Source organism: Vibrio sp. 779(2023) (assembly GCF_033344285.1).
Taxonomy (GTDB): domain Bacteria; phylum Pseudomonadota; class Gammaproteobacteria; order Enterobacterales; family Vibrionaceae; genus Vibrio; species Vibrio alginolyticus.
The window spans coordinates 50831-108501 of the sequence record NZ_JAWPOM010000004.1 but is presented as its reverse complement, the minus strand read 5'-3'; the positions used below and the strand labels follow the sequence as shown (position 1 = coordinate 108501).

Sequence of the window (57671 nt, the reverse complement as noted above, 5' to 3'; positions counted from 1 at the left end):
AACTTAGAAGTTGATGTACTTGCGCGTTATATGGAGCGTTTACTGCAAGGACAACAAGAAGATAAGGCCGAGTCTCGTATCACGATGGACTTTTTACAGCAAAACGGTTTTGCATAAGTCTTGGGAGTGGCTGCGTGAGGCATGCGATAAAGAGCAGACTCACAGAACACCGCGAGATTCATTGACTTGCTTGATGCAAAGCTCAAACTATTGACCTAACTAGCATTCACTGCAACGTAATTTTTCATTGCTGTCGCAATAACAAATTTAGAATAACGGGATAACAGACTATGCCAATCAGTACGCCACAAGAAATTATTGATGATATTCGCGCAGGCAAAATGGTCATCCTAATGGATGATGAAGACCGCGAGAATGAAGGTGACTTGATCATGGCTGCCGAGCATATTACGCCGGAAGCCATCAACTTTATGGCAACCTATGGCCGTGGCCTGATTTGTTTAACCATGACCAAAGATCGTTGCGAAAGTCTAGGTCTGCCACCAATGGTGCAAGACAATAATGCGCAATACACCACCAACTTTACTGTTTCGATTGAGGCAGCAGAAGGGGTAACGACTGGTATTTCAGCCGCAGATCGCGCACGTACCGTTCAAGCAGCAGTCGCGCCAAACGCTAAAGCTGCGGATTTGGTGCAGCCTGGTCACATCTTCCCTCTCGCAGCTCAAGACGGCGGTGTACTGACTCGCGCAGGTCACACTGAAGCTGGCTGTGATTTGGCTCGTCTTGCTGGTTTAGAGCCAGCATCGGTGATTGTTGAGATCTTAAATGACGACGGCACGATGGCTCGTCGCCCAGATCTAGAGATCTTTGCAGAGAAGCACGGTATTAAATTGGGCACTATTGCCGACCTAATTGAGTATCGCAATAACACTGAGACAACGATTGAACGTGTGGCAGAGTGCAAGTTACCGACAGAGTTTGGCGAGTTCACGTTAGTCACGTACAAAGACACCATTGATAACCAAGTGCACTACGCAATGTGCAAGGGCGATTTGAAAGAAAAAGCGCCACTGGTTCGCGTTCATCTTCAAGACGTTTTTACCGACTTACTACGTAGCGATCGTAATGCAGAGCGCAGCTGGACACTAGATAAGGCAATGAAACGCATTGGTGAAGAGGGCGGTGTACTGGTTGTTCTTGGCCATGAAGAATCGACCGATCTACTTATTCATCGCGTGAAGATGTTCGAAGCGCAAGACAAAGGTGAAGCACCAACGCTTGCTAAAAAACAAGGCACGTCTCGCCGTGTTGGCGTTGGTTCACAGATTCTTGCGGATCTCGGTGTACATGATATGCGTCTTCTGTCATCGACCAACAAAAAGTACCACGCGTTAGGTGGTTTTGGTCTGAACGTTGTTGAGTACGTCTGCGAGTAACAACCGAACAATAAGTTCCTAGTCTTTGACGTGCTTAACTCGTCAATGGCTAGGAGCCAGTGATTTGCCTCCAATTTCCATTAGATATTGCTCACAAATTTGTGCTAGAATCCGGCGATTCTCACTTGATGAACATATTTCACTTATAAATAGAGTTAAAGGAAAGCTTATGAAAGTGATCGAGGGTGGCTTCCCAGCGCCAAATGCAAAAATTGCTATCGTTATTTCTCGTTTCAACAGTTTTATTAACGAAAGCCTACTTTCTGGTGCGATCGATACACTAAAGCGTCACGGACAAGTAAGCGAAGACAACATCACGGTTGTGCGTTGTCCAGGTGCCGTAGAACTACCTCTAGTAGCTCAGCGTGTTGCTAAAACTGGCAAATTCGACGCTATTGTTTCTCTAGGGTCTGTTATTCGCGGTGGAACGCCTCACTTTGACTATGTTTGTAGTGAAATGAACAAAGGTCTAGCACAAGTGTCTATGGAATTCAGCATTCCAGTAGCATTTGGTGTTTTGACTGTTGATACGATCGATCAAGCGATTGAACGCGCAGGAACCAAGGCTGGTAATAAAGGTGCAGAGGCTGCACTAAGCGCACTTGAAATGATTAATGTACTATCTGAAATTGATTCCTAATGGGGGCCAGTGTGAAACCAGCCGCACGTCGTAACGCACGTCAATTCGCTCTACAGGCGATCTACTCATGGCAAATTACTAAAGAGAATGTTGCCAAGATTGAAGAACAGTTTTTGTCTGGCGACAAATACGATGAAGAAGAACTTCATGCATCTGAGCCAGCGCTTGCTGCTCCAGAGACAGACGTAGCTTACTTCCGTGAACTATTAAGCGGTGTTGTACTTAGCCACGCTGAGCTAGATAGCAAAATTCGTCCATACATCTCTCGTCCTATGCAGGATTTAGATATGATGGAACTTGCTCTTCTTCGCCTTGCTATGTACGAGATGACTCGTCGCGAAGATGTTCCTTACAAAGTTGTTATCAATGAAGCGATTGAACTTGCAAAAGTTTTCGCAGCAGAAGATAGCCACAAGTTTGTGAATGGTGTACTTGATAAAGCAGCACCTCACATTCGTAAGAAATAACGATTTCTTCAATGAAAAGGTCAGCACATGCTGACCTTTTTTGTATCAAAAGCTTTTACATCAAAAAGTAAGTGAATTATGTCTGGTGAATTTAATCTGATAGACAAATACTTCGTCGGTCGTCAGAGCCAACGTAAAGATGTCCATCTAGCCGCTGGTGATGATTGCGCTTTGGTCAAAGCGCCAGCTAATGTTCAGATTGCGATTAGCACGGATACATTGGTAGCTGGAACGCATTTCTTAGCCGACGCGAACCCAGCATGGGTCGCACACAAAGCATTGGCTTCTAACATCAGTGATTTGGCGGCGATGGGCGCAACGCCTGCGTGGGTGAGCTTTGCATTAACGATGCCTGAGCCAGATGAAGAATGGCTTGCACCTTTCTGTGATGCATTTTTCGAACTGGCTGATTACTATGGTATTCAGTTAATAGGCGGTGATACCACCAAAGGCCCATTGTGTCTGACACTGACGGTGCAAGGTTTTGTACCTGAAGACAAAGCGCTCACGCGATCCGGCGCCAAGCCTGGGGATTGGGTATACGTAACGGGAAACCTTGGCGATGCAAAAGCTGGCTTGGATGTGATTCTAGATGACTCTCTGCGCAGTAGAGCCGGCGCGGAAGCACTAGAGCGAGCTCATTACCTTAGTTCTCCGCGTGTGCTTGCTGGACAAGCTCTTGTTGGCTTAGCCTCTTCGGCGATAGATATTTCAGATGGTTTAATCTCTGATATTAAGCACATTTTACAGCGATCTCAGGTTGGGGTGAGTATTGATGTCTCTCAGCTACCGATCTCTTCAGAATTAGTCCAGTTTTTAGATGATAAGATCAGCGCGCAGCAGTATGCTTTAGCAAGTGGCGAAGAATACGAGTTGTGTTTTACCGTGCCGGAGCAAAATCGAGGCTCGTTACAAAGCGCTTTATCTCATACTGGCTGTAAGGTCACATGTATTGGTCAAATCCGACCAAATGGAACCTTCGAGCTGCATGATAACAATCAACCACTTGATTGGGACTTAAGTGGCTTCGACCACTTTAAATGATCTGAGCTAAGCTCTAGCCAAGAGCCTGTTACTATTGAGTAACTCGCAGGCATGACGATTGAAACCAAACTAGCAGTATAGGTTTAAGGATATGACCAACCCTCTTTCTCTGATTTCATTAAAGAACCCGTGGCATCTATTGGCGACGGGTTTTGGCAGTGGATTATCCCCGTTTATCCCTGGAACAATGGGCACACTGGCGGCCGTGCCTCTCTTTTTGTTGTTGGCACAATTACCATTTGCGGCGTATGTCATTGTTGTTCTGATTTCGTGTGTGATCGGCATTCAAATATGCCAAGTGACCTCTGCAGACATGAAAGTACATGATCATGGTTCAATCGTATGGGATGAGTTTGCAGGCTTTTGGATTACGATGAGCATTGTACCTGCACTGAATATTCCACTCACTGAATGGAAGTGGTTGATCACTGGCTTCATCTTATTTCGTTTTTTCGATATGGTAAAACCTTGGCCAATTGGGTGGCTAGATAAGCGAGTTCACGGTGGGCTGGGTATTATGGTTGATGATATCGTAGCGGGAATTATGGCTGGTGTTGCCCTGTTTCTAGTCGCAAAATATGCGGGCTGGATGAATTAAACGATGAACTAAACACTGGACGTAAAAAAGGGATGCCATGAGCATCCCTTTTTACATGCTATTTTGCTAAATAATCCAAGATGGATTTTTCAATTCCTTTTGCATCGAGACCAAGCTCTTCATGCAGTTCATCTTGTGTTCCCTGATGAATAAACTCATCTGGTAAACCTAGGTTCAACACAGGTTTAATGATTTTATCTTTCATCATGAACTCAACGACACCAGCACCAGCACCACCCGCGATAACATTTTCTTCTAACGTCACGAGCACGTCATGATCTGCGGCTAATTGACGAATTAATGCTTCATCGAGCGGCTTCACAAAGCGCATATCAGCAACAGTGGCGTTAAGGTATTCTGCCGCTTCTAGCGCGTTACCCAAGAAAGTACCAAAGTTCAGAATAGCAACTTTTTCACCTTGGCGAACCATGCGCCCTTTACCGATTTCTAACGCTGTAAACTCAGTTTCGATTTCTACGCCCATGCCGCTACCACGAGGGTATCGAACCGCACTCGGGCCAGCATGTTTATGGCCAGTGTAAAGCATTTGTCGGCACTCGTTTTCGTCGCTTGGCGCCATGATCACCATGTTCGGAATACAGCGCATAAAGCTCAAATCGAACGCACCTTGGTGAGTTTGACCATCTGCGCCAACGAGACCTGCGCGGTCGATCGCAAACATCACTGGTAAGTCCATGATCGCGATGTCGTGGATCAATTGGTCATAACCACGTTGCAAGAAAGTCGAATAGATAGCAACGATTGGATGATCGCCCGCAATTGCCATGCCTGTTGCCAGTGTCACAGCGTGCTGCTCAGCAATCGCCACATCAAAGTATTGGTCTGGGTACTCTTTTGAGAAACGCACCATACCTGATCCTTCGCGCATTGCTGGCGTAATTGCCATTAGCTTAGGATCTTGGGCCGCCATGTCACATAAAAAGTCACCGAAGATCTTTGAGTAAGTTGGCTTACCGCCACTGCTCTTCGGCAGACAATTATGCGTTGGATCGAATTTAGGAACACCATGGTAGCCGATAGGATCTTTCTCGGCAGGCTCATAACCTTTGCCTTTCTTGGTCATGATGTGTAGGAATTGAGGGCCTTTGAGCTCACGCATGTTTTTTAGCGTTTTGACGAGTTCATTGACGTCGTGTCCATCAATCGGGCCAATGTAATTAAAGCCGAACTCTTCGAACAGAGTACCAGGCACTACCATGCCTTTGAGGTGTTCTTCCGTACGGCGAACCAACTCTTTAATAGGTGGAACACCAGACAACACTTTTTTACCGCCTTCACGGATAGAAGTGTACAAGCTGCCAGAAAGTACTTTCGCAAGGTGGTTATTCAGGGCGCCGACGTTTTCTGAAATCGACATTTCGTTGTCGTTCAAAATCACCAACATATCAGGATGAACGTCGCCAGCGTGGTTCATGGCTTCGAATGCCATGCCTGCTGTAATTGCGCCATCGCCAATCACACTGACAATTTTACGGCCTTTGCCTTCTTTTTGTGCGCTGATGGCCATGCCAAGGCCTGCACTGATAGATGTCGAAGAGTGACCGACAGACAAAGTGTCATATTCACTTTCTTCACGCCAAGGGAAAGGGTGTAGACCATCCTTTTGGCGAATTGTTGGCATTTTATCGCGACGTCCGGTGAGGATTTTGTGCGGGTAAGCCTGATGACCAACATCCCAGATCAATTTGTCGATAGGGGTGTTGTAAACATAATGCAGAGCGACAGTTAGCTCTACGGTGCCTAAGCCAGACGCTAAGTGTCCGCTAGATTGGCTCACTGAATTTAGCAGATACGTTCGCAGTTCATCACACAGATTTGGTAATGTTTCTTTCGGAAGAAGACGTAATTCTTCCGGTGTATTTGCTAACGCCAGTGTTGGGTACTTTGAAATATCAAGAGTCATATAAATGCGCGCTTATAGTGTTAATTTTTGCGCTCGATGACATATCGGGCGAACTCTTCGAGTAACTGAGTATTGTATGGGATAGCTTCCAATGCTTGAAGTGCTTCCTGTAACAGAGTGTGAGCTTTCTCTATGGCTCCCTCTAAACCCAGCAGGGAAGGATAAGTGCTCTTATTCAGACCTTGGTCGGAACCTTGAGGCTTACCCAGTGTTTCTGTGTCACTGATGATATCAAGAATATCGTCTTGAACCTGAAACGCCAAACCAATTGCTTTTGAGTAGCGCTCCAAGTGAGGTAGAACCTCGATACCTTTCTCACCAGCAGCTAATGCACCTAATTTTACCGCACAATCAATCAGAGCTCCGGTTTTTTTACGGTGTATCTCTTCCATTTCTTCAAGAGAAACTAGGCGATTTTCCGCGCCTAAATCTAAGGCTTGCCCTACACACATGCCGCTGGCACCAGAGGAATGCGCTAAGGCTTTGATCATGTTGATGCGTTGAGCTTCAGCCGCCGGGCTTAATTGACCATCAGCAATAATAGTGAAGGCAAGAGTTTGTAGTGCGTCACCTGTCAGTATTGCGGTTGCTTCATCAAACTTAATATGACAAGTTGGTTGACCTCGACGCAGTTCATCATCGTCCATGGCTGGCAGATCATCATGAATGAGTGAGTAGGCATGTATACATTCGATAGCAGCGGCGGGGGTGTCTAAGTCTTCAGGTTTACAGCCGAGCATTTGACCTGTGATGTAAACAAGAAAAGGGCGAACGCGTTTTCCACCTAGCAAAAGGCCGTATTTCATTGCTTGAATCAATGGCTGCTCTTGATATGGAAGCTGATCGAGCCACAAATTCAATTGCTGATTGTTTCTTTGTTGAAAAGACGTCAATGTCTGTTGCATCACATTGCTCACTACTGATTGTTATTCTGAATCTGGTTTGAAGTCACTCAGTGGTGCTTCATCATCTTCACTAAGAAGAATGCTCACGCGCTGTTCGGCGTCGCTTAATTTAGTTTGGCCTGCACGAGCTAAGGCAATGCCTCGTTCAAACTTACGCAGGGCATCATCTAGAGCAAGATCGCCATTTTCTAATTGATCAACCAAGCTATCAAGCTCTTCAATGGTTGCTTCAAAGGTCATGTTTTCTGGTTTCTTGACCGCCATCTTTTTTCTGCCTTAATCAAGCCTCGGGTAAGATGCACGAAAGTTACCTTAGCCTAGTAACTTGGTCAAATTTAACCTTATATAATTGTCACAAAATTAGCGTTCAACGAGTCTAAGCGGTGAAACCCCATATTTTGGTTGAGGTTGTTAAGTGTAATTTGTGATCCATTAGCTAAGATTTTTCTAAAAATTCTGCGCGAGTTGTCGATACAGGTAATAATCCGCCCAATGGCAGTATTTGAGTATAGCGTGAGGAGTGCTTTGTGGATTTAGCAACCCTATTAGGTTTGATTGGTGGTTTTGCATTCGTCATTATGGCGATGGTGCTTGGTGGCAGCATCGGCATGTTTGTCGATGTCACGTCGATCCTTATTGTCGTTGGTGGCTCAATATTCGTAGTGTTGATGAAGTTCACAATGGGACAGTTTTTTGGTGCGACAAAGATTGCTGGCAAAGCCTTCATGTTTAAAGCGGATGAACCCGAAGACCTGATCGCAAAAATTGTGGAAATGGCCGACGCGGCGCGTAAAGGTGGTTTTCTTGCTCTTGAAGAGATGGAAATAAACAACACATTCATGCAGAAAGGCATTGATCTACTGGTTGATGGCCATGATGCCGACGTTGTGAGAGCGGCACTCAAAAAAGACATCGCGCTTACAGATGAACGACATACGCAAGGTACTGGTGTATTTCGCGCCTTTGGCGACGTTGCTCCTGCGATGGGAATGATTGGTACCTTGGTTGGTCTTGTTGCGATGCTTTCAAACATGGATGACCCTAAAGCGATTGGACCAGCAATGGCCGTTGCACTCTTGACCACATTGTATGGCGCGATCCTGTCCAATATGGTGTTTTTCCCTATTGCGGATAAGCTTTCTCTTCGCCGTGACCAAGAAACGCTAAATCGCCGTTTGATCATGGATGGCGTATTAGCGATTCAAGATGGCCAAAACCCGCGAGTGATCGATAGTTACTTGAAGAACTACCTCAATGAAGGTAAACGTGCCCTTGAGATTGACGAGTAACTTGGAGAGTCGTGATGGATGATGAAGATAACAAATGCGATTGTCCGCCACCTGGCCTCCCGTTATGGATGGGGACATTTGCAGATTTGATGTCGCTACTGATGTGTTTCTTTGTTCTTCTGCTCTCGTTTTCTGAGATGGATGTACTGAAGTTCAAACAAATTGCAGGATCAATGAAATTTGCCTTCGGTGTGCAAAATCAGCTTGAAGTGAAAGACATTCCCAAAGGCACTAGCATTATTGCCCAAGAGTTTCGACCGGGTCGGCCGGAACCAACTCCGATTGATGTCATCATGCAGCAAACCATGGACATCACTCAGCAGACGCTCGAATTTCATGAAGGGGAGTCTGATCGAGCTGGTGGCACAAAACGTGATGAAGGCAAGTTAACGGGTGGGCAATCGCCAGAAACGTCAACTCAAAACAATGAATCTGCCGAAGCGGACATGCAGCAACAGCAATCTAAAGAGATGTCGCAAGAGATGGAAACCTTGATGGAAAGCATCAAGAAAGCCTTAGAGCGAGAGATTGAACAAGGCGCCATTGAAGTTGAAAACCTCGGTCAGCAGATTGTTATACGTATGCGTGAAAAAGGTGCATTCCCAGAAGGTTCGGCCTTCTTGCAGCCTAAGTTTCGTCCTTTAGTTCGTCAGATTGCAGAGCTAGTAAAAGACGTGCCAGGCATTGTGCGAGTATCTGGCCATACAGACAATCGACCGCTAGACTCGGAACTTTATCGTTCTAACTGGGATCTCTCTTCTCAGCGTGCAGTATCAGTCGCGCAAGAGATGGAGAAAGTGAGAGGCTTCTCTCATCAACGTTTAAGAGTACGAGGCATGGCGGATACGGAACCCTTGTTACCGAATGATTCTGATGAAAATCGCGCGCTTAACCGACGGGTTGAAATCAGCATTATGCAAGGCGAGCCTCTCTACAGTGAAGAAGTGCCGGTAATTCAATAACTAGGCTTTAGTTTTAAGTCAGTAAAGAGATAAGAAAGCGAGCAGATTGCTCGCTTTTTTTGTTTTTCCAATCCGCTTGGGTGTATAATCTTGCGCCTTAAAAGTGAGCTCAGACTACTTTTTGTGACTGAAACGCGGTTTTACTGCGTATGAAGTATTGAAGTTGAGTGTCACTCTTTGTTGATTGCGAAACTAACCTGCGAATTAGACTATGAAATTTATTGTAAAGCCCCATCCAGAAATTTTTGTAAAAAGTGAATCTGTGCGTAAGCGCTTCACAAAGATTTTAGAGTGCAACATTCGTAACATCATTAAGAGCCGCACGGAGTCTGTCGCGGTATTTAACCGTCGTGATCACATTGAAGTGACCTCTGAGAGTAACGAATTCCACGCTGAAGTTCTTGAGGTTTTGACTCATACACCAGGCATTCACCACGTACTGGAAGTGAAGCAAACTGAATTTAAAGACTTGCACGATATCTTCGAGCAAGTGCTAGAACTCAACCGTGCTGCACTCGAAAATAAAACCTTTGTTGTACGTGCGAAGCGTCGCGGCAAGCATGACTTTACCTCTATTGAACTAGAGCGTTATGTAGGCGGTGGTTTAAATCAAGCGATTGAAAGCGCTAGTGTTAAGCTACGAAACCCAGACGTGACGATCAAGGTAGAAGTCTCGAACGACAAGCTAAACCAAGTATTGTCTCGTCATAAAGGCCTAGGTGGTTTCCCACTGGGTACGCAAGAAGACGTGTTAAGCCTGATCTCGGGTGGTTTCGACTCTGGTGTTTCAAGCTATCTTCATATCAAGCGTGGTTCAAAAGTACATTACTGCTTCTTTAACTTAGGTGGTCCAGCACACGAAATCGGCGTTAAACAGGTTTCTCACTACCTATGGAACAAATACGGTTCTTCAGCAAAAGTACGTTTTATCTCAGTTGATTTCGAGCCTGTGGTTGCGGAAATTCTAGAGAAAGTCGATGACGGCCAAATGGGCGTGATCTTGAAGCGTATGTTTATGCGTGCAGCAGGCATGATCGCCCAGAAGATGAAGATCGAAGCATTGGTAACAGGTGAAGCGCTAGGTCAAGTATCGAGCCAAACGTTAACCAATCTACGCCACATCGATAACATAACTGACACGCTGATTCTGCGTCCACTTATCAACTGGGATAAAGAAGACATCATCAATCTAGCACGTGAAATCGGCACAGAAGATTTCGCAAAGACAATGCCAGAATACTGTGGTGTTATCTCTAAGAAGCCAACCGTGAAAGCGGTGAAAGGCAAGCTAGAAGCTGAAGAAGAGAAATTCGACTTTAGTATCCTTGAGCAAGTGGTTCAAGAAGCTCGCATGATGGACATTCGTGATATCGCGAAAGAGTCTGAGCAAGCCGCACCAGAAGTAGAGCAAGTTCAAGCGGTAGAAGAGCACGCGGTTGTGCTAGATATTCGTAGTCCTGAAGAGGAAGACGATAACCCACTTGAAATCGAAGGTGTGGATGTGAAACATATCCCTTTCTACAAGCTGGGTACACAGTTTGGTGACTTAGACCAGTCTAAGACATACCTACTTTACTGTGACCGTGGTGTGATGAGCCGTCTGCAAGCGCTTTACTTGCAAGAGCAAGGCTTCAGCAACGTAAAAGTTTACCGTCCATAGCTGACTGATAAAATACGTTAAAAGGCGCAAATTGAGACATCAATTTGCGCCTTTTTTGTTTTTGATCGCGTTACAGACAACCATTACTTAGCATAATGTTGAGGCTTATCGCAAAGCCATACACTTTGTGTTGATATAACGATAATTAATCCGAAAGAAGAGTAATAAAGTGATATTGCTGCCAGATATGCGGATGAGATTTTTGATAGATAAAAAAACACCGCCTAATTTAGGCGGTGTAACAAATTTGACAGACAGGTCAAAAATAAATACAGGAAGTATATGTTTTGTCACAGGGAGTGTGGACAAAACATTATGGTAGAAATCTACCTAACTCGAAATACGAGTTTGCAAACACAACATCGCAACAACGAAGCCAATTGATTTCCAAAGAAATCAAGCCGTTCAGGCCCGTGTTGCGGGGTGAAATATAGAATTTATCTGGCTGTTCGACAACGGACATTTTATAATGTTTCAGATTAAAAAAACTAATCCTATTAGAGGTCCCATATGTCTCGCAGATTGCCTCCATTAAATTCGCTTCGAGTCTTCGAAGCGGCTGCTCGTCATCTCAGTTTTACACGAGCAGCAGAAGAGTTATTTGTTACTCAAGCCGCGGTCAGTCACCAGATTAAAGCGCTTGAAGAGTTTCTATCATTGAAGCTCTTCCGTCGACGTAATCGTTCTTTGTTGTTAACAGAAGAAGGCCAAAGTTACTTTCTCGATATCAAAGATATTTTCACCTCGATTGCGGAAGCGACAGATAAGGTGTTGGAACGTAGCGAAAAAGGGGCATTGACGATTAGCCTACCGCCGAGTTTTGCTATCCAATGGCTTGTACCTCGTTTGGCCGATTTTAATGCTCAAGAGCCCGATATCGATGTTCGTATTAAAGCCGTAGATATGGATGAAGGCTCACTGACCGATGATGTTGATGTGGCGATCTACTATGGCCGTGGGAACTGGCCAGGTTTGCGAGCAGATAAATTGTATCAAGAGTTTTTGATCCCACTTTGTTCACCTTCATTACTTTTGGGTAACAAACCATTAGAATCTTTAAGTGACCTCAAATTACATACTTTGTTACACGATACTTCGCGTAAAGACTGGAAGCAGTTTGCTCGTCATTACAACATTGAAGGCATCAACGTAAACCACGGCCCTATTTTTAGTCACTCAACGATGGTGCTACAGGCTGCTGCGCACGGTCAGGGGGTCGCGCTCGGTAACAACGTACTCGCCAAACCTGAAATGGAAGCCGGACGACTCATTGCACCATTCGACGAGGTGTTGATATCTAAGAATGCATTCTATGTGGTGTGTCATGAACAGCAGGCAGATATGGGCCGAATCGCAACGTTTAGAGACTGGATGTTAGCAACCGCGAGAAAAGAACAAGAGGAAGTATTGGATGAATCACTGGATAGCTGAGGGGCCTGAAAACGGACCGCTGTTTATTTTTGCTCACGGCGCAGGTGCGGGGATGGAGCATGACTTCATGACAGCTGTCGCCAAAGGATTAGTGGAGCAAGGTATTCGTGTAGTGCGTTTTAATTTCCCTTACATGGTGAAACGTTCGGAAGATGGCAAAAAGCGTCCGCCCGATCGCGCGCCAAAGTTGCTCGAAGCATACAGCGAAGTGATCGCTCACTTTACTTCTTCTCCCGTGGTTATTGGTGGTAAGTCAATGGGCGGTCGTATGTCGAGCTTGTTGGCTGAAAATGAGCTGGTGGCGGGCATTGCCTGTTTAGGGTTTCCATTTCACCCGCCAGGAAAGCCAGAGAAATACAAAGGCGAGCACTTAGCAACCATTGAGAAACCTACGCTGATTCTGCAAGGGGAACGAGACACCTTTGGTAAGCGTGAGGAATTCGATGATTTCGTCCTTTCGTCACAAGTAACGGTGAGCTTTTTACCTGATGGTGACCACAGCTTCAAACCGCGCAAGATCTCAGGTCATACTGAAGTGGGTAACATTGCACTCGCGATAGAGCAGTTAGCGGCGTTTATAAAAGAGGTGTACAGTGAAAAGTAAGTGGTTACTCTCATTCTCTGGATTGTCTGGGCTGATTTCGGTCGCTCTTGGAGCATTTGCTGCTCATGGGCTAAAAGCGACACTGGCCCCTTATTTGCTCGGTGTATTTGAGACCGGAGTTCTGTATCAATTTATTCACACGTTGGCGATTGTGTTTTGTGCCATTCTGCTTCTGCTCAATTTGGGACAAAAAGCGCAAAAATATTTTTTCATTGCGGCGATTTGCTTTATTATCGGCATCTTTTGTTTTAGCGGCAGTCTTTACGCGCTGGCGCTGACGGGCATTAAGTGGTTTGGGCCAATTACTCCTGTGGGAGGATTACTGTTCATGATTGGTTGGTGTCTGTTCTTTTTTGCTGCGTTCAATATCAAAGAGGTCTCCAAGTGAAACAACTAATGCTCTATTGCCGTTCTGGCTTTGAGAAAGAGTGTGCTGGTGAAATTCAGGACAAAGCGACACAGTTGGAAGTGTATGGCTTCCCTCGTGTGAAGAGAAACTCAGGTTATGTTGTCTTCGAGTGTTACCAAGATGGAGATGCCGACAAACTTGCGAGAGGTTTAGACTTTAAGTCTTTAATTTTTGCTCGACAAATGTTTGCGGTAGCAGCTGAGTTTCAATCGTTGCCAAGTGATGACCGCATTAGTCCAATTTTGAATGAACTAGCAGACATTGAAGCATTCCCTCGTTGTGGTGATTTGAGAATTGAAACGCCAGATACAAATGAAGCGAAAGAGCTACTGAAATTCTGCCGTAAGTTTACCGTCCCAATGCGTCAAGCGTTGCGCGGCAAAGGCTTAATGCTGAACAAAGATAACGCGAAAAAACCAGTACTGCACATTTGCTTTGTTGAGCCTGGCCACTGTTACGTTGGTTACTCTTACACTGACAACAACTCACAGTTCTTCATGGGTATCCCTCGCCTTAAATTCCCAGCAGACGCTCCAAGTCGTTCAACACTTAAACTGGAAGAAGCATTTCATGTCTTTATTCCACGTGAAGAGTGGGATGAGCGTTTGGCACCAGGTATGTGGGGTGTGGATTTAGGTGCATGTCCAGGCGGTTGGACGTACCAATTAGTGAAGCGCTCAATGTTCGTTCACTGCGTTGATAACGGCATGATGGCAGACAGTTTGATGGAAACTGGCCAGATCAAGCACCATATGGTGGATGGTTTTAAGTTCGAACCAGACCGCAAGAACGTAACATGGATTGTTTGTGACATGGTGGAAAAGCCAGCTCGTGTTGCTCACCTGATGGGACAGTGGCTGTTAAAAGGTTGGGCAAAAGAGGCCATCTTTAACCTTAAGCTGCCAATGAAAGGGCGTTATGACGAAGTGCTGCAAGACCTTGAAAATCTGAAGCAGTTCCTCATTGATAATAAGGTAAAGTTCAAGCTACAAGCTAAACATTTGTATCATGATCGTGAAGAGATCACGATTCATATCCAATGTCTGTCGAATATTTCACCTTACTAACTTTATTCCCCGAGTCTTTTGGGAATAGTGATTAGAATAGAAAAAGCGCCTTCAAATGGCGCTTTTTTAATATCTGCCGGATTTCATGGTGTGAAACTACCATCGGGCACTACTTCGCTTTGTTTGGCCCTACAAAGCGAATATCTTGCAAGTTAAAGCCTAGTTCGATATCGCACTTTAAAGCGGCGACGCGTTTACATAAACGAGCAGATTCAATGTGCTCATCCAATTTTTTACGGTATTTCGGTACGAGATCTTCACTAGCGTAGGCTGCTTCAATACTCTCAAACTGAGTGAGAATCTCTTTCGCTGCTTTCGGGCCAATTCCAGGTACGCCCGGAACCTGGCTAGAGCTTATCCCTGTTAATCCCCAGTAATCCGCTAGTTGACTTGGTTTTACGCCGAACTCTTTTTCGAGAAATGGTTCATCTAACCAACGGTGTTGGAAATAATCACGGATTTGTAGGGTAGGGGAAAGTAGCTGGCAGTAACCTTTGTCAGTCGAAACGATGGTGACTTTTTCACCATGGCTGGCCACTTTCGTTGCGAGTGTAGCAACCAAATCATCTGCTTCATCGCCTTCAGACAGCAATGAATCAATACCTTGCTCCCACCACGCTTGTTGAATCGCATCTAACCCTTGCAGTAGTGGCTGAGGCATTGGTTTTCGGTTTTGCTTATAGTCAGGGAGAATTTCAGCGCGCCAACCTCTGTCTTGTTCGTGGTGATCAAAAACTGCGATGATGTGTGTCGGGTTGGCCTCTGACAGAATGCGAGTGAGGGTTCTTTGCGTTGTGGTTATGGTTCTTGCTATGTCGGTTGGATCTGGTTGTGCTGAGTGCACTCGGCGGATCAGGTTTAGGGCATCAATGATAACAAGATGAATAGACATAATGACTTAGCAATAAAAAAGGGGCGTAATGCCCCTAGTGTAACGAATGCTAGCCTGACTATCGACCACCAATTTCCGGGTGAGCGATTCGATAACACGGTTCGTAGTCTGAACCGCCAGGTAATTTCATTCGGTGCTGTTCGACAAAGTCTTTTAGCAACTTATCGAGTTTTTTCATGAGGACTGCGTCGCCATGAATGGTGAAAGGCCCTCTACGTTCTATTTCTCGAATGCCTTCAGCCTTTACGTTACCTGCCACTATGCCAGAGAAGGCTTGACGCAAGTTGGCCGCTAAAACTTGCGGTTCTTGATCTAGGCTTAAATCCAATTGTTCCATCGACTCATGAGTAGGCTCGAATGGCAGTTGGAAGTTTGGCTCAATTTTCAATGACCAGTTAAAGCTGTACGCATCGCCTTTCTCTTTTCGGTGAAGGCGTACCGAGTCCATGGAGCGTTTCATAATACGAGCGACTTCTGCCGGGTCGTCAATGATGATCTCGTAGTGCTTTTGCCCTTCCTCACCAAGTGTGTCGCGAATGAACTCATCAATAGAGCGGAAGTACTCTTCACTCTCTTTTGGTCCTGTTAATACGATAGGCATTGGTTGATCGGCGTTATCCGGGTGCATCATGATGCCAAGAATGTACAGTAGCTCTTCCGCTGTGCCCGGGCCTCCTGGGAAAATAACGATACCATGAGCCATACGGACGAAAGCTTCCAAGCGCTTTTCGATGTCGGGCATGATGACCAGTTCATTTACTATTGGGTTTGGTGGCTCGGCAGCAATAATCGAGGGTTCGGTTAAACCAAGATAACGTTGCTGAGTATAACGTTGCTTTGCGTGCCCAATTGCTGCACCTTTCATCGGCCCTTCCATTGCACCAGGGCCGCAACCTGTACAGATGTTAAGTTCACGCAGACCCAGTTCGTTACCCACTTCACGTGTGTACTGATACTCCACTCCATTGATAGAGTGACCACCCCAACATACGACAAGATTCGGTGCGATACCTGGAGTTAATGCTCTGGCATTACGAAGAATGCCGAACACGAGGTTCGTAATGTGAATTGGGTTAGTAAGGTTGAGCCGCTGGGCGTCTGCCAAATGCATGTTTACGTAAACGATATCACGCAATACGGAGAACAGATGTTCTTGGATACCTTTAATTATTTCGCCGTCAACAAAAGCGTGCTCTGGCGGATTAGTCAGCTCAAGCTTAATACCACGCTCACGACGCACGACGTTGACATCAAACGATTGGTATTTATCGAGCAGTTCTTTCGAGTTATCGGTATGGCTACCGGAGTTCAACACCGCTAATGTGCAATTACGGTACAGCTGATAAAGTTCACTCGAGGCTGTGTTCTTTAAGCGCTCTACTTCTAGTTGAGATAGCAAGTCCATGCTACCAGCGGGGCTTATATGGGTAATCATAACGCCTCCTTGTGTTGCATTAATTTGAGGGAAAGTACCAACTTACCTTTTTGGTGTTATACGTATGGTTTGATGAAAGGTAGTTGGCCGATTTGGTTTTATGGTTATCAACTCCCAAGCAACCTCAAGATGATACATTTGCCTTTTATAAATACATCATCTTGAAGTGACTTGGGTTTTTACAGCTTAGCAGACTAAAAGGGAAGAAATGTGATAACTCGTTGAAAATGGGTGGTTATAAAGCGTAGATTGCACCAAATTTGGTTTGTTTGCTCGCTTTTTGTACGAATTCTAGCTCCAGTTAAGCTGGTTTGTTCCACGTTTTTTAGCGTCCGCAAGCATCTTGCCAAGACGATCGAGCACATACTCTGGCGTATCGGACTCTTTGAAAGACGTCGATACAGCAGCTAAGGTAATCATGATATTTTGCTCACGGAACTTAAAGGGTAATTGGCTAATATCACGCTGGATATGCTTAATCAGATCCAGTGTGTATTCTTCAGATTGTTCCGGGACAAGTAGAATAAACTCCTCGCCACCAAAGCGAGCCACTGTTTCCGTTTCTGATACGCGTTTATTAATAGTACGAGCGATGATCTTCAGCGCTTTATCGCCAGCCGTATAACCATAGCTATCATTCACCGCTTTGAAGTTGTCTACATCAAACAGCACAACACGAAGGTTTTGTTGAGAGCGAATCCAACGGCGATACTCTAGCTCTAGTCGATCGTTAAATGCAGTGCGGTTATAAACTTTAGTCAGCGGGTCGAGCAACATACGCTGAGCTTGGTCATCTAAGCGTCGACGATAATCTTGCGTAGTTTCAAATACCGCTTCGAGTTGGTTCTTACTGTAACTTAACCGCTCTTGCAGCGCTTGCTCTCGCTCTTCCGTCATTTTCAGTCGCTCTGTCAGCGACGCCATTTTTTCGAGAAGAGGCGTGATTTCTTTTTTCACAACCGCGATATCTTGAGCTTGATTAAGTGACTTTTGGCTTAATTCAACCAAGCTGTTCATTTCTGTGTTGAGCTCTTGGCGGTGTTCAAAGTAGGTATGATGCTGGTCGACGTTCTGATGAACGGTTTTTAGGTTACTTGCGAGAGAAGTGTTCAGCTGATCAAGGAATTGGCTAGACGCCTCGCGCTCGAACTTTGTTGCTTCGACAACCAATTTCAGCGTTGAGAGCGTAAGCTCAATGAGAGACTCGGCACTCACGCCAAGGAGCAACTTAGCGCGAATATCCAGCAATCTGTCGCCTGATTCTCCTTCGAAATCCAGCTCTGTAATAGTATGTTGGAGGTCGCTGGCTAAGCACTCAAGCTGAGATCTGTCGGGATTGTTTTCAAATTCACTAAGATGTAGACGTGAATTAGACGTGATGATTTTCAGAGCGCGTTCGTAAATACTCAGTAGCTTAGTGGCTTGATCAGCTTTATTGCTGGCGTGAACTTCAGAGAAACTCATCAGGTTCCGTAGTTCACGTTTTAACTGCGCAGGTAAGCCAGTGACACGTTGCAGTGTTTCACCACTGTGCTTGATTTGTTCGTCAAGGTAACCGTTCTGTTTATCCATCGTCTTCGACTGCTGTTTGAGCATCCTCTCTAATACCGCTAAACGCGGGATAAGAGTGCTGATATCTTTTTGATGTTGCAGCTCTTGTTGGATTTCAAATAGGTAGTTGGATACCTGAGTATTCGAACCCTGGCAAGCTGAAGACAATGATGCCACAACGCGTTTAAGAACTTGTTGTTCACGTTTGAATTTGAGTGAAGTATCACGATGAGTCAGTCTGAGTTGGTCAAGTTGACAACTCAGCTGATGCAGCTGCGACTGAATATCGGATTCCAAGATTCCCATGAAGTGACTACGGTTAAGTCCATGTACTACTGACAATTATCTGATAATAACAAAAAACTTTATAGCGTCATTAGTTATTACGTTCAACAGGCGTTTAATTATCCATTTTTTAATATTTTCTTGATGTCGTCCTCATTCTTGTAGGACGAATGGATCTTGATCAGGCCTTGGCTAATGGCATGTTGACAGGCAGTTCTTATGTTACCTGTTGCAAAGCTAGCAGCAGGCGCATTATCGATGGCTTTTAAGAACACCCAGTGGCTTTGCTTATCCTTCAAGCTGACTTCTCGAGCGATGTGAGTAGCAAGCAATAACAGATCGAGTAATTCCTCATCGTTAATTGCAGTGTAGGCTCGGGGTAAGAACGGATAATCGCTGATGCCCATACGAATAATACGATTGACGTTGTGCTGCTGTGCGAACTCATCCACCCAAGTCTGGAATTTTTCGAACATGACTTCGGCAGAAGCATCACGGTCAGCGTTCGGTTCTATGTAGAGTAAGTTCGCATCTGAGAAATGGTAAAGACGCGACGGTTTTTCTATTTTTTCCGCAAGGAAGTCGCCAAATGCCCGTTCTAGTTCTAGACCTGCCTTATAGCCGTTATGGACGTACATGCTTCGTAAGAATGGCAAATCGATCATAACAAAGCGTAGGCGATCATTAAGTGGTTCGTGGATCAATTCACCCATTTGCCATTGCTCGAAAGTTTCGCTCGACTTTTTCAATGAGCGAGAAAGCTTAACATTCAGCATACGCAAGTTACGTAAACGAGAGCGAGAGTGGGTGAAGAGGTCGTTACGCAGTTTTTCGATTTCACTTGCTTGGCGCTGCATAATGACACCGCGGCGCATAATGAACAAAAACATGACCAATACAGTAATAAACAATGCAAATGAGATTTTCTGGAATTTACGATGCTCTCTTTCCACTTGCTCTAAGCGTTCTGATTGACCGATGTAATGGATGGTTTGTTCGGCAAATTCTTTTTGCTGACGGAACGCATCTTCACTGATTTGGTTAAGCTGCTTTTGTTCTAGACGAACGAGGTTGGTGTATTTTTTATAAGCTTGCAGAGAAAGTTTGTATTCGCCTGCCTGCTCGTAACCCAACCCAAGTAAACGGTATGACTGCTGCTTAATGAAGTTGTTATTTTCAGGTGACTTTTCAGCAAGCGCTAACGCCAGCTTTGCATTAGTAATGACGTCTTTACTGTCATTTTGATGATAAGCCAGACCTGACTGAAGCAGGGCAGCCTTTGCTTCAAGCTTAGGAATATTGGTGTATTCTAAAAGCTCTTTAGAGCGGTCTAAGTACTGCTCTGCTAGCGCGTAGTTATAGAGTTGTAGGTAGGTAGCCGCCAAGCTTAAGCGAATTTTAATGATTCTATTGATGTTCTTACTGGTACTTTCATGGTCAAGCACGTTGAAGTAATGCACTAACGCAAGGTTAAACTTACCCTGATAAAAGTAGATGTCGCCCATTTGCTCTAGGACGTCCGCTAGGATCGGAGAGCTAGGGTAAGAGTCATAAAAATCTGCGGCTTGAGATAAGTATTCGATCGCTTTGTCGTACACTCGTCGCTCCTGGAAGAGCCTAGCCAAAAGGCGATTCACTTTTGCTAACCTTGCACCACTGTTACTTTCAATAGATTGCCAATAACCGTATAGCAGCTCTGACAAAGCCAAATTGTATTTCTTGCTATTGAGGTAAAACTCGCCGACGGCTGTGTAGTAGTCGATCAAGGCTAACTCAGAGCGGCTATCGTCAAGCATGGTCTTTGCTTCAGAGTACAAGTTTTCCGCTTTAATGATATCGCCACTATGTGAAGCGAGGAGTGCTCTTTGCATCACTAGTCGGTAGCGAACACTGTCGGTGCGTTGTAATACGGCATCGGCTTCATCGAGCTGTTGTTCAATTTGGTTAAGCGTGTCTTCCGCTTTTGAGTAGTTTTCGTCGTACATCCAAATCATTTGGTTGCGCATCAGCTGGAGATCTAAGTCCATGTACGGCAATTGATATTCTTGCGCTAAGCGTTCCGCTTTATTTAGGTGCTCGATAGCCGAACGAACATTACCCATGGCGTAATCTGCCTGAGCGATAATCTTGTGCGCTTCGATGGTGCTGCTTGGTGTGCGAACGCTACGATCTGTTTCGTCGCGAGACATGGCTGAAGGGCTGTCACTTTCTTTGCGTTCTGTTAGTTCACGCTGTGACAAATAGTTGGTTGCCGCTTGTTTTGCTTGTGATGGTTCTATTTCCGCCAATTGTTGTGCTTCGTTGAGTAACGCGGACGATAAAATGGTAGCATGAAGTGGCTGTACAAACAGCAAGCAAAGAAAGCCAATCAATTTGAATAGACGCGAACTGTCCCAAAACATCCTTTCGTTCCCTCGAACTGTTTTTAGATATGGCGATAACGGCGAAAAGCCTCAATTAGCCGTTTAAATGCGGGTTGAAGCCATTTGATATAGTAACATGCTTGGACAATAAAAACGTCCGGCAACCCTTTAGATTGCCGAACTTATTTCTGTTGCCTATGCGCTTACTGACGAGCCATACGGTGATTGCGAGCTGGCTTATCTTGTTCCGTTGAGCGGTAAGGGTTGATATCCAAGCCACCACGGCGCGTATAGCGGGCAAATACGGTCAGTTTGCTTGGTTGGCAGTATTTCATTAGATCCGTAAAAATACGCTCTACACACTGTTCGTGGAACTCATTGTGCTCGCGGAAAGACACTAAGTAACGTAACAGCTTCTCACGATCTATTTTTGCTCCTTGGTAGCGAATTTCTACACTGCCCCAGTCGGGTTGGTTAGTGATCAAACAGTTTGATTTCAATAGGTGGCTATGTAGCACCTCTTCAACTTGTATTTTACCTGCCGCACCTTCAAGAAAATCGGCATCAAAATCGTAACTGGTGATGTCAATGTCTTGGTCATCAATACATTCACCGTCCATTGTCACAATAGGTTGATTGGTATAGTGGGTCACTGGATTCACCTCAACCAGCACCTTTTCACCTGCGCATTCAGACAGGTCTTGTGTTAAACGCTCAGTCACTTCTTCCCAGCTTGCAAAGCGGGTTTGGTTGTAGCTGTTTAAGTACAGTTTGAAAGACTTCGATTCAATCAAGTTTGCACTGGTGGCTGGAATGTATACTTCGCCAACGGCCACTTGTGGTAAACCTTTACTATTTAACCAAGACAGTTCATACAGCGTCCAAATGTCGTGCCCCATGAAAGGCAGAGTATCGCCTAACTGGAGGTCATCTCGGTTCAGGCTGCGAGGGACTGGTTGCAGCAAGCTTGGGTCATACTGGTTCGCATACTCGGTCGTTTTACCTAGTGTTAGGCCAGCAAGCTCTTTAGCGTCAGAATATTTGCTCATACTTTGTGGTCGTTTTCGATTAGAATGGCGAGAATTTTACTGAATCCGCTGGTCAATTGCCATCCGGCAAGTACGGCTATCTGATAAATAAGGAATGAGGAGACCTTCATGACCCAAAACGTTACTCAGGCGCTACAAGAGTTCAGCCTGCGCTACCAACAAGCTTGGCAAGCTAAGCACAATGAGTTGCCAAGCAGTGAAGAGCTTGCAGAGCTTGTTTCTCCTTGTGTCGAAGAGAAGCGTGATGGAAAGGTGCTTTGGAAAGCGGTCGCACGTGATGAAATGGCCGATTTCACCAATGTGGAAAATGCGATTGAGTTGTCACTGCAAGATGATGTTAAAGCCTTTTATGGTTCTCAATACTGCGCTGATATGGAGGCAACTTGGCAAGGTAATTCGTTGACGCTGCTGCAAGTGTGGAGCGATGACGATTTCGTGCGTCTACAAGAAAATATTCTTGGTCATTTGGTGACGCAGCGCCGCTTGAAACTTAAACCAACAGTATTTATCGCAGCGACAGATGAGGAAATGGATGTGATTTCTATTTGTAACCTCACTGGCAATGTGATTCTAGAGCGTTTGGGCACCTCTAAACGTGATGTATTGGCAGATTCATTGGTTGAGTTCTTGAATAAGTTAGAGGCTGCCGTCTAAGTATGTATGTTGTTGAGTTGCAGTTTGAGTGTTTTGATAACACCACCGTCAGCGCGGTAGACAAAGCCATTAATGGCTTGATGGATGCTCTGCGTTACAACGGCCAAGTATTAGGTCGTGAATTTCCGATAGTGATGGGAGAAGGTGAATTTTTCGTTCGTGTTGTTTGCCCAGAACAAGACAGCTTGCATCCACGTTATCACTCAGATTTCGTCAAAGTGTGCATGAACCGTTTGTCGGATGCGTCTTTGCTTGCACCGAAAATGCGTATGCTGGGGCGTGATTTGAATTCAGAACAAGCAGCCGAAGAAGAGACACCTAGCTGGCAAGTGTTGTACACGACTTATGTTCATACGTGTTCGCCTTTGCGAAGTGGTGAAACCCTGTTGCCAATTCCTTTGTATCGTAATGAGCCAACACTTAATGGAGACCATAAAGCCGTCATTAAGTGGCAGACTGAGTGGCAAGCGTGTGATGAAATCCAAATGGCAGGGGGCTGCCGAGCGGAACATGCGGCGCTGCACGAAATTTGCGATGTGGATAGTGTGCTGTTTCGCCGAGGTTGGGACTTACGTGGCCGTATCGAATACATCACGAAGATCCCTACGTACTATTACCAGTATCGTGTCGGAGGTCAGTCGCTGGAGAGCGAGAAAGCGCGCAAGTGTCCAAAATGCGATGGCGAGTGGCTACTCGATGAGCCACTACATGACATATTTCATTTTAAGTGTGATGACTGCCGAATCGTTTCCAACATCTCTTGGGACCACCTTAAGTAGCGAATTGAAGTTACTTAAATGGGCGGATAGACAAATAGAAAGGGCTGATGTTTTCACATCAGCCCTTTTAGGTTTAGAACGTTTATGTTTAGAACGTTGTTTTCGGTCATGTTTTGAAAAGTGGGATTACCAACCTTTCACAACACCGCCTTTGAACAGCTCTTTTGCCGCTTCGTAAACTTCTTCCGTTTGGTAAGCTTTTACGAAGTTTTGTACGTTTTGCGCATTAACATTTTCTTCGCGAGCGACAATTAGGTTTACGTATGGTGAGTCTTTATCTTCAACGAACACGCCGTCACGCTCTGGCGATAGGTCGATAGAGCTTGCGTAAGTGGTGTTGATGATAGATAGCGTTACGTCATCCAGTGAACGTGGAAGCTGTGGGGCTTCTAGTTCAATGATTTCGATATTTTTAGGGTTGCCTACGATGTCACGTACTGTAGCGAGTAGACCAACGCCATCACGTAGCGTAATCAAACCTTGTTGCTCAAGAAGCAGTAGTGAGCGACCTAGGTTCGTTGGGTCGTTTGGTACTGCGATGCGTGCGCCATCTTGAATTTCATCAATTGATTTTACTTGCTTTGAGTAACCAGCAATAGGGTAAACGAATGAGTTACCCGCGATAGCCAGTTTGTAGCCGCGGTCTTTCACTTGTTGGTCTAGGTATGGTTTGTGCTGGAACGCATTCGCGTCTACTGAACCATCATCCAGAGCGGCGTTTGGTGTTACGTAATCGGTAAATGTTACTAGCTCAACGTCTAGGTTGTATTTCTCTTTTGCTACTTTAGCGGCAACTTCGGCTACTTGTGCTTCAGCACCAGCAATAACGCCAACTTTTACTTTGTTTACGTCTACTTCTTTGTCGCCGCAACCCGCTAGAGCAAGAGCAGAGGCGGCCGTTGCTACAGTCAAAAGACCTTTAAGGCTAAATTTCATCTTTATCTCCTTATAATTTGTATTTTTGATGCTTATCTGTGGTCTACACGGCGCACCACTGCGTCGCCGATAGACTGAATAATCTGTACTAGAACAATCAACATCACGACAGTCACGGCCATGATAGTTACATCGTAGCGGTGGAAACCGTAACGAATGGCTACGTCACCTAGGCCGCCGCCGCCTACCGTACCCGCCATAGCTGAGTAGCTAACGAGAGTGACCAAGGTAATCGTTACTGAGTTAACAATAGTCGGCATTGCTTCAGGTAGTAGAACTTTTGTGATGATCTGTGTTGGTGTCGCCCCCATTGACTGCGCTGCTTCCACCAAGCCTGTCGGTACTTCTAATAAAGCACCTTCAATAAGACGAGCGACAAAAGGAATGGCGCCAATAGTCAGTGGGACGATTGCTGCGGTTGTACCGATAAAGGTTCCAACTAGCATTTTTGTCACTGGAATAATCGCAACCATCAGTACGAGGAATGGTACAGAACGACCAATGTTAACGATAGCGCCTAAGCCGCTATTTAGTTTGGTGTTTTCAAGTAGGCCGCCTTTCTTAGTAATATGGAGGATTACGCCTAATGGAATACCCACAGCAAAGCCGACTAATCCGGCAACCGCAACCATGTAAAGCGTTTCCCACGTTGCACCTAAAAGTAGTTTGCTGTTTAAGCTCAGCCATTCAGAAATCGTATTAAAGGACATAACCAAGTACCTCTACTTTTACGTTGTGCTTACGCAGGTATTCAAGAGCTGCGTTGTCATCTTCTTCGTTACCAAATAGCTCTGCGACCATCATGCCGAATTTCACGCCACCAGCGTAATCAAGGTCGGAACTCAAAATACTCACATCAATATTGTATTTACGAGAAATTTGCGACATTAACGGTGCATCGACGGTTGCGCCAGTAAACTCTAAGCGAACCAACGGGTAGCTGCCATCAACACGCTCTGCTTGCAGACGAGCTTGGTAATCTTCAGGAATGGAAAGATCCAGCGTTGAGCGAATGAATTGGTGCGCTAGCTCTGTCTTAGGGTGCGCAAAAATATCGCCAACGGTGCCTTTTTCCACCAGCTCACCACCACCGATGATTGCTACTTCGTGACAGATACTTTTTACGACTTCCATTTCGTGAGTGATAAGTAAAATCGTGATGTTGAGTTTGCGGTTGATCTTTTTCAATAACTCAAGGATAGATTGAGTTGTTGCCGGGTCTAGCGCACTAGTGGCCTCATCACAAAGCAGCACGCTAGGATCGGATGCCAATGCACGAGCAATTGCCACACGCTGTTTTTGTCCGCCACTTAAGTTAGATGGGTAGCTCTCGTGTTTGTCGGCTAAGCCCACAAGCTTTAGCAACTCAGTTACTTTTGTTGTGATTTGCGATTTGTCTTTACCTGCCAGTTCTAGTGGCAGTGCTACATTATCAAACACAGTACGAGACGAAAGCAGGTTAAAGTGCTGGAAGATCATGCCAATGTTACGGCGTGTTTCGACTAGTTGTTTTTTACTGAGTTTGGTTAGATCCACACCATCAACGATGATGGAACCAGAGGTCGGTGCTTCTAGCATGTTGACACAGCGGATCAGCGTACTTTTACCAGCACCTGATGAACCGATAACACCAAAGATGGTGCCTTTGTCGATGTGTAGGTTAATGTCTTTCAGGGCAAGGATTTCCTTACTGCCTTGGTAGAACACTTTATTGACGTTTTTTATTTCTATCATGTTTCAACCTGCCCAAAGATACGGGGAACTTCGCTGTCAAAAACGGCCTTTGACAGAACTTAATGTTGAGCTTTATCTCAATTTTCAGTTGATGCTATGGGTTAAGCAGAATGAAGTCAATAGATATTTTTACGTCTAGACGTCTAAATGTATGGATGTTCTGTTTTGAAACGAAGATGTATAGATAACAAGCAGGAGGTAGACGGCAGGGCACCCTCAGATTTACCGATTCTTGCCCAACAAATCAACCGTTTTGTCGAGGCCAAGAATGAATTAGATAGTGTTGAAGTTTATAAGGTATGTAATAATCTGATTAAACCGAGTTAATAGAGAAATACGTTTTGGCAAAACCTGCTGTTTTTATCGATCGTGATGGCGTGATAAACGTTGACCACGGCTACGTTCATGACGAACATGATTTTGAGTACATTGATGGTGTATTTGAAGCGACGAAAGCGCTAAAAGATAAAGGCTACCTTCTAGTGTTAGTGACGAATCAATCGGGCATCGCACGCGGTAAATTCAGTGAAGACCGTTTCTTGTCTCTGACTCAATGGATGGATTGGAACTTTGCTGATAAAGGTGTTGAGTTCGATGGTATCTATTACTGTCCACATCATCCAGAACATGGCATTGGCGAGTACAAGCAAGATTGTGAGTGCCGTAAGCCAAAACCAGGCATGTTCATTTCTGCGCGTGACTTCTTGAAGATCGACATGGAGAAATCTGTGATGATCGGCGATAAAGCTGAAGACATGATGGCAGCAGAAGCGGCAGGCGTTGGCACTAAGATTTTGGTTCGCACTGGTAAGCCAGTAACGGAACAGGGCGAAGCCATTGCAACGGTAGTATTAGATAGCATTGCAGATGTGCCTGCGTACTTAAACAAGTAATCTTCATTACTGACTGAGATAAGGGAAGCCACTGCTTCCCTTTTGTTTGATTCCTTCTTTTAATCTGAACACTTATGAGCAAAAAACTCACCATTCTTGATATCGCAAAATTGGCAGGCGTGGGCAAATCAACAGTAAGCCGTGTGCTTACTAACGATCCCAAGGTAAAACCGCAAACGCGTGAGAAGGTAGAGCAAATCATTCGTGAATCAGGCTACGTCCCATCAAAGTCGGCGCAGTCGATGCGTGGTGGCAGCCAAAAAGTCATTGGGGTTATCATCTCCCGTTTAGACTCACCATCAGAAAATCGCGCCGTTGGTACCATGCTCAATGCTTTGTATTCCGCTGGTTATGATGCGGTGATCATGGAGAGCCAATTCGATCGCGATAAAACCAATGAGCATTTGGATGTGCTTAAACGTCGCAACGTCGATGGGGTGATCGTGTTTGGCTTTACTGGATGTGATGAGCGAGCATTGGCAGAGTGGGGTAATCGTATCGTTGTGATCGCGATGGACACGCAAATGGTTTCTTCGATCAACTACGACAACCAAGGTGTGATAGACATGGCTTTGTCTCATCTTGAGCAGCAATCTTTATCTCACATTGCTTATATTGGTGTTGATCCTGAAGACAAAACCACTGGCTTAGCTCGTTTAAATGCTTATAAAGCTTGGTGTCAACGCAAGCAAATTACACCTTGTTTCCAAACGGGTAAGTTGAGCCATGAAAGTGCTTATCAGTTGGTAGACAAAGTCCTTCAATCTGACACTCAGGCCATCGTGTGCGCCAGTGACACTATCGCGTTGGGCGTGATTAAGCGTCTTCAAGAGTTAGGCCGTGAAGATGTGGTTGTGACAGGTGTTGGTGGTAATGAATTGCTCTCTTTCCTTTTCCCTAAAGTATTTAGTGTCGACCCAGGTTATAGCCTTGCAGGTGAGAAGTCCGCTAACATGCTGATCAATCAATTAAATGGCGATGAGGAAGTGGTTCACTTTACTCAACAGCCTATCGTTTATTGACCCACACTAAAACGATCTGCTCTAAAATTATACTGTGATCACTCTCAATTAATGGGACTGTTCCCATTTTGTTTTTTGCCTTCGGATGGCAATATTAAAATTAAGAAATGGGAATGTTCCCATTTATAAAAACAAAATGATGAATCGAATGTATCCAATACAGGGTGGACAAAGTTATGAGTAAGATTGCGCGTAAAGACGTGGAGCGTCTTATTGAGCTGGTCGGGGGGCCGGACAATATTGCCAGTGTAAGTCACTGTTTAACTCGCTTGCGTTTTGTTCTAAATGATACGGACAAAGCAGATACGAAACAGTTAGAAGCATTACCGATGGTGAAGGGCTGTTTTACCAACGCAGGCCAGTTCCAAGTGGTTATCGGTACTGAAGTGGATGAAGTTTACAAGGTACTGATCGGACTGACGGGTAAAAGTGAAGCCAGCAAAGACGAAGCGAAGAACGCTGCTCGTCAAAACATGAATATCGTTGAGCGTGGTATTTCCCACCTTGCAGAAATCTTTGTACCACTGCTACCTGCGATCATTACCGGTGGTCTGATTCTTGGCTTCCGTAACGTGATTGGCGACATCAAGATGTTTGATGGTCAAACGCTAACGGAAATCAGCCAGTTTTGGGCAACGGTACACTCTTTCCTATGGCTAATTGGTGAAGCAATCTTCTTCTTCCTACCAGTTGGCGTGTGTTGGTCGACAGTGAAAAAACTCGGCGGTACTCCGGTTTTGGGTATCACGCTTGGTGTCACGCTGGTTTCGCCACAGTTAATGAACGCCTACCTAATTGGTAAGCAAGTGCCTGAAGTATGGGACTTTGGCTTATTTGCCATCGAGAAAGTGGGCTACCAAGCGCAAGTGATTCCGGCAATGCTCGCTGGTATGGCACTGGCGTTTATTGAAACCAACTTAAAACGCATCATTCCGTCTTACCTTTACCTAGTGGTTGTGCCGTTTGTCTCTATCATCGTGTCTGTGATTCTTGCGCACTCTATCATTGGTCCATTCGGTCGTATGTTGGGTGACGGCGTTGCTTTCGCAGCAAAAGCAGCCATGACGGGTGACTTCGCTATGATTGGCTCAACCATCTTCGGCTTCCTATACGCGCCATTGGTCATTACTGGTATTCACCACACTACCAACGCGGTAGACCTTCAACTGATGCAAGAGCTAGGCGGCACGCCAATTTGGCCTCTGATTGCGCTTTCAAATATTGCTCAAGCGTCTGCGGTCGTCGGCATCATTATCATCAGTAAAAAACATGGCGAGCGTGATATCTCAGTACCTGCGGCTATCTCTGCTTACCTTGGTGTGACCGAGCCGGCGATGTACGGCATCAACTTGAAATACAAGTTCCCAATGCTGAGCGCGATGATCGGTAGTGCGTGTGCTGCTGCTATTTGTGGTAGTGCGGGCGTAATGGCGAACGGTATCGGTGTGGGCGGTTTGCCGGGCATCTTGTCTATCCAACCGCAGTTCTGGGGCATTTTTGCTTTGGCTATGTTAGTCGCAATGCTAGTACCTGCTGCATTAACGTTAATTCTTTATAAGCGTGCACAAGCCAAAGGTGAGCTTGAGCCTGCAAACGCGTAATTCTATTTGAGGCAGTGACTTGGCTGCCTCCTCCTATTTTTCTTTTCAAATTTTAAGTTTCCGATTACTGGTAAGTGAGTGTTAGAAATGGCTATGACCAAGCATGATGAGAGCTGGTGGAAAACCGCAACCATCTATCAAATTTACCCAAAAAGCTTTTGTGACAGTGGCAGTAAAGGCACGGGCGACATCAAAGGGATCATTTCTAAGCTGGATTATCTTAAGCATCTTGGTGTGGATGCGATTTGGCTGACGCCGGTTTACCAATCGCCAATGATCGACAACGGTTATGACATCTCCGATTACTACTCGATCAATCCACAGTTCGGCACTATGGAAGATTTCGATACTTTGCTAGCAGAAGCGCATCAGTTGGGCATTCGTATCATCATGGACATTGTAGTGAACCACACGTCGACAGAACACAAGTGGTTCCAATCCGCACTGGGTGATAAAAACAGCCCATACCGTGATTACTACATCTGGAAAGATCCGGTAGATGGTGCTGAACCAAACAACTGGCAATCAAAGTTTGGTGGCAACGCTTGGGCGCTGGATGAAAAAACAGGCCAGTACTATTTGCACCTTTTTGCTAAAGAGCAAGCGGACTTAAACTGGGAAAACCCAGTAGTGCGTGAAGAAGTGAAAGAAGTCATCAGCTTCTGGGCAGAAAAAGGAGTGGATGGTTTCCGTCTCGACGTTATCAACCTGATTTCCAAGCAGCAAGATTTTCCAAGTGACGATATTGGTGATGGTCGTCGTTTCTACACGGATGGTCCACGTGTGCACGAATACCTTCAAGAGATTAGCGAATCTGTGTTTCAAAAATACGGCAGCGTGACGGTGGGTGAAATGTCTTCCACCACGCTAGAGCACTGCCAGCAATATTCTTCGCTAGACGGCAAAGAGCTATCCATGGTGTTCAACTTCCATCATCTGAAAGTCGATTATCCAAATGGTGAAAAATGGACCAAAGCGCCGTTTGATTTCATTCAGTTAAAACAGATCTTCAATCATTGGCAAACCGGCTTAAATGGCAAAGGGTGGGGGGCGTTGTTCTGGTGTAACCACGACCAGCCACGCGTTGTCAGCCGATTAGGTAACGAAGAGCAATACCGTGTTGAATCTGCCAAGATGCTTGCGGCATCAGTGCACATGATGCAAGGCACACCTTATGTTTACCAGGGGGAAGAGATCGGCATGACCAACCCGGGTTATACCGAAATCAGCCAATATCGTGATGTTGAAAGTACTAACATGTACGACATTATGGTCAACCGTGATGGTGTATCTCATGACGATATGATGGCGATCTTGGCACAGAAGTCGCGTGATAATTCACGTACACCAATGCAATGGAACAGTGCAAAACACGCGGGCTTTACTGAGGGAACGCCGTGGCTTGAAGTGGCGCAGAATTACTCTGAAATCAATGCTGAAGCTGCGGTTGCCGATTTGAACTCGGTGTTCTACTTTTACAAGCGTCTGATTGAACTGCGTAAACAGGTTCCAGTCATCACCGATGGCCGTTATGAAGATTTACTGCCAGAGCACAAACGTATTTTCGCTTACGCTCGTCAGAACGATAAGCAAACGCTGCTGTGTATCAATAACTACTATGCTGAAGAGGTGGAATGCGTTCTGCCAGAACGTTTTGATATGAGTAAAGCGAAAAACTTGCTATCTAACTATCAAAACTCAGCGAGCGCAGTCGCGTCAAACCATCAAGTGTTACGACCTTACGAAACTCGTATTTTATTGATAGAAGAATAAACTCGGGTGTCATCACCCCTAAGATTGATGTTCGAGATGAAGGCTTTGGTGTGCTCCCCAAAGCCTTCTTTTATTGAGATATCTATAAAAAATGCAAGCTTATTTTGTTTCAATCGCTGTTAGCTGCACTTTCTCTTCGTTGATTTGTACTTGTTGTACTTTCAGCAGTTCAATTTGTTCTATCAGACCTAAGCTCGGATTAAACCAACGTTCTGCCGAAGTGGCGAACTCCATTGAGTCCATATCATCACAGTTTAGGTTGTAGATGTTCTCTTCCATCAGGTATGCCGCTTCAATTTTCTTGCCTGAGATCGAGAACGCTTTACGCACGCCAGTTTCTCGGATTTGCTGTTGCCAAACCACTTGGCAAGATGCTGTCATAGGAAGGTTTTGTACCCACTCATGCTCTTCAAAACGGTCTAGTAGGTTGTGAACTGAGTAGCCTGTAAGAGTGGTTTGCAGAGACATAGTTTCTTCACCGATGTCAATATTCGGGCTTTTCTCTTTTACGTCGTCACCGTTTAGGCGGAAAATCGGACCGCTGTGCATAAGCATGGCAATAAACTGATGACCAATGAAATAAGCGTCAGTGATTTCATGGAGTGCACCATCTGATCCTGCAAAGTAAAGCGTATTGCTCTCTTCGTCGTCGTTGTACTGCTCGTCTGAATAGTAGAACTGTTCGGCGCCGTAGTTCATCAAGTCATTAACCAACTGGACCATTGCCTCGCTGTTTGGGATTTGTGCCAATGCTGCCAATATTTGCTCGCTATCCATCGCTTGGAAGCTCAGTTTCATGTCGCCCTCTGGTTGGCCATCCAAGCTAAACGAATAGCTCAATTGTGTGTTTGGTACAGGAGCGAAAATGGAGTTGTGAATCGAGACGTCGAAACTTTCTTGAGGCACTTTGTTTGGATTCGCACTGCCAGAAGACGAACCTCCGCCACAGCCGTAAAGAGCCAGAGTTGCTGCTGCGATAAGCGTCATTTTGTTTAGCATGGTTTACATTCCTGATTGATAAGGCCGCTTCATGTTGGGCCGTTGCTTGAATGCGAGCATGCTAAGTTCAGCGAGAGAAAAAGGGCAAAAAACAAAAGATAACAGGGGTTAATGAAAGCTTAATTTTATATTTAGGTCTTTGTTTTATTTGGATTTATTTCGTTGGCTACATTAGTGCAATACTCGTTAATGAGCGCTTTCCATCGGCTTATGATTTCTTGATCGGTCACACTAACATGCAACGTTTTCCACGGTTGGAGGCAAGTCTCTTTGGATTCAGATTGAGAAAGACGCTCAAACAAGGTTTCGGAAGGTAAAACGCGCAGCAGCGCCACCAGTGATTCCATGTAGTTGAGACGGAACTGTTCAAGTTTGTTCTGCTTGTAAGCAATGTGAGACACAAAGGTATAAATCAGTGCGTTTTGGATGCGTGAGTCGCCATCTGGTGTCGTTAACAGAGCTTTTGCCCTGTCTAAGTTACCTAATTTGAAATGCAATAGACCTAACCAGAGGCTCAGCTCATCTGGCAAAACATCAAACGACGATTGTACTTGAGTTAAATACGCTTCCAGCTTTTGATGTTCGTGCTCGTATAAGGCGAGATGTCTTGCCGTTGTTATAGCCGCAAACTCATCAGATTGTCGGAGAGGTTGGCTAGAAAAGGCATTCTCGAATAACATTTTTTTGTGAATATCCGAAAGCTGCCACGTACTTGCCGAAGGTGCAGGCAGATTGAAGTATTGCGCGACATCCGAGTGCATTTGGAAAATATCCGATTGTAAGTCAGATAAACGCAGTGTGTACTCATTGCGAAACGCTAGCTTGCCCGTCGCAGGATAAATAAGGTTCATCTGCGCTTTCAAGATGCCCTGTTTTGTGCCGTCTTTTAACTCGATATTGAGCTCGTAGTCGCTGGTCTGCATGTTTCGTGCGCCAGGGAAATATGGCGCATGACCGATAGGATCAAGAAAGTAACTGGGAGCATCTTGGTTGGCGATGTCGGTGTATGGATATTCGACCTGTTGTTGCAGCAAGATGGCTTTGACCAGTATGCGGTATTTTCGCGCCTGAGAGCCGATTGAATCGACACGGTTGAGTAGTAGCTCGACTTTGGGAATCAGTAGTTGATGACGTGTTTGTTGTGTTGAGATTTCTTGGCGTTGCCATAACAAGCTTGCGAGCGTCACGCTACAAACTGCAAGTATGGCACACAAGCTATAAGCAAAAATCAGCTTGAAGTTCTTATTCCTCGCAACCTGAGTTGGGATAACGCGTCGATGGCTTTTCGCTGGTGGCACCAAACGAATATTGGCAGGGTTAAGAAAGTAGCCTTTGCGGGGGTAAGTGACTAAAAGCTTAGCGGCATCGTATTCGGGTAAGTACTGCTGTAGCAGGGCACGTAAGGTGCTAATGCGGTTCGTGAGCACATTCTTAGAGATGAACTTGCTCTGCCAAATGGTTTCGATAATGGTATCGGCAGAGAGCGGATGTCCCACGCTTGTTAGCAGCAGTTCTAATAATTCAATGGTGCGAGGTTCAAGATCAATCGCGATAGCATCTTGATGAAGGGTCTGTGTCTTCGGGTTATAGATCAGCTCTCCAATCGCAATACAACTGTGAGTCTGTTTAGCTTGTTGCAGAAAGTCGCGCATACCGTACCGATCTATTTGGAAATCGCGAAGTATTATATAGCGATTGGAGCGCGAAATCTTATAAATCGCGCTTCAATCATTATCAAAAATTTATGAACCGTAGGTCACGGAATAGCGGTGCGGTTTGTGGTTCATCGCTAACACGAGATTGAGTGCAAACGCCCCCAAAATTGAAAGGCCAATCACTTCTGGTGTGACAAAGAAGAATGAAGCAAACAGGATACATGCATCGATTGCCATTTGGCTTTTGCCAACTGAAATGCCAAATTTGTCTTGGATAAACAAACACAGCACGTTAAAGCCACCCAAGCTGGAGCGATGTCGGAATAGGATCAGCATACCGAGCCCCATTAAAAGCCCGCCTGCGACGGCGCAATAAACTTCATTTACCGATTCGAGCGAGATTAGCAAATAAAGATGATCGGCAAAGATAGAAACCAACGCGCCAGAAATGGCACTATTAATGGCGAAATGACGGCCGAAGCGTTTCCATGCTAGTAAGTAAAAAGGACTGTTTGCTAAAAAGTACAGCACACCAAAGGTAAAAGGTGTAAATTGGCTAATAAGCAGAGCCAATCCAGTCGTGCCTCCCGTTAGAAGGTTAGCGGATTGGAGAAAGAAAACGCCTTGAGCTACTAAAAAGGTACCCGTGAGAATCGCTATCCAGTCTTCTTTTAATGAGTGTTTTTCCATCAATGTTGCAGTCATTAGTGATAAATAAGGCGTGCATAGTAGTAAAAAGATGATCTTTTCGGTAGCTAGAGGGTAAAATTTACGGTAAACCTATGTAATTGCTGTTTTACAGGGTGTAAAGCACAAATTTGACAGGCAATAGATTGTCGTTATGCGATTGCAATGTTGGCATGGTAAACATTGCTTGTCATCATGAAAAAACTGCATGAGAAAAATTGTAAATTTCTCTTTATGACCTAAATCAAATTATGTAGAATGCGCGCCATTAGGGTGACGAAAACGTTTGCGTCGGGTCATTCAACAGTTTTTTTGCAACTTTCAGTACTAATCTGAGTCAGGAGATACAGATGCTTAAGCGTGATATGAACATCGCAGATTACGATGCGGAACTGTTCGCAGCTATCCAGGAAGAAACTCTTCGCCAGGAAGAACACATTGAACTTATCGCTTCTGAAAACTACACAAGCCCACGTGTAATGGAAGCGCAAGGTTCTCAGCTAACGAACAAATACGCTGAAGGCTACCCAGGTAAGCGTTACTACGGCGGTTGTGAGTACGTAGATAAAGCTGAAGCACTAGCAATTGAGCGTGCATGCCAACTATTTGGTTGTGAGTACGCTAACGTACAGCCTCACTCAGGTTCTCAAGCAAACAGCGCAGTTTACATGGCGCTTCTTAACCCTGGCGATACAGTTTTAGGCATGAGCCTAGCACACGGTGGTCACCTAACTCACGGTTCACCAGTAAACTTCTCGGGTAAGCACTACAACGTTATCCCTTACGGTATCGATGAAGCTGGTCAAATCAACTACGACGAGATGGAACAGCTAGCACTTGAACACAAACCTAAGATGATCATCGGTGGTTTCTCTGCTTACTCGCAAATCGTTGATTGGAAACGCATGCGTGAAATCGCTGACAAAGCAGGTGCTTACTTATTTGTTGATATGGCGCACGTAGCTGGTCTTATCGCCGCCGGTGAATACCCAACACCAGTACCGCATGCTCACGTGGTAACAACAACGACGCACAAAACACTAGCAGGTCCTCGCGGTGGTCTTATCTTGTCAAATGCTGGCGAAGATATGTACAAGAAATTGAACTCAGCAGTGTTCCCTGGTGGTCAAGGTGGCCCTCTAATGCACGTTATCGCTGGTAAAGCAGTAGCGTTCAAAGAAGCGATGGAGCCAGAGTTCAAAGCTTATCAAGCTCGCGTAGTGAAAAACGCAAAAGCAATGGTTGGTCAGTTCCAAGAGCGTGGCTACAAAATCGTATCTAACGGTACAGAAAACCACTTGTTCCTTGTTGACCTAATCGACAAAGATATCACTGGTAAAGACGCAGACGCGGCACTAGGTGCAGCAAACATCACTGTAAACAAGAACTCAGTACCAAATGACCCACGCAGCCCATTCGTAACGTCTGGTATCCGTGTAGGTACGCCAGCGATCACTCGCCGTGGCTTCACTGAAGAAGATGCAAAAGAGCTAGCAAACTGGATGTGTGACGTTCTAGATAACATCGGCAACGAAGAAGTTATCGAAGCGACAAAACAGAAAGTGCTAGAAATTTGTAAGCGTCTACCAGTTTACGCCTAACTGCTTTTCATAGAGTGAGTCGATTTCGGTGTCGAACATACTCATTTGCTCGCGCAAACTCCGTGTGTTCTTCTAGAACTCGACTCATCTATTTTGAACATTGATATACTAAAGGTCCTCATTTGAGGGCCTTTTTGTTTGTCTGGCGTTTGGAATGAGATATAGCGAGAGTGTGTGATAAGGGGATGGCTACCAACACTGTCCCTTTTCAATATATCCAAACCACGTCATTCCGATGAGCCTAGGCGAGATCAGGAATCTTGTTGAGGCGCACTCTTTTACTCAGAGTTTCTCTAAAAATCATCAGTACTCTGAAAACTGATTCTGAATCACGCTCGTTCCTCGCTGTTCAGAATGACAGTGGTAGAATGGCTTTTTATCATCATTTGTCAGATACAAAAAAGGTTGGCACTGAGCCAACCTTTTCTCTTCAAAACAAGCTTTTCAAAACAAGCGAGAGCTTATTTAATCTCGATACCTTGAGCTTGCATATCGGCATGGTAAGAAGAGCGAACAAATGGACCACACGCTGCATGCGTGAAGCCAAGTTCTAGTGCAACTTCTTTTAGCTCGTCAAACTCTGATGGTGGAACGTAACGTTCTACTGGCAAGTGGTGACGGCTTGGCGCTAAGTACTGACCTAGAGTCAGCATCGTTACGCCGTGTGCGCGTAGATCTTTCAGTACTTCGATGATTTCTTCTTTGGTTTCACCAAGACCCATCATCAAACCAGATTTGGTCGGTACATTTGGATGCTGCTCTTTGAACTTCTTAAGAAGCTCCAGCGACCACTTGTAGTTTGCACCTGGGCGAGCTTTACGGTAAAGACGTGGCGCTGTTTCTAGGTTGTGGTTGAAGACATCTGGCGGGTTATCTTTCATTAGATCAAGCGCTACGTCCATACGACCACGGAAGTCAGGAACCAGAGTTTCAATCTTAATATGCGGGTTTAACGCACGGATCTCGCGGTTACAATCGGCAAAGTGTTGTGCACCGCCGTCACGCAGATCGTCACGGTCGACAGAAGTGATTACTACGTATTTCAGCTTCATATCGGCGATGGTTTTCGCCAGTTTTTGAGGCTCTTCTGCTTCCGGTGGTAATGGGCGGCCATGAGCAACGTCACAGAAAGGACAACGACGAGTACAAATAGCACCTAAGATCATGAAGGTTGCTGTACCGTGGTTAAAACATTCCGCTAGGTTCGGGCAAGATGCTTCTTCACATACGGAGTGAAGTTTATTCTTACGCATCGCCGCTTTGATGTCTTGAATTCGTTGGCTGTCGGCTGGTAGCTTGATCTTCATCCAATCAGGCTTACGTAGCACTTCTTTCTGCTCTGTAGGCATGTTCTTTACGGGAATCAATGCCATTTTATCGGCGTCACGATATTTAACGCCTTTTTCCATCTGGATTGGTTTGCTCATGCTTTATTACCTTGAGAAGGTGCTTCTGTGCTGAATTCTACTTGCTCATAATCGAGCAAAGTAACGAGTTCTTCTATTAATTGTTTTTCTACGGCTTCTACATTGTCTGGGCCGCCAAATTGGCTGACCTGAACCATTTCCATACCTTCATAACCACAAGGGTTAATACGCAGAAACGGTGTTAAATCCATATTTACGTTCAAGGCTAAGCCATGAAACGAGCATCCTTTACGAATGCGTAAACCGAGAGAGCATATTTTCTTACCGGCAACGTAGACACCTGGTGCGTCAGGTCGCGCGGCTGAGTCAATATTGTATGCTTTTAGCGTATTGATCACGAGGTTCTCGATTGTGGTAACGAGATCTCGTACACCTAATTTTTTACGGCGTAGGTTGATCAAGAAGTAGGCGACCAACTGACCAGGGCCATGATACGTAACCTGGCCTCCGCGATCACTTTGTACAACAGGAATATCGCCAGTGTTAATCAAGTGCTCAGCTTTACCTGCCTGTCCTTGCGTAAATACTGGGTTATGTTCTACCAACCAGACTTCATCACGGGTTTCTTCTGTGCGTTGGTCGGTGAACTCATGCATCGCCTTCCATACAGGCTCATAGTCTTGGCGGCCAAGTCGTTTTACAACAAGTTGGTGTTGCATGGGAATTCCTGTTGCTAATATATAAAGTTTTTGGATTATAAACCGGATAACCCTGATGCTCTACCGCTGCGTAACAGATTTTTAACTGAAAGTGATGTAAAGCCTCGTTATCTCTTTGATAAATAAAAAGAAAGCAGCCAAGGCTGCTTTCAAAAAAAATTTAATATATCAAAAAATTATAGAACCATGCGTACGATGTCAATTTCACCTAACTCTTTGTACAGTGTCTCAACCTGCTCGATAGAGGTTGCAGTAATGTTGATTGACACAGAGTGGTAGTTGCCCTTAGCACTTGGTTTAACGGTCGGGCTGTAGTCACCTGGAGCATGGCGCTGAATAACTTCAAGAACAAGCTCTGGAAGTTCAGGCTTTGCATGACCCATTACCTTGTAAGTAAATGAACAAGGGAACTCAAGCAGGTCTTTTAATTTTGCATCAGAGTTGATGGTTAGCATATCGATAACTCCAGTAGATATTCGTTGCGGTGCGAAATAGTACAGTCAAATTAGGGGGAACTCAAGACGAGGAGCTCAAACTTAAAAAGCCGCCCATTCAGGCGGCTTTGCGAATAAGTTTGCTACTCTAATGTTCTTTTTAGAAGAAGCTCTTGAATAACAATACGATGTAATCCCACATGCGGCTAAATAGACTACCTTGCTCTACGGTTTCTAGTGCCATTAGTGGGTATTCGGCAATATCTTCACCATCGATCTGATAGTATAGCTTACCAACTACATCACCTTTATTAATTGGGGCTTCTAGCTCTTTTTCAAGGACGAAGCTTGCTTTTAGGTTTTTCGCTTCACCACGCGGTAGTGTTACGTAAGTATCTTGGTCAAGACCCAGTGCTACGGTGTCTTTGTTACCCATCCACACTTTTTCTTCTACGAACGTTTCACCTGCTTTGTGCGGTGCCACTGTTTCGAAGAAACGGAAGCCGTAGCTTAGCAGCTTTTTACTTTCTGACTTACGAGCATTGGCATCTTTAGTACCCATAACGACCGCAACCAAGCGCATTTGACCTTCAGTTGCTGAACTTACTAGGCTGTAACCCGCATTACTTGTGTGACCCGTTTTGATACCGTCAACGTTCATGCTCTTATCCCAAAGTAGACCGTTACGGTTGTATTGGGTGATGCCGTTGTAAGTAAATTTCTTCTCTGAGTACACTCGGTACTCATTTGGTACGTCACGGATAAGTGCTTTACCCAGCAGAGCCATGTCGTATGGTGTTGAGTACAACTCTGCGTTATCTAAGCCATGAACGTTGGCAAAGTGCGAGTTAGTCATACCCAATGTGTTGGCCCAAGCGTTCATTAGGTCAACAAACGCATCTTCTGAACCTGCAATATGTTCTGCCATCGCAACACAGGCATCGTTACCTGACTGGACGATGATACCTCGGTTCAGGTCACGTACTTTAACTGTTGTGCCTACTTCAATGAACATCTTTGATGAATCAGGGAAGTTTTTCGCCCACGCATTTTTACTGATGGTGACATCATCATCTTCTGAGATATTACCACGCGCTAGCTCTTGGCCGATTACATAGCTGGTCATCATCTTAGTCAGACTAGCTGGAGACAATTTTGTGTTCATCTCTTTCTCTGCCAGTACTTTACCTGAATGGTAATCCATCAGCACGTAGCCCTTCGCCGCGATTTGAGGGGCATCTGGAACAACGATAGGTGATGCAAGAGCAGATTGAGCGAAAGTTGCAGAAAGGGCAACCGAAGAAACGAGAATAGATTTCACAAACTTATTTTTATTCATGGTAATTCAAATTTTTGGGTTAACTGCAGACATCTTATCAGAATCCCTAGTTATGTAAGAGGGGGATCAAAGAGAAATTCATGACACGAGGTCATTTGGCAGTGTTGTGTTTTTTAATAAATGCAGACGAATAGCCGAGCAACTTTACTTTATCTAATGTGGCTTGCGTCAGGGAATAGTCAGTAAATGGCCCTAACAACAAGCGATAAGACTCTTTCGCACTCTCTAGGAAAGTTTCTGTATCCAATTTTTGACCAAGCTCGGTACCTAAAGTTCGCGCGCGTTCTTCATTTTTTGATGATGCCACTTGAATAACGTACCTAGGGTGCGCTTCTAATGACTTTTTGTCCGTGGGCTGATTGATACTGATCACTTCAATTTCCACGTTCGCGGTGCCTGTTTTTATGACATCTAACTTGTGCGCGGCGGCATAGCTTAAATCAATGATACGACCATCGTGAAAAGGACCTCGGTCATTAACTCGTACTACGGTGGTTTTGCCGTTGTCAGTATTGGTAACTTTTACGTAACTTGGTAACGGTAGCGTTTTATGCGCTGCCGTCATTGAGTACATGTCATAGATTTCGCCATTAGAAGTCAAATGACCTTGGAATTTTTTCCCATACCAAGATGCGCGGCCTTTTTCTTTAAAGCCTTTCGCATTGCGAACTATTTTGTAGTCTTTGCCACGCAAGTGGTAATCTTTGTTCCCACCTAGGCTGTACGGTTCATATTTAGGATGCGCATCCTCGATGTGTTCGACTGAAAGCGGTGTATCCGGTGCAACATCGGATTCGAGTTCGTAACGGCCTTCTTGTTCTTTTTGGCTAGTTGATGAACAGCCTGCCAAAATAAGAGCAGAGAAAACCAAGGAATATAAAGCGCGTTTTTGCATGTCTAGGTCGCCTTAGAGAATGCTTTTCGGTGCGTATGAATCGACATCAGAATACCAAAACCAGCCATCAAGGTTACCATTGATGTGCCGCCATAACTGATGAGTGGCAACGGTACACCTACTACAGGTAGGATGCCACTTACCATGCCAATATTTACAAAAATATACACGAAGAAGCTGAGTACAATACTGCCTGCCATCATTCGTCCAAATGCGGTTTGCGCTTGGCTGGCGAGATATAAACCTCGTCCAATAATAAATAGATAGATGGCTAAAAGGCAAAGGAAGCCAATCATACCCCATTCTTCAGCAATTACTGCAAAGATAAAGTCAGTGTGTCGTTCAGGAAGAAATTCTAGTTGTGACTGCGTACCTTGCAACCAACCTTTGCCGGAAATACCGCCGGAGCCAATCGCAATTTTACTCTGAATAATGTGGTAGCCCGCTCCTAGCGGATCAGACTCCGGGTTAAATAGAGTACGAACTCGCACTTTTTGATACTCTCGCATCAAGAAAAACCACAGAATTGGAATGAAACCACCTAATGCAATCGCAGCACCAGCAATTATTTTCCAGCTAATGCCTGCGAGGAAGATAACAAAAATACCGGAAGCCGCGATCAGGATTGAGGTACCTAAGTCAGGCTGTTTTGCAATGAGAATGGTTGGTAAGCAGACCATAATCAGTGCAACAATGAGTGTTCTTAGCGTTGGTGGGAGGGGCTGTCTACCAACATAGCGAGCTACCATTAATGGCACCGCGAGCTTCAATAGCTCTGACGGTTGAAAGCGCACAAAACCGAGGTTAAGCCAACGCTGCGCGCCTTTCGATGCTTCACCGAAAAACAGCACGCCGAAAAGCAGTATAACGCCACCAACGAACATCAAAGGTGCCAAGCTTTCGTAAGTTCGTGGAGAAAGCTGTGCAAGGACGAGCATCACAACGAGTGAAAGCACCATTCGCATGGCTTGGCGATCCATCATCAGTAAACTTTGGCCACTGGCGCTGTACATGATCACCAGGCCAAACCCCATCAGGGCCAGTATGCCAAGTAGGAGTGGTAAGTCGATATGGAAGCGTTCAAACAGGGCGCGATTTTTACCTGTAGAGGGATCCATCTTCATTACTGTTTTACCTCTTTCTTCGCATTGTTTTCAGGCTCAATTTCTTCTGGACCAAGAACGACTCGGTCAAAAATTTTCCTTACTACTGGGGCACCGTTACTAGAACCACCACCGGCATTTTCTAGTACTACAGTGACGACCACTTTAGGATCATCAAATGGTGCAAAGCCAGTAAATAACGCATGGTCACGTAAGTGCTCGGCGATCTCATCGGCGTTGTACTCTTCGTTTTCACCCAGACCGAAGACCTGTGCAGTACCTGATTTACCCGCTGTTTCATAATTCATTTTGTAGAATGAGCGACGAGCTGTTCCGCGCGTGCCATGGTTTACCCGACGCATGCCTTCTTTCGCCATATCCCAGTACTTTTTAGGCACATTCTTGATTGGTGGGTAAGTCACGTATTCTGTCGTTTGCTGCTCTTCGAAGTCGTTACCATTTTCTATCGTCGCTTTGAGCAAGTGAGGTGCGATCACTTCTCCCTCGTTTACTAATACGGAGGTTGCTTTGGCGATTTGCATTGGTGTTGCTGTCCAATATCCTTGACCGATACCCACAGGGATCGTATCACCTTTATACCATGGGGTTTTATGGCGAGACATTTTCCAGTCACGAGTCGGCATATTCGCCTTACTTTCTTCGTAGATATCAATGCCAGTGTAATCACCAAAACCGAACATCATCATCCAATTCGAAATACGGTCAATACCCATGTCATAAGCGATTTGATAGTAGAAGGTATCAACAGACTCTTCGATCGACTTAATGATATCGACGCGCCCGTGCCCCCAACGCAACCAGTCACGAAACGGGCGTGTGTTGGAGTTTGGTATGCGCCAATAACCAGGGTCATTTCGTGTGGTGTTAGGTGTGACGACACCTTCTTGCAGCGCGGCTACCGCCATAAATGGTTTGATGGTAGAGGCCGGAGGGTAAATGCCAAGTGTAGTGCGGTTGACCAAAGGGCGGTTTTTATCGTTCAAAAGGGCACGATAGTCTTTACCTGAGATTCCGTGCACGAACGAGTTAGGATCGTAGCTAGGACTTGAAACCATAGCCAGTACGCCGTTGTCTCTAGGATCGATCACTACAGCACTGCCTCTGCGGCCATCCAATAATTGGTGTACGTACAGCTGCAAGTTGATATCAAGGTTTAAAACGATGTCTTTTCCGGGTACAGGTGGAACGTACTTTAACGTACGAATTACTCGGCCGCGGCTGTTTACCTCGACTTCTTGATATCCGGCTGTACCGTGTAAGAGGTCTTCGTAGTATTTTTCAATACCCAGCTTACCAATGTCGCGAGTGGCTTGATAGTTTGCGTCTTTTTCTTCTCGGATCAGGCGCTGCATGTCGCGATCATTGATTCGAGAAACGTAACCAATCACGTGGGTTAAGACTTCGCTGAAAGGGTAGTAGCGCTTTAAGGTCGCACTTATTTCCACACCCGGAAAGCGGTACTGATTGACGGAGAATACCGCTACTTGTTTTTCGTTCAGTTGGGTAAGCAGTGGGACCGATTTAAATCGACGAGTCCGTTTACGCTCGTGGTGGAAACGTTCAATCTGGTCTGGTGTAATTTCCAGAATAGTTTGTAATTCTTGGATGGTTGCATCAATGTCTTTAATTTTTTCTGGGGTCAGTTCTAAGTTAAAGACGGGACGGTTCTCTGCCAGTAAAACGCCATTTCGGTCATAAATTAGACCTCGGTTAGGCGCGATAGGCACTACTTTGATGCGGTTATCGTTCGAGCGGGTTTGATAGTCTTGAAACTGGTTCACCTGAATGTTGTACATGTTGGCAACCAGAGCTCCCATCAAGACAACAATGCCGATAAAAGCAACAATAGCGCGGCTGGCAAACAGACGCGCTTCGGCTTGATAATCTCGGATTTGACTGCGGCGTTTACGAATCATTAACGCTTGGCTCTAAAGTTAAACAACGATTATTCGCGATGATAAGGGTGGTTAGCGGTGATGCTCCACGCTCGGTACAAGCTTTCTGCCATTACGATACGCACTAGAGGGTGGGGTAGCGTTAAGGCAGACAATGACCAGCTTTGGTCTGCTGCAGCTTTGCATGCAGGAGCGAGTCCTTCGGGACCGCCGATTAATATTGATACATCACGGCCATCTAATTTCCAAGCTTCTAACTGCTCAGCGAGTTGAGGAGTGTCCCATTTTTTACCAGGGATATCTAACGTGACGATACGGTTGCCTTTTGGTACCGCCGCGAGCATCGCTTCCCCTTCTTTTTGCAGGATGCGAGCGATATCGGCATTCTTACCACGCTTGCCAGCAGAGATTTCAATCAACTCCAACGGCATATCATGCGGGAAACGGCGACGATATTCTTGAAAGCCTTCCTCAACCCATTTTGGCATTTTTGTGCCAACAGCAATTAGTTGAATTTTCAAAAGATTAACCCCAGAGTTTTTCTAGCTGGTAGAGTTCGCGGTGCTCTTCTTGCATCACGTGAAGCATGGCGTCGCCCATATCTAGGACTACCCATTCACCTTCGTTTTCACCTTCCATTCCTAGTGGCTCAAGACCGGCTTTTTTCACTTCTGTTGCAACATGGTCAGCGATGGATGAAACGTGGCGTTTGGATGTACCAGTACAGATGATCATGTAATCTGTCACGCTTGATTTATCTTCCACATTTAGGACGATAATGTCTTCCGCTTTCATGTCGTCGGCTTTATCAGCTAAAAAGTCTTTCAGTTCTTCGCGAAGCACTCGGTTTTCCTCGGTTTGTCTCTTATCTCTACAGTGTTTTACATTCTTGCTTGCAAAACAGGTCGCGCACTATATCACGCTTTGATTTTTAAATTGCCAGCTTAATATCAGGAGAGCAGGTTTCTAAGCTCAACTGATGAATAGTTGGCCATACAGACTCGTCATATTGAGTTTTGGCTTTTATCTCTGCTTGAGCCAACAAGGAGAGCAATGCACAAATACGACTCGCCGATAAGCGGGTCAGTGCTGCGTTATAGAGTGGACGCTTGTTTTGCCAAACTCGATATTTCTCAAATACCTGGTTCATTCCCATTTGAGTTAAGTCTTGATGCATATTTAAAAGTTGGCTCAACTCTTTTTGTACACTTCGAATCAAGATCACGGTCTCAACCCCTTCCGCCTCAAGTTGGCGAAGAATGCGTTGTGCACGGTTTGCTTTACCTGCCAGTAAGGCGTCGATCCAGTTAAAGGTAGTGAAGTGATTATGGCGACTTAGGGCTTCCTCTAAACGTATGATGGTCAGCTCACCATCCGGATAGAGTAGGGCCAATTTCTCTAAGCTTTGTGTCAATGCAAATAGGTTACCTTCATGCCATTGAGCCAACATTTGCAGTGATTGCTGATCGGGTTTTAGTCCCAACGTGCGGCAACGTGTCTGAATGAACATAGGTAGGCGTTGAAGGTCTGGCGACAAGCAGCTTACCCAATCGCCTTTTGAGCTTAATGCTTTGAACCATTTCGCATTTTCTTGGGCTTTGGTCAGTTTGCTACCAACAATGACGAGCATGATGTCATCATGAAGCATATCACACAGTGTTTGCAGCTCTTTGCTGACGGCGGTTGTTACGCCACTTTCAGGAATTTCAAGCTCAATCAATTGACGGTTTGAAAACAGGCTCATCGCTTGGAAACAGTCGTAAACTAGGTTCCAGTCTATGCTAGCATCCACCGCAAAACGGTGTTTTTCCTCAAAACCTTGCTGAAACGCTGCCTTTTGGATTGCTTGGCGGCTTTCTTGAATCAGTAACGGCTCATTACCAAAGATTAAGTAAACCTGTTTAACTTGTTTAGTTAAATGATCCGTTAGCTTATCGGCATAAATTCGCATAGTGACTAAGAGTTTTTGTTCGCTGGCTCAGAGATTTGTCCTGCTTCATATTCGGCACGAATACGGCCCAACTGGCGCATCATCTGTTTTGCAGCTTGCAAGCGCATCTCGTCTTCAATTACGTCACGCTCAACAGATTTTGCAAGTGCGGTCAACGGGTTGTCTAGGTAGTTGCGGTTTACTGTTGTCGTAAAGTTTTTAGAACCATAGCCAGGAATTGTCACACGGTATTTTACTACGTATGTCAGCTCTTTTTCTGCTGCACGGCTATTTTGATAAAGCGATAGTGTACGCTCATCGATTGTCGCTTCCGTCAAATGAAGGTTGGGTACCGTCGATGAGGGTTGAACAAGTTCAACTTTGTTCAGTTCGAGTTGAGAGCGAACATAGCGAGTTAATTCACTGTATTCATCGTAGCTGGAGAAAGACATAGTGTGCAGCTCTTCCGGTACGGAATACTCGCCGCGAAGGTGAAAACCACAGGCAGAAAGAAGCCCCGCTAATACCAATACCACTGGTAGTTTAATCAAAGAGAAAAAGCGCATTGATTGTATTCATCCTAAATTGAAGGGGTTATTTACCTTAAACCACTCATGTGAATGGTTTGAGGTAAATAAACAGGGTAGCGAACTACCCTGTTTAATGACTCTTGGTTAACAAATAAGTTCGCTAAACAGAGACAAATTGCAAGCTGTGATTAGTTTGCAACGATGTTCAGCAGTTTACCTGGAACGTAAATAACTTTACGAATAGTCAGGCCATCAGTGAACTTAACCACGTTTTCGTCGTTTAGACCAAGCTGTTCGATATCGTCTTTAGAGATATCCGCTGGGACTGTTAGCTTCGCACGTAGCTTACCGTTAACTTGAACAACGATAGTTTTTTCGTCTTCAACTAGCGCTTTTTCGTCAAACGTCGGCCATGCCGCGTTATCAATGTCTGTTTCACCTAGTGCTGCCCATAGCTCGTATGAGATATGCGGAGTGATAGGGTAAAGCATGACAACAATAGCTTTCAGTGCTTCGTCAAGGATTGCACGATCTTGCGCAGATTCTTGAGGCGCTTTCGCTAGTTTGTTCATCAGCTCCATGATCGCTGCGATCGCGGTGTTGAATGTTTGACGACGAGCGATATCGTCCGTCACTTTCGCGATAGTTTTGTGAACGTCGCGGCGAAGTGCTTTTTGATCACCAGAAAGCGCTGAGGTATCTACTGCTTCTGCTGCGCCTTTCGCTGTGTGCTCTTTAACTAGTTTCCAAACACGTTTTAGGAAGCGGTTCGCACCTTCTACGCCAGACTCTTGCCATTCAAGTGTCATGTCCGCTGGAGACGCGAACATCATGAATAGACGTACTGTGTCAGCGCCGTACTTGTCTACCATTTCTTGAGGGTCGATACCGTTGTTCTTAGACTTAGACATCTTGATCATGCCTGAGTGCGTTACATCACGACCTTCAGTGTCTTTAGCAGAAGTAATGCGGCCTTTACCATCACGTTCAACGGCTACGTCTGTTGGAGCTACCCACTCTTTGCCGCCTTTCTCGTTCTCGAAGTAGAACGCATCAGCCAGTACCATGCCTTGACACAGTAGTTGCTTGAACGGTTCGTCAGAAGTTACGTAACCCGCATCGCGCAGTAGTTTGTGGAAGAAGCGTGAGTACAGTAGGTGCATACAAGCGTGCTCGATACCACCGATGTACTGATCTACTGGTAGCCAGTAGTTTGCTTTTTCTGGGTCTAGGATGTCGTCCGCTTGTGGTGAACAGTAACGCGCGTAGTACCAAGAAGATTCCATGAACGTATCGAACGTATCTGTCTCACGTAGAGCAGGTTCGCCGTTAAAGGTTGTCTTCGCCCACTCTTTGTCTGCTTTGATTGGGCTGGTTACGCCGTCCATTACCACGTCTTCTGGAAGAATCACTGGTAGTTGGTCAGCAGGTACTGGGTGAACTTCACCGTCTTCAGTCGTTACCATTGGGATTGGTGCGCCCCAGTAACGTTGACGAGATACACCCCAGTCGCGTAGACGGAAGTTTACAGTCTTAGTGCCTTTGCCTTCTGCTTCTAGCTTCGCTGCAATTGCATCGAACGCCGCTTGGAATTCTAGGCCGTCGAATTCACCAGAATCGAACAGTACGCCTTTCTCTGTGTATGCCGCTTCAGAAATGTCTAGCTCGCTGCCATCAGCAGGCTTGATAACAGGCACGATGTCTAGACCGTACTTCGTTGCGAACTCGTAGTCACGTTGGTCGTGTGCAGGTACTGCCATTACCGCGCCTGTACCGTAGTCCATCAGTACAAAGTTTGCTACGTATACTGGTACTTCGCGGCCGTTCAATGGATGAATCGCAGTAAGGCCAGTTGCCATACCTTTCTTCTCCATTGTCGCTAGCTCAGCTTCTGCAACCTTGTTGTTCTTACATTCGTCGATAAACGCTGCAAGCTCTGGATTGTTCTCTGCTGCAAGAGCTGCAAGAGGGTGGCCGGCTGCGATACCCACGTAAGTCACACCCATTAGCGTATCTGGACGTGTTGTGTAAACTTCTAGGTCTTGTTGACCCTTAACTTCAAACTTCAGTTCAACACCTTCAGAACGACCAATCCAGTTGCGCTGCATGGTCTTCACCATTTCAGGCCAACCTTCAAGCTTGTCTAAGTCGTCTAGTAGCTCTTGAGCGTACTCAGTGATTTTGATGAACCATTGAGGGATTTCTTTTTGCTCTACAGGCGTATCACAACGCCAGCAACAACCGTCTTCAACCTGCTCGTTTGCAAGAACAGTTTGGTCGTTAGGACACCAGTTAACAGAAGAAGTCTTTTTGTAAACTAAACCTTTCTCGTAAAGTTTAGTGAAGAACTCTTGTTCCCAGCGGTAGTACTCCGGTGTACATGTTGCGAATTCACGGTTCCAATCGTAACCAAAGCCTAGAAGCTTAAGTTGGTTCTTCATGTATTCGATGTTTTCGTAAGTCCAAGGTGCTGGCGCAGTTTTGTTTTTTACTGCTGCGTTTTCTGCAGGTAGACCGAATGCGTCCCAACCGATAGGTTGCATCACGTTTTTGCCTTGTAGGCGTTGGAAACGAGATACTACATCACCGATAGTGTAGTTGCGCACGTGACCCATGTGCAGTCGACCACTTGGGTATGGGAACATGGACAGACAGTAGAATTTTTCTTTATTTGGGTCTTCACTTACAACAAAGGTTTTGTTGTCATCCCAGTGCTTTTGAACTTTTTGTTCAATATCTTGTGGGTTGTATTGTTCTTGCATCGATGGTATCCGTTATCTTGGAATTTGTGAGTTCGGTTAGAACAGACTTAAATAGATCGTCATAGAATACCTAAAGCTAGGGATCACAACAATAGCCAATCTGTACCCATGCGCCCTTAAGTGACGCAGGTAGGAGAAAGATGGAGGTCAGTTATGCCTAAACGTAAAACAGGTTATGAGGAAATGCTCGAGGATGTGATTGAAACCTTGAAGCACAGTCCGGAAGAAGTTAACAAAGCGATTGAGACGTCGGGCAAAGTGGTGGATGCTGCTAATGACTTGACCAAAGATGAATTGGCTTTAATCAAAGCGTACCTTAAAGCCGACTTAAAAGAGTTTTCAGAGAGTTACGAGGACAGTAAAAGCGGCCCGTTTTACTTAACGATTGCGGACTCGATATGGCAAGGGCTGTTAGAGATTACAGACCGAACTAAAGTTGAGTGGGTTGAGTTGTTCGATGACTTAGAGCATCAAGGGCTATATGAAGCAGGAGAGGTGATAGGCTTAGGCACTTTGGTCTGTGATGAGTGTGGTCACAAGACAACGTATAACCACCCAACAGTAATCATTCCGTGTATTAAATGTGGTCACAAAGGCTTTACTCGTCAGTCATTAAAGCCATAAATGGCGAGTGACGACTGTATAATGCAATGAATAAAAAAGAGGCTTAGTCGCCTCTTTTTTGTCTTTTCTACTTTCAAGCTGTTATCAGCTCTGTTTTCTTCTTAAACCGAAAGCCAGAGCTAAACTTAACCCTACCCAAATATACAATGGCCAAGTACCAAGGATTCGATATGGCGTTTTCCCATCGGTTGGGGTGAGCTCTGCGCGCAGTACTGCAGTTTCAAACTGCGGTACTTGCTCAACGATTTTACCCTTGTGATCGGTTACCGCTGTTAATCCGTTGTTAGTCGAGCGGATGAGCGGTTTACCTAACTCTAAGGCACGCATACGGGCGATCTCCATATGTTGAAGAGGACCGATAGAGTGACCAAACCATGCATCATTTGAAAGCGTTAGAATGAAGTCTGTTTCGTCAGTCACATTTTGACGCACTTGCTCATTAAAGATGATCTCATAGCAAAGCGCTGGTGCCATGTGCATGCCATTCGCAACGATGTTTGGCTGCACAAAAGCCCCACGGCTAAACGACGACATCGGTAGGTTAAAGAATGGCGCTAATGGGCGCAAAATATCTTCAAATGGTACAAACTCACCAAACGGTAGTAGGTGATGCTTATGGTAACGTTCGCTTAAATCGAAGCTGTAGTCACCGTATGGTGTGATGCCGAGGGACAGAATACTGTTGTAGAACTGTCGATCTTCAGCTTGGTTGACGACACCGGTGATGATTGCGCTGTTATTCATTTTTGCAGCGCTGTCGATATTGCTCAAAAATGAAGGCACTTCAATTTCAAAAGCAGGAATTGCTGCTTCTGGCCAAACGATAATGTCAGCGTCCCAGTTTTCACGAGTTAAGTCAGCATATTTCATTATGGTTGGCCAGCGTTGACTTGGTAGCCACTTTAGGTTCTGGTCTACGTTACCTTGAATCAGCGCGAGCTTAGTCGTGTCTTCTGGTCGGGGTGTTACCCAATCGTAGTTGCGAATCCCAAAGCCAGTACTGAGTAGCACCGCAGGGATAATCACCATCAGCCACTGCTTATGAATCCATGCATAGGCTAACGCCCCTGCGCTGATAAGGATAAATAGAGTAAGCAGTTCTACGCCGCCAATTGGTGCAAAGCTTGCGAGTGGAGCATCTATCTGGCTATAGCCTAGCCATAACCAAGGGAAGCCAGTCATCACCCAACCACGCAACCAATCACTGATCAGCCATAAAGCAGGTGCAGCGAGAAGTGCTTTTGTGAGCGTAAATTGAGGAAACAGCTTGTTGTTGAGCCAAGCAAATAAGCCTGAATAAACAGCCAAGTAGGCAACAAGCAAGCCCATTAAAAATAAATTGGCAATGAGCGGCATACCGCCAAAACCGGAGATACTGACGTAAACCCAGCTAACGCCAGTTGCAAATTGACCTAACCCCCAAGCATAACCAATCCATAGTGCGCGTTTCGGAGTTTGGTTAGCAAGAAGAATCAGTAGAATTGCAGGGCTAAGAATGGCAATAGGCCACAGCTGGTAAGGAGCGAAAGCGAGTGTAGTAGAGGCGCCAACAAAAGCGGCCACTAAGGGCCGCTTAAGGCGATGAAAGAGTTCATTCATCATTGTAATTTTCTGAGATTCCCAATGGGTATCGCGTTACTCTTGAGTGGCTTCAACCAGGGTTTCTTCGTCTGGGATCGTCACTTGGAGTTGAATGACACGACGGTTATCGGCAGCGGTGACTTTGAAGTTGTAGCCTTCAATTTCAACCAGTTCACCACGAGAAGGTAAGTGACCAAAGGCAGTCATGACCATACCACCAACGGTATCAACTTCCTCATCGCTGAAGTTGGTTCCGAATGTCTCATTAAACTCTTCGATGGTTGTCAGCGCTCTGACAGCAAACGTATGCTTGCTCAGCTTACGAATGTCCGTCTCTTCACTTTCATCGAATTCATCTTCAATATCCCCGACGATTTCCTCAAGGATATCTTCAATGGTCACAAGACCAGAAACACCACCGAATTCATCGACAACAATGGCCATATGATAACGTTCTTCACGGAATTCTTTCAGCAGTCGATCAACGCGTTTACTTTCCGGTACTACAACCGCTGGTCGAATGACTTCTTCGATATCAAATGGATTACTGCCTGAGCCTAAGTATTTAAGTAAGTCCTTCGCTAGAAGTATGCCTTCCACATGGTCTTTATCTTCGCTGATCACAGGGTAGCGAGAGTGTTGAGCATCGGTAATCAAAGCAACCAAGGTATCAAGGTCGTGAGTACGCTCAACTGTAACCATTTGCGAACGCGGGATCATAATGTCACGCACACGCATTTCGGAGATTTCCATAACACCTTCAAGCATATCGCGAGTGTCATGGTCAATCAGGTCGTTAACTTCAGAGTCGCGGATAACATCCACAAGCTCTTGGCGATCTTTTGGTTCGCCCTGAAATAGTTGACCTAGACGTTCAAAGAAGGACTTTCTACTCGGACCTTCTGCCTTTTCTTTCTTATCTTCGTTAGAAGAGGGAGAATTATCTTCGTTCATTGTTTCTCAATTAAGTAACGCTATCAGAAGTGTGATAGCACACATAGAGAGGCGAACACGAGAGTCATTTAGGTGGTTCGCCTTTCCCTGTCGAGTGGCCAATAGCTACTCTTTTTCAGCAATGTAAGGATCTTCATAACCCATACCTTGCATGATTTCGGTTTCGAGGGACTCCATCTCTTCGGCTTCGTCATCCTCTATATGATCATAACCTAGCAGATGCAAGCTGCCATGTACAACCATATGCGCCCAATGTGCTAGCAGAGGCTTGCTCTGTTCAACCGCCTCTTTTTCAACAACTTGGCGGCAAATAATCAAATCACCAAGTAAATCTATTTCCATACCAGGAGGTGCTTCAAATGGAAACGACAACACATTAGTTGGTTTATCTTTGCCGCGATACGCATGGTTGAGCGTATGACTTTCTTGTTCATCAACAATACGAATGGTGACTTCGGCTTGTGGCTGGAAGAGAGGGATTGTCTTATCTAGCCACAATTGGAAATCTTGCTGCGAAGGCAGACCTTCTTCATTTTCGACTGCCAGTTGCAGATCAAGTTCAATCGCCATGATTATTCCTTAGTTGAAGCAACTTGTGCATTCAGTTCGGCTTTTGCTGCTTCTAGTAACTTCGCATCGCGTTCTTCACGACGGCGTTTCTCGAACTCTTTACGCTCTTTCTGGTCTTGTGCTTCCCACTTCTCGTACGCGTTAACGATACGAGCAACCACAGGGTGACGTACAACGTCGTCGGCTAAGAAGAAGTTAAAGCTGATGTCGTCAACTTCGCTTAGTACTTCAATAGCATGACGAAGACCCGATTTCGCACCACGAGGTAAGTCAATCTGCGTGACATCACCAGTGATAACCGCGCGAGAGTTAAAACCAATACGCGTTAGGAACATCTTCATCTGCTCAACAGTGGTGTTCTGACTCTCATCAAGAATGATGAAGGCGTCGTTTAGAGTACGACCACGCATGTAAGCAAGAGGAGCAACCTCAATCACGTTACGTTCAATCAGCTTCTCTACGCGCTCAAAGCCCAGCATTTCAAATAGGGCGTCGTATAGCGGACGTAGGTATGGGTCGACTTTCTGGCTTAAATCACCAGGCAGGAAGCCCAATTTCTCACCAGCTTCAACCGCTGGACGAGTAAGTAGAATACGGCGGATCTCTTGGCGCTCTAGTGCGTCAACAGCTGCTGCTACAGCAAGGTAGGTTTTACCTGTACCAGCCGGGCCAATACCAAAAGAAATATCATGCGTGACCATGTTAACCAAGTACTGCGCTTGGTTTGGCGTACGTGGTTTGATCACACCTTTCTTGGTTTTGACGAAGACTTCTTTACCATGCTCGATGTTAGACTCAGTATTCTGCTCAAGAACACCAGACTCTTTGATCGCTAGATGGATTTGCTCAGGCTCAATATCTGGGATCTCACCTCGTACAGGTGCGGTATCAACATATAGAGTTTTCAGGATATCCAGCGCAGCTGATGCGGTATGAGGTTTACCGACAATCGTAAAGTGGTCACTACGGTGGTTAATTTCAACGCCTAGACGACGTTCTAAATGCTTGATGTTGTCATCGAATGGACCGCACAGGCTAGCTAGTCGGCGGTTGTCTGAAGGTTCTAGGTTAATTTCTAGAGTTACGATTTTATTGCTCAATGTTGCCTCTCATTTTTTGCCACTTAGTGAGAGCCTGATAACGACCAGGCTCTCTATGGCTATTTATACGAGCTTACGGCGTAAAAGTAGCTACACCCAGCTCATCTTCGCGACGTGTTTTCGCCATCATCTGCGTTGGGGAAATCACACTACGAAGATCCATGTCTTTTTCAGTACGTACTAGCTCACCACGCAGTGAGTTTGCAAATACGTCTACGATCTTCACATCAACGAACTGACCAATTAGGTCTGCACTACCTTCAAAGTTTACTACACGGTTGTTTTCTGTACGAGCGCGTAGTTCCATTAGGTTTTTCTTCGAAGGGCCTTCAACTAGAACACGTTGTTCTGTGCCAAGCATTAAGCGAGAGTAACGCATCGCTTGAGCATTGATAGTTTGCTGTAGTTCGTAAAGGCGCTCTTTCTTCACTTGTTCTGACACATCACAAGGGTAATCCGCTGCTGGCGTACCTGGACGTGGAGAGAAAATAAAGCTGAAGCTCATGTCAAAGTCTACATCTTTGATTAGCTTCATGGTGTCTTGGAAGTCTTTGTCTGTCTCACCAGGGAAACCAACAATAAAGTCTGAACTGATTTGAATATCAGGACGAGCTTTACGCAGTTTACGGATGATCGATTTGTATTCGATAGCGGTGTGAGGGCGTTTCATCATCGTTAGGATACGGTCACTACCACTTTGCACAGGTAAGTGCAGGAAGCTCACAAGTTCTGGCGTATCTTCGTATACTGCGATGATGTCGTCTGTGAATTCTAACGGGTGGCTCGTCGTGAAACGAATACGGTCGATACCATCGATAGACGCAACCAAACGAAGCAGTTCTGCAAATGAACAGATCTCACCATCGTGCATAGGACCACGGTACGCGTTTACGTTTTGCCCCAGAAGGTTTACTTCACGTACGCCTTGTTCAGCAAGTTGGGCGATTTCGAACAGTACGTCATCCATTGGACGGCTTACTTCTTCACCACGAGTGTACGGTACGACACAGTAAGTACAGTACTTAGAGCAGCCTTCCATAATAGAAACGAATGCTGTCGCACCTTCTGCGCGAGGTTCAGGTAGGCGGTCGAATTTTTCGATCTCTGGGAACGAAATGTCCATAACTGGTGCATCATCGGACTGAGATTGTTTGATCATCTCAGGTAGGCGGTGCAAAGTTTGTGGGCCAAAAATAACGTCAACGTATGGTGCACGTTCACGAATATGGTCACCTTCTTGCGTTGCTACACAACCACCTACACCGATAACTACGCCAGGTTTTTTATCTTTTAGTGTTTTCCAGCGGCCTAGCTGGTGGAAAACTTTCTCTTGCGCTTTTTCACGGATCGAACAGGTGTTAAGTAGAAGTACGTCTGCTTCCTCTGGCTCTTCCGTCAGCTCGTAGCCGTTTGCAGCATTAAGCAGGTCGGCCATTTTTGATGAATCGTATTCGTTCATCTGGCAGCCCCAGGTTTTAATTAGCAGTTTCTTACTCATCTCACTTTCGCTCGTTCAGTTGTACTTAAATCGGAGAGCTATTGCTCAAATTATAGCCGCCATCACGGCGGTAAGCGGCGTATTGTACTGCTTTAAAAAGCACCTGACTAGTGATCTAGCTAATTCTCTGCAAAGCCTGATGAAATCTAGTTTTTCGCCCTATGCAGAACAAGGTTTTTTGTTAAACAATTTTGTAAAAATAGCCATGGAAAGTACAATAAAAAACGCCAATTAATCAGCACGATGAAGAGTGAAAAATGAACAAGTATGACATCGCCGTGATCGGTGGCGGTATGGTCGGGGCAGCCGTCGCTGTTGGATTTGCCAAGCAGGGCAGAAGCGTTGTCTTGGTTGAAGGTACAAAACCTAAAGTTTTTGATGCCGCTCAGGCGATGGATATTCGTGTATCTGCAATCTCGCACCAGTCGGTGGAGTTACTTGATTCACTCGGAGCATGGTCAGAGATCAAGAGCATGCGAGTTTGTCCTTATCGGCGGTTAGAAACTTGGGAGCACCCAGAGTGCCGTACTCGTTTTCACTCTGATGAATTGTCATTGGATCAGCTAGGTTACATTGTTGAAAATCGCCTAATCCAATTAGGTCTTTGGCAAGTCTTCTCTCAGTATGAAAATCTAACCGTGATGTGTCCTGAGCGATTAAAAGCCATTGAGTTTGCAGATGTAAATCTTGTGACACTAGAAAGTGGGGAGCAGTTTGAAGCTAACTGGGTGATTGGTGCTGATGGTGCAAACTCTAAAGTTCGTCAATTGGCTGGAATTGGTGTAACTGCGTGGGATTACCGACAACACTGCATGTTGATTAACGTGAAAACAGAATTGCCTCAGCAAGATATTACTTGGCAACAATTTACACCTTCAGGCCCACGTTCATTTTTACCTCTGTGCTCTTTGAGTAACGACGATGGTCAAGTAGAAGGCCAAGGTTCTTTGGTTTGGTATGACTCGCCTAAACGTATTAAACAACTGTGTGCGATGAGTAAACCTCAACTAAGAGAAGAAATTTTACGTCATTTCCCTGCTGAATTAGGCGATATTGAAGTTTTACAGTTTGGCTCATTCCCACTCTCTCGTCGTCATGCGCAAAGCTACTCAAGCAAAAATTGCGTGTTAGTGGGTGACTCTGCCCATACGATCAACCCGCTTGCAGGGCAAGGGGTAAACTTAGGCTTCAAAGATGTAGACGTTCTCCTTTCGGTAACAGAACAACAAGAAAAGCTGGAAGATACCTTACTCGCGAAATACGAACGCGCACGTCGACCTGACAACTTACTCATGCAGACGGGCATGGACTTTTTCTATAAAGGTTTTAGCAACGATCTTGGGCCATTGAAGTTCGTACGTAATGCTGCATTGAAGCTTGCTGAAAACTCAGGGCCAATTAAGGCTCAAGTACTGAAATACGCGTTAGGTATGTAGTAAGCTACTCAAATCACAGATAGAAAAAAAGCGAGCCATGAGCTCGCTTTTTTAATTCGGCAAATCTAATGATTTCCCGAGTCCAGAACCAAAAAAAGAAAAAACCCAGCAAAGTCATGCTGGGTTTTCCGATAATGGTGCGGAAGGAGAGACTTGAACTCTCACACCTTGCGGCGCCAGAACCTAAATCTGGTGCGTCTACCAATTCCGCCACTTCCGCAACTTATTCTGTAGATATCAAGATAATTGGTAAAATCTCAATATCATTGTATGTGGCAGGGCTACCTGGATTCGAACCAGGGAATGGCGGCATCAAAAGCCGCTGCCTTACCGCTTGGCGATAGCCCTACAGCGTAAATAGTCAAAGACTACTTAACCTCTCTTATCGAGAGAAAGAATGGTGCGGAAGGAGAGACTTGAACTCTCACACCTTACGGCGCCAGAACCTAAATCTGGTGCGTCTACCAATTCCGCCACTTCCGCATCTTAAATCTACGTGACTGATAGCTTATGCTAGCAATCCAATCAATGGTGGCTACGACGGGATTCGAACCTGTGACCCCATCATTATGAGTGATGTGCTCTAACCAGCTGAGCTACGTAG

Annotated in this window: 53 protein-coding genes and 4 tRNA genes (1 of these 57 cut by a window edge); 22 read left to right on the top strand and 35 right to left on the bottom strand. The window is 45.4% G+C overall.

The window, feature by feature from the left end:
• The 6 genes from R8O70_RS07635 to pgpA all read left to right on the top strand — a co-directional run.
• On the top strand, positions 1–117 hold the 3' end of the coding sequence (locus tag R8O70_RS07635) for a riboflavin synthase (protein ID WP_005381574.1). Its footprint begins 537 nt before the window's first position; only the last 117 of its 654 coding nucleotides appear in the window; the start codon falls outside the window, past its left edge; the stop codon is at positions 115–117.
• 173 nt (positions 118–290) lie between these two features.
• The gene (gene ribBA / locus R8O70_RS07630; protein ID WP_005381573.1) at positions 291–1400 is read left to right on the top strand and encodes a bifunctional 3,4-dihydroxy-2-butanone-4-phosphate synthase/GTP cyclohydrolase II; all 1110 of its coding nucleotides are present in this window, start codon (positions 291–293) and stop codon (positions 1398–1400) included.
• Positions 1401–1569: 169 nt separating this feature from the next.
• Complete coding sequence (ribE, locus tag R8O70_RS07625) at positions 1570–2040, top strand: 6,7-dimethyl-8-ribityllumazine synthase (protein WP_005381572.1); 471 nt, start codon at positions 1570–1572, stop codon at positions 2038–2040.
• On the top strand, positions 2040–2507 hold the full coding sequence (gene nusB, locus R8O70_RS07620) for a transcription antitermination factor NusB (RefSeq protein ID WP_005381571.1): 468 nt from the start codon (positions 2040–2042) through the stop codon (positions 2505–2507). Before ribE ends, nusB begins: the two co-directional genes overlap by 1 nt.
• Before the next feature lie 78 nt (positions 2508–2585).
• Positions 2586–3551 carry a thiamine-phosphate kinase gene (gene thiL / locus R8O70_RS07615; RefSeq protein ID WP_005381570.1) on the top strand — a complete coding sequence of 322 codons (966 nt, stop codon included), beginning with the start codon at positions 2586–2588 and terminating at the stop codon, positions 3549–3551.
• Between the two features lie 91 nt (positions 3552–3642).
• Positions 3643–4149 (top strand): phosphatidylglycerophosphatase A, encoded by a 507-nt coding sequence (pgpA, locus tag R8O70_RS07610; RefSeq protein ID WP_206954183.1) that lies wholly within the window; start codon positions 3643–3645, stop codon positions 4147–4149.
• Positions 4150–4207: 58 nt separating this feature from the next.
• Here the strand turns inward: pgpA and dxs are convergent, their stop codons facing one another.
• Genes dxs through xseB form a run of 3 tightly spaced genes read right to left on the bottom strand, consistent with a single transcriptional unit; the run spans position 4208 to position 7242 of the window.
• Positions 4208–6073, bottom strand: coding sequence for a 1-deoxy-D-xylulose-5-phosphate synthase (gene dxs, locus R8O70_RS07605; protein WP_138940416.1), 1866 nt, complete (start codon positions 6071–6073; stop codon positions 4208–4210).
• Between the two features lie 20 nt (positions 6074–6093).
• Positions 6094–6978, bottom strand: a complete 885-nt coding sequence (gene ispA / locus R8O70_RS07600) for a (2E,6E)-farnesyl diphosphate synthase (RefSeq protein WP_065274231.1) — start codon at positions 6976–6978, stop codon at positions 6094–6096.
• A 21-nt stretch (positions 6979–6999) separates the two neighbouring features.
• Positions 7000–7242 carry an exodeoxyribonuclease VII small subunit gene (gene xseB / locus R8O70_RS07595; protein WP_005381566.1) on the bottom strand — a complete coding sequence of 81 codons (243 nt, stop codon included), beginning with the start codon at positions 7240–7242 and terminating at the stop codon, positions 7000–7002.
• A 263-nt stretch (positions 7243–7505) separates the two neighbouring features.
• Between xseB and pomA the strand changes: the two genes are divergently transcribed.
• The 7 genes from pomA (at position 7506) to rlmM (ending at position 14400) form a co-directional block, all read left to right on the top strand.
• Complete coding sequence (pomA, locus tag R8O70_RS07590; protein WP_005381564.1) at positions 7506–8267, top strand: flagellar motor protein PomA; 762 nt, start codon at positions 7506–7508, stop codon at positions 8265–8267.
• 14 nt (positions 8268–8281) lie between these two features.
• On the top strand, positions 8282–9229 hold the full coding sequence (locus tag R8O70_RS07585; RefSeq protein WP_042521210.1) for a flagellar motor protein MotB: 948 nt from the start codon (positions 8282–8284) through the stop codon (positions 9227–9229).
• Between the two features lie 211 nt (positions 9230–9440).
• Positions 9441–10889, top strand: a complete 1449-nt coding sequence (gene thiI / locus R8O70_RS07580) for a tRNA uracil 4-sulfurtransferase ThiI (protein ID WP_318184113.1) — start codon at positions 9441–9443, stop codon at positions 10887–10889.
• 510 nt (positions 10890–11399) lie between these two features.
• A complete protein-coding gene (locus R8O70_RS07575; RefSeq protein WP_005383616.1) occupies positions 11400–12320 on the top strand; it encodes a transcriptional regulator GcvA in 921 nt (306 codons plus the stop codon).
• Positions 12301–12924 (top strand): alpha/beta fold hydrolase, encoded by a 624-nt coding sequence (locus R8O70_RS07570; protein WP_005383614.1) that lies wholly within the window; start codon positions 12301–12303, stop codon positions 12922–12924. Before R8O70_RS07575 ends, R8O70_RS07570 begins: the two co-directional genes overlap by 20 nt.
• Positions 12914–13312, top strand: a complete 399-nt coding sequence (locus R8O70_RS07565; protein WP_025768894.1) for a DUF423 domain-containing protein — start codon at positions 12914–12916, stop codon at positions 13310–13312. Before R8O70_RS07570 ends, R8O70_RS07565 begins: the two co-directional genes overlap by 11 nt.
• On the top strand, positions 13309–14400 hold the full coding sequence (gene rlmM / locus R8O70_RS07560; RefSeq protein WP_017820611.1) for a 23S rRNA (cytidine(2498)-2'-O)-methyltransferase RlmM: 1092 nt from the start codon (positions 13309–13311) through the stop codon (positions 14398–14400). The genes R8O70_RS07565 and rlmM overlap by 4 nt, the downstream gene beginning before the upstream one ends.
• Positions 14401–14509: 109 nt before the next feature.
• Here rlmM and xni read toward each other — a convergent pair whose 3' ends face one another.
• From xni to queF, 5 genes are all read right to left on the bottom strand, one after another.
• Positions 14510–15292 carry a flap endonuclease Xni gene (gene xni / locus R8O70_RS07555; protein ID WP_213961141.1) on the bottom strand — a complete coding sequence of 261 codons (783 nt, stop codon included), beginning with the start codon at positions 15290–15292 and terminating at the stop codon, positions 14510–14512.
• Positions 15293–15350: 58 nt separating this feature from the next.
• Positions 15351–16727 carry a nucleotide 5'-monophosphate nucleosidase PpnN gene (gene ppnN, locus R8O70_RS07550; protein WP_005383611.1) on the bottom strand — a complete coding sequence of 459 codons (1377 nt, stop codon included), beginning with the start codon at positions 16725–16727 and terminating at the stop codon, positions 15351–15353.
• A 291-nt stretch (positions 16728–17018) separates the two neighbouring features.
• Positions 17019–18584, bottom strand: a complete 1566-nt coding sequence (locus tag R8O70_RS07545) for a sensor domain-containing diguanylate cyclase (RefSeq protein ID WP_005381978.1) — start codon at positions 18582–18584, stop codon at positions 17019–17021.
• Between the two features lie 98 nt (positions 18585–18682).
• Positions 18683–20965: a tetratricopeptide repeat protein gene (locus tag R8O70_RS07540; protein WP_017635678.1), complete on the bottom strand. Its 2283-nt coding sequence runs from the start codon at positions 20963–20965 to the stop codon at positions 18683–18685.
• Positions 20966–21129: 164 nt separating this feature from the next.
• The gene (gene queF, locus R8O70_RS07535; protein ID WP_258623761.1) at positions 21130–21975 is read right to left on the bottom strand and encodes an NADPH-dependent 7-cyano-7-deazaguanine reductase QueF; all 846 of its coding nucleotides are present in this window, start codon (positions 21973–21975) and stop codon (positions 21130–21132) included.
• 108 nt (positions 21976–22083) lie between these two features.
• Here queF and syd point away from each other — a divergent pair, with 108 nt between their 5' ends.
• Positions 22084–22629 carry a SecY-interacting protein gene (gene syd, locus R8O70_RS07530; protein WP_005381970.1) on the top strand — a complete coding sequence of 182 codons (546 nt, stop codon included), beginning with the start codon at positions 22084–22086 and terminating at the stop codon, positions 22627–22629.
• A gap of 2 nt (positions 22630–22631) precedes the next feature.
• Entirely contained in the window at positions 22632–23408 is a 777-nt protein-coding gene (locus R8O70_RS07525) for a Zn-ribbon-containing protein (RefSeq protein ID WP_005383605.1), read from the top strand.
• Positions 23409–23534: 126 nt separating this feature from the next.
• Here R8O70_RS07525 and R8O70_RS07520 read toward each other — a convergent pair whose 3' ends face one another.
• The 3 genes from R8O70_RS07520 to metN are packed head-to-tail and all read right to left on the bottom strand — an operon-like array spanning position 23535 to position 26078.
• Positions 23535–24344, bottom strand: coding sequence for a MetQ/NlpA family lipoprotein (locus tag R8O70_RS07520; RefSeq protein WP_005381966.1), 810 nt, complete (start codon positions 24342–24344; stop codon positions 23535–23537).
• A gap of 32 nt (positions 24345–24376) precedes the next feature.
• Positions 24377–25054 (bottom strand): methionine ABC transporter permease, encoded by a 678-nt coding sequence (locus tag R8O70_RS07515; protein ID WP_005383604.1) that lies wholly within the window; start codon positions 25052–25054, stop codon positions 24377–24379.
• Positions 25044–26078 (bottom strand): methionine ABC transporter ATP-binding protein MetN, encoded by a 1035-nt coding sequence (gene metN / locus R8O70_RS07510; protein ID WP_318184112.1) that lies wholly within the window; start codon positions 26076–26078, stop codon positions 25044–25046. Before metN ends, R8O70_RS07515 begins: the two co-directional genes overlap by 11 nt.
• 341 nt (positions 26079–26419) lie before the next feature.
• Between metN and gmhB the strand changes: the two genes are divergently transcribed.
• The 4 genes from gmhB (at position 26420) to treC (ending at position 31367) form a co-directional block, all read left to right on the top strand.
• A complete protein-coding gene (gene gmhB / locus R8O70_RS07505; RefSeq protein ID WP_054729997.1) occupies positions 26420–26971 on the top strand; it encodes a D-glycero-beta-D-manno-heptose 1,7-bisphosphate 7-phosphatase in 552 nt (183 codons plus the stop codon).
• Between the two features lie 74 nt (positions 26972–27045).
• Entirely contained in the window at positions 27046–27993 is a 948-nt protein-coding gene (gene treR / locus R8O70_RS07500) for a trehalose operon repressor TreR (RefSeq protein WP_318184111.1), read from the top strand.
• A 176-nt stretch (positions 27994–28169) separates the two neighbouring features.
• Positions 28170–29594 carry a PTS trehalose transporter subunit IIBC gene (gene treB, locus R8O70_RS07495; protein WP_130545261.1) on the top strand — a complete coding sequence of 475 codons (1425 nt, stop codon included), beginning with the start codon at positions 28170–28172 and terminating at the stop codon, positions 29592–29594.
• Between the two features lie 87 nt (positions 29595–29681).
• A complete protein-coding gene (gene treC, locus R8O70_RS07490; RefSeq protein ID WP_213899802.1) occupies positions 29682–31367 on the top strand; it encodes an alpha,alpha-phosphotrehalase in 1686 nt (561 codons plus the stop codon).
• 99 nt (positions 31368–31466) lie between these two features.
• Here the strand turns inward: treC and R8O70_RS07485 are convergent, their stop codons facing one another.
• The 3 genes from R8O70_RS07485 to R8O70_RS07475 all read right to left on the bottom strand — a co-directional run bounded on the left by R8O70_RS07485 (position 31467) and on the right by R8O70_RS07475 (position 34711).
• The gene (locus R8O70_RS07485; RefSeq protein ID WP_132937043.1) at positions 31467–32366 is read right to left on the bottom strand and encodes a hypothetical protein; all 900 of its coding nucleotides are present in this window, start codon (positions 32364–32366) and stop codon (positions 31467–31469) included.
• 131 nt (positions 32367–32497) lie between these two features.
• Positions 32498–34018, bottom strand: a complete 1521-nt coding sequence (locus R8O70_RS07480) for a winged helix-turn-helix domain-containing protein (protein ID WP_213970755.1) — start codon at positions 34016–34018, stop codon at positions 32498–32500.
• Positions 34019–34108: 90 nt separating this feature from the next.
• Complete coding sequence (locus R8O70_RS07475) at positions 34109–34711, bottom strand: YitT family protein (RefSeq protein ID WP_017635671.1); 603 nt, start codon at positions 34709–34711, stop codon at positions 34109–34111.
• A gap of 347 nt (positions 34712–35058) precedes the next feature.
• Here R8O70_RS07475 and glyA point away from each other — a divergent pair, with 347 nt between their 5' ends.
• Positions 35059–36309, top strand: coding sequence for a serine hydroxymethyltransferase (glyA, locus tag R8O70_RS07470; protein ID WP_005381985.1), 1251 nt, complete (start codon positions 35059–35061; stop codon positions 36307–36309).
• A 461-nt stretch (positions 36310–36770) separates the two neighbouring features.
• Here glyA and lipA read toward each other — a convergent pair whose 3' ends face one another.
• The 12 genes from lipA to leuS all read right to left on the bottom strand — a co-directional run bounded on the left by lipA (position 36771) and on the right by leuS (position 49304).
• Entirely contained in the window at positions 36771–37736 is a 966-nt protein-coding gene (gene lipA / locus R8O70_RS07465) for a lipoyl synthase (RefSeq protein ID WP_005384139.1), read from the bottom strand.
• Complete coding sequence (lipB, locus tag R8O70_RS07460; protein ID WP_005384137.1) at positions 37733–38395, bottom strand: lipoyl(octanoyl) transferase LipB; 663 nt, start codon at positions 38393–38395, stop codon at positions 37733–37735. Before lipB ends, lipA begins: the two co-directional genes overlap by 4 nt.
• A gap of 176 nt (positions 38396–38571) precedes the next feature.
• On the bottom strand, positions 38572–38850 hold the full coding sequence (gene ybeD, locus R8O70_RS07455; RefSeq protein ID WP_005384135.1) for a DUF493 family protein YbeD: 279 nt from the start codon (positions 38848–38850) through the stop codon (positions 38572–38574).
• Between the two features lie 139 nt (positions 38851–38989).
• Positions 38990–40168, bottom strand: a complete 1179-nt coding sequence (locus R8O70_RS07450; RefSeq protein ID WP_005384132.1) for a serine hydrolase — start codon at positions 40166–40168, stop codon at positions 38990–38992.
• A gap of 91 nt (positions 40169–40259) precedes the next feature.
• Positions 40260–41063: a septal ring lytic transglycosylase RlpA family protein gene (locus R8O70_RS07445; protein ID WP_005384131.1), complete on the bottom strand. Its 804-nt coding sequence runs from the start codon at positions 41061–41063 to the stop codon at positions 40260–40262.
• A 2-nt stretch (positions 41064–41065) separates the two neighbouring features.
• Positions 41066–42187 (bottom strand): rod shape-determining protein RodA, encoded by a 1122-nt coding sequence (gene rodA / locus R8O70_RS07440; protein WP_005384128.1) that lies wholly within the window; start codon positions 42185–42187, stop codon positions 41066–41068.
• Positions 42187–44103 (bottom strand): penicillin-binding protein 2, encoded by a 1917-nt coding sequence (mrdA, locus tag R8O70_RS07435; RefSeq protein ID WP_005384126.1) that lies wholly within the window; start codon positions 44101–44103, stop codon positions 42187–42189. The genes rodA and mrdA overlap by 1 nt, the downstream gene beginning before the upstream one ends.
• 29 nt (positions 44104–44132) lie before the next feature.
• On the bottom strand, positions 44133–44603 hold the full coding sequence (gene rlmH, locus R8O70_RS07430) for a 23S rRNA (pseudouridine(1915)-N(3))-methyltransferase RlmH (protein ID WP_017821762.1): 471 nt from the start codon (positions 44601–44603) through the stop codon (positions 44133–44135).
• A gap of 4 nt (positions 44604–44607) precedes the next feature.
• On the bottom strand, positions 44608–44925 hold the full coding sequence (gene rsfS, locus R8O70_RS07425) for a ribosome silencing factor (protein ID WP_005373015.1): 318 nt from the start codon (positions 44923–44925) through the stop codon (positions 44608–44610).
• A gap of 88 nt (positions 44926–45013) precedes the next feature.
• Positions 45014–46033 (bottom strand): DNA polymerase III subunit delta, encoded by a 1020-nt coding sequence (gene holA, locus R8O70_RS07420; RefSeq protein WP_172563352.1) that lies wholly within the window; start codon positions 46031–46033, stop codon positions 45014–45016.
• Positions 46034–46038: 5 nt separating this feature from the next.
• Positions 46039–46578 carry an LPS assembly lipoprotein LptE gene (gene lptE / locus R8O70_RS07415; RefSeq protein ID WP_005384122.1) on the bottom strand — a complete coding sequence of 180 codons (540 nt, stop codon included), beginning with the start codon at positions 46576–46578 and terminating at the stop codon, positions 46039–46041.
• A gap of 152 nt (positions 46579–46730) precedes the next feature.
• Positions 46731–49304 carry a leucine--tRNA ligase gene (gene leuS / locus R8O70_RS07410; protein WP_005384121.1) on the bottom strand — a complete coding sequence of 858 codons (2574 nt, stop codon included), beginning with the start codon at positions 49302–49304 and terminating at the stop codon, positions 46731–46733.
• Positions 49305–49457: 153 nt separating this feature from the next.
• On the opposite strand from leuS, the gene R8O70_RS07405 reads away from it, so the two are divergent.
• Entirely contained in the window at positions 49458–49928 is a 471-nt protein-coding gene (locus R8O70_RS07405; protein ID WP_005373024.1) for a zinc ribbon-containing protein, read from the top strand.
• Positions 49929–50012: 84 nt separating this feature from the next.
• Here the strand turns inward: R8O70_RS07405 and lnt are convergent, their stop codons facing one another.
• From lnt to miaB, 5 genes are all read right to left on the bottom strand, one after another.
• Positions 50013–51530, bottom strand: a complete 1518-nt coding sequence (gene lnt / locus R8O70_RS07400; RefSeq protein ID WP_151514566.1) for an apolipoprotein N-acyltransferase — start codon at positions 51528–51530, stop codon at positions 50013–50015.
• A 33-nt stretch (positions 51531–51563) separates the two neighbouring features.
• A complete protein-coding gene (corC, locus tag R8O70_RS07395; protein WP_005384118.1) occupies positions 51564–52463 on the bottom strand; it encodes a CNNM family magnesium/cobalt transport protein CorC in 900 nt (299 codons plus the stop codon).
• A gap of 105 nt (positions 52464–52568) precedes the next feature.
• Positions 52569–53033, bottom strand: a complete 465-nt coding sequence (gene ybeY, locus R8O70_RS07390) for an rRNA maturation RNase YbeY (RefSeq protein ID WP_258623759.1) — start codon at positions 53031–53033, stop codon at positions 52569–52571.
• A 2-nt stretch (positions 53034–53035) separates the two neighbouring features.
• Positions 53036–54133, bottom strand: a complete 1098-nt coding sequence (locus tag R8O70_RS07385; RefSeq protein WP_005373033.1) for a PhoH family protein — start codon at positions 54131–54133, stop codon at positions 53036–53038.
• Positions 54134–54206: 73 nt separating this feature from the next.
• Positions 54207–55631, bottom strand: a complete 1425-nt coding sequence (miaB, locus tag R8O70_RS07380; RefSeq protein ID WP_005373038.1) for a tRNA (N6-isopentenyl adenosine(37)-C2)-methylthiotransferase MiaB — start codon at positions 55629–55631, stop codon at positions 54207–54209.
• Between the two features lie 257 nt (positions 55632–55888).
• Here miaB and R8O70_RS07375 point away from each other — a divergent pair, with 257 nt between their 5' ends.
• Entirely contained in the window at positions 55889–57067 is a 1179-nt protein-coding gene (locus tag R8O70_RS07375) for a 2-octaprenyl-3-methyl-6-methoxy-1,4-benzoquinol hydroxylase (RefSeq protein WP_064353683.1), read from the top strand.
• 135 nt (positions 57068–57202) lie between these two features.
• On the opposite strand, the gene R8O70_RS07370 is transcribed toward R8O70_RS07375, so the two are convergent.
• The 4 genes from R8O70_RS07370 to R8O70_RS07355 form a co-directional block, all read right to left on the bottom strand.
• Positions 57203–57287, bottom strand: a tRNA-Leu gene (locus tag R8O70_RS07370).
• Positions 57288–57340: 53 nt separating this feature from the next.
• A tRNA-Gln gene (locus R8O70_RS07365) sits at positions 57341–57415 on the bottom strand.
• A 50-nt stretch (positions 57416–57465) separates the two neighbouring features.
• Positions 57466–57550: transfer RNA gene (locus R8O70_RS07360), tRNA-Leu, on the bottom strand.
• Between the two features lie 46 nt (positions 57551–57596).
• A tRNA-Met gene (locus R8O70_RS07355) sits at positions 57597–57671 on the bottom strand.

Excerpts from the sequence above, each read along its gene's own strand:
- R8O70_RS07570 (WP_005383614.1), top strand. The coding sequence starts at position 12,301 with ATGAATCACTGGATAGCTGAGGGGCCTGAAAACGGACCGCTGTTTATT.
- R8O70_RS07540 (WP_017635678.1), bottom strand. The coding sequence starts at position 20,965 with ATGTTTTGGGACAGTTCGCGTCTATTCAAATTGATTGGCTTTCTTTGC.
- lipB (WP_005384137.1), bottom strand. The coding sequence starts at position 38,395 with ATGCAACACCAACTTGTTGTAAAACGACTTGGCCGCCAAGACTATGAG.
- corC (WP_005384118.1), bottom strand. The coding sequence starts at position 52,463 with ATGAACGAAGATAATTCTCCCTCTTCTAACGAAGATAAGAAAGAAAAG.
- lnt (WP_151514566.1), bottom strand. The coding sequence starts at position 51,530 with ATGATGAATGAACTCTTTCATCGCCTTAAGCGGCCCTTAGTGGCCGCT.
- thiI (WP_318184113.1), top strand. The coding sequence starts at position 9,441 with ATGAAATTTATTGTAAAGCCCCATCCAGAAATTTTTGTAAAAAGTGAA.
- queF (WP_258623761.1), bottom strand. The coding sequence starts at position 21,975 with ATGAGCAAATATTCTGACGCTAAAGAGCTTGCTGGCCTAACACTAGGT.
- R8O70_RS07585 (WP_042521210.1), top strand. The coding sequence starts at position 8,282 with ATGGATGATGAAGATAACAAATGCGATTGTCCGCCACCTGGCCTCCCG.
- R8O70_RS07515 (WP_005383604.1), bottom strand. The coding sequence starts at position 25,054 with ATGTCCTTTAATACGATTTCTGAATGGCTGAGCTTAAACAGCAAACTA.
- ispA (WP_065274231.1), bottom strand. The coding sequence starts at position 6,978 with ATGCAACAGACATTGACGTCTTTTCAACAAAGAAACAATCAGCAATTG.
- thiL (WP_005381570.1), top strand. The coding sequence starts at position 2,586 with ATGTCTGGTGAATTTAATCTGATAGACAAATACTTCGTCGGTCGTCAG.
- xni (WP_213961141.1), bottom strand. The coding sequence starts at position 15,292 with ATGTCTATTCATCTTGTTATCATTGATGCCCTAAACCTGATCCGCCGA.
- leuS (WP_005384121.1), bottom strand. The coding sequence starts at position 49,304 with ATGCAAGAACAATACAACCCACAAGATATTGAACAAAAAGTTCAAAAG.
- rodA (WP_005384128.1), bottom strand. The coding sequence starts at position 42,187 with ATGAAGATGGATCCCTCTACAGGTAAAAATCGCGCCCTGTTTGAACGC.
- treR (WP_318184111.1), top strand. The coding sequence starts at position 27,046 with ATGAGCAAAAAACTCACCATTCTTGATATCGCAAAATTGGCAGGCGTG.
- ybeD (WP_005384135.1), bottom strand. The coding sequence starts at position 38,850 with ATGCTAACCATCAACTCTGATGCAAAATTAAAAGACCTGCTTGAGTTC.
- ppnN (WP_005383611.1), bottom strand. The coding sequence starts at position 16,727 with ATGATTACCCATATAAGCCCCGCTGGTAGCATGGACTTGCTATCTCAA.
- xseB (WP_005381566.1), bottom strand. The coding sequence starts at position 7,242 with ATGGCGGTCAAGAAACCAGAAAACATGACCTTTGAAGCAACCATTGAA.
- lipA (WP_005384139.1), bottom strand. The coding sequence starts at position 37,736 with ATGAGCAAACCAATCCAGATGGAAAAAGGCGTTAAATATCGTGACGCC.
- R8O70_RS07520 (WP_005381966.1), bottom strand. The coding sequence starts at position 24,344 with ATGAAATTTAGCCTTAAAGGTCTTTTGACTGTAGCAACGGCCGCCTCT.
- miaB (WP_005373038.1), bottom strand. The coding sequence starts at position 55,631 with ATGAGTAAGAAACTGCTAATTAAAACCTGGGGCTGCCAGATGAACGAA.
- treB (WP_130545261.1), top strand. The coding sequence starts at position 28,170 with ATGAGTAAGATTGCGCGTAAAGACGTGGAGCGTCTTATTGAGCTGGTC.
- R8O70_RS07485 (WP_132937043.1), bottom strand. The coding sequence starts at position 32,366 with ATGCTAAACAAAATGACGCTTATCGCAGCAGCAACTCTGGCTCTTTAC.
- ribE (WP_005381572.1), top strand. The coding sequence starts at position 1,570 with ATGAAAGTGATCGAGGGTGGCTTCCCAGCGCCAAATGCAAAAATTGCT.
- R8O70_RS07450 (WP_005384132.1), bottom strand. The coding sequence starts at position 40,168 with ATGAATAAAAATAAGTTTGTGAAATCTATTCTCGTTTCTTCGGTTGCC.
- R8O70_RS07475 (WP_017635671.1), bottom strand. The coding sequence starts at position 34,711 with ATGGAAAAACACTCATTAAAAGAAGACTGGATAGCGATTCTCACGGGT.
- holA (WP_172563352.1), bottom strand. The coding sequence starts at position 46,033 with ATGCGAATTTATGCCGATAAGCTAACGGATCATTTAACTAAACAAGTT.
- ribBA (WP_005381573.1), top strand. The coding sequence starts at position 291 with ATGCCAATCAGTACGCCACAAGAAATTATTGATGATATTCGCGCAGGC.
- pgpA (WP_206954183.1), top strand. The coding sequence starts at position 3,643 with ATGACCAACCCTCTTTCTCTGATTTCATTAAAGAACCCGTGGCATCTA.
- R8O70_RS07575 (WP_005383616.1), top strand. The coding sequence starts at position 11,400 with ATGTCTCGCAGATTGCCTCCATTAAATTCGCTTCGAGTCTTCGAAGCG.
- R8O70_RS07525 (WP_005383605.1), top strand. The coding sequence starts at position 22,632 with ATGTATGTTGTTGAGTTGCAGTTTGAGTGTTTTGATAACACCACCGTC.
- R8O70_RS07375 (WP_064353683.1), top strand. The coding sequence starts at position 55,889 with ATGAACAAGTATGACATCGCCGTGATCGGTGGCGGTATGGTCGGGGCA.
- mrdA (WP_005384126.1), bottom strand. The coding sequence starts at position 44,103 with ATGATTCGTAAACGCCGCAGTCAAATCCGAGATTATCAAGCCGAAGCG.
- R8O70_RS07445 (WP_005384131.1), bottom strand. The coding sequence starts at position 41,063 with ATGCAAAAACGCGCTTTATATTCCTTGGTTTTCTCTGCTCTTATTTTG.
- ybeY (WP_258623759.1), bottom strand. The coding sequence starts at position 53,033 with ATGGCGATTGAACTTGATCTGCAACTGGCAGTCGAAAATGAAGAAGGT.
- R8O70_RS07480 (WP_213970755.1), bottom strand. The coding sequence starts at position 34,018 with ATGCGCGACTTTCTGCAACAAGCTAAACAGACTCACAGTTGTATTGCG.
- R8O70_RS07405 (WP_005373024.1), top strand. The coding sequence starts at position 49,458 with ATGCCTAAACGTAAAACAGGTTATGAGGAAATGCTCGAGGATGTGATT.
- dxs (WP_138940416.1), bottom strand. The coding sequence starts at position 6,073 with ATGACTCTTGATATTTCAAAGTACCCAACACTGGCGTTAGCAAATACA.
- treC (WP_213899802.1), top strand. The coding sequence starts at position 29,682 with ATGGCTATGACCAAGCATGATGAGAGCTGGTGGAAAACCGCAACCATC.
- nusB (WP_005381571.1), top strand. The coding sequence starts at position 2,040 with ATGGGGGCCAGTGTGAAACCAGCCGCACGTCGTAACGCACGTCAATTC.
- lptE (WP_005384122.1), bottom strand. The coding sequence starts at position 46,578 with ATGCGCTTTTTCTCTTTGATTAAACTACCAGTGGTATTGGTATTAGCG.
- metN (WP_318184112.1), bottom strand. The coding sequence starts at position 26,078 with ATGATAGAAATAAAAAACGTCAATAAAGTGTTCTACCAAGGCAGTAAG.
- R8O70_RS07545 (WP_005381978.1), bottom strand. The coding sequence starts at position 18,584 with ATGGGAATCTTGGAATCCGATATTCAGTCGCAGCTGCATCAGCTGAGT.
- syd (WP_005381970.1), top strand. The coding sequence starts at position 22,084 with ATGACCCAAAACGTTACTCAGGCGCTACAAGAGTTCAGCCTGCGCTAC.
- glyA (WP_005381985.1), top strand. The coding sequence starts at position 35,059 with ATGCTTAAGCGTGATATGAACATCGCAGATTACGATGCGGAACTGTTC.